This window comes from Streptomyces siamensis (assembly GCF_039543605.1).
Lineage (GTDB): Bacteria > Actinomycetota > Actinomycetes > Streptomycetales > Streptomycetaceae > Streptomyces > Streptomyces siamensis.
On sequence record NZ_BAABKB010000037.1, the window covers coordinates 1 to 56,156 of the forward strand.

Genomic DNA, 56,156 nt, shown 5'->3' on the forward strand with positions numbered 1-56,156 from the left:
GGTTCCCTACGATGAACACCGCGCGTTCGCCCCGCTCCTCGAAGCCGCTCCGGCTTGACTCTTAGCACCGTGAGATGTCTTTCGAAGGTCCTGACATCCATGCCGGGAATCGGCGTCAGGACCGGAGCCAGGATCCTGATCGAGGTCGGCGACGGCAGCACCTTCCCGACCGCCGGCCACCTCGCCGCATACGCAGGTCTCGCCCCCGCCACCCGCAGTTCCGGGTCCTCGATCCGCGGCGAACAGCCTTCGAGGAGAGGAAACAAGCAGCTCAAGAGGGCCTTCTTCCTCTCCGCGTTCGCGGCCCTGGCCGACCCGGCATCGCGGACCTACTACGACAGGAAGATCGCGCAGGGAAAGCACCACACCCAGGCCCTGCTCTGCCTCGCCAGGCGCCGGGCCGACGTCCTCTTCGCGATGCTCCGCGACGGAACCTTCTACGAACCCCAATCCGTCAAGTCAGGCTGAACCGCCGAGAGCCCGCCGCGCTTCCGCCCACAGCCGCTCGAACTCCTCCGAGGAGATCTCGGCCGCCTGCGACTGGTCCTGCCAGCCCTCCATAGGGCCTTCGGCGAGAACGCCGTACTGCCGTTCATAGCGGCCCATCGCCGCGAGATCGGCATGATCACGCAAGTGCAGCACCTCCGCCAGAGAAGCCGCCTTCACCGGCCGCAAGTCCTGCCCCCGGACCTCAACCTGCCGCGCTGCCCAGCCCTCGTCATCAGCCTCGAAATACAGCCACAGATCTTCGTCCTCGTAGTAGGTGCGGAACCAGGTCGTCATGCCGCCATCCTGACCCACGACCTTGACCAAAGAGATAGGGGCACCCCCCCGCTCAGCGTCACCTGATCGGCCGAGCCGGGGGGCGGTGCCGCCCGGCGACACCACCCTGCCCGACACCACTGGCCCACCTGATGACCACCATGTCGCGCACCCTGGCCCGGTCACGGCCACGGGTGCCCGACGCACGGCGCGCGGCTACCGTCGAAGGGCACGCCGCTCGGTCGAACGCACCGCGCGGCCGTCCCGCGGAAGGAGCGTGGCCGCCGTGGCCCGGAACCGCCGTCTCATCCTGAGCTCACCCTCCGAGGTCTGGAGCCTGCTGTGCGACGGCTACCGCTACGGCGAGTGGGTGACCGGAACCCAGCAGGTCCTGGACGCGGATCCGCACTGGCCCGAGGTGGGCGCCCGGCTGCGCGTCCGCGTGGGTGTCGGTCCGCTGACCCTCGACGACACCTGCGTCGTCCGCATCTGCGAACCGGAACGCCGGCTGGAGCTCGAAGCCAAGGCCGAGCCCTTCGGCGCGGCCCGCATCGCCATGCGCCTCGTCCCGTGGGGGGAGAACACGCTCTTCGTCCTGGACTGGCACCCCCTCCGGGGGCCCGGCACCCGGATGCACGGGCTGCCCGTGGACTACGTCATCGCCGTCCGCAACGGCATGATGCTGACGAAACTGGCCCGGATCGCGGTACGCGAACACACCGAGACCGACTCCGCCACCTTGCAGGACACCCCGAGCGGTTGAGGCGCTCCCGGCCCACGAACCGCCGTACGGCAGGATGAGGACCATGAGCGTAGTCAAGATCAATGTGCTGGCCGTCCCCGCCGAGCAGCGGGAGACGCTGGAGAAGCGCTTCGCCTCCCGCGCCCACGCCGTGGAGAACTCCGACGGTTTCGAGTGGTTCGAGCTTCTCCGCCCCGTCGAGGGCACCGACAACTACCTCGTCTACACGCGCTGGCGTGACGAGGAGTCCTTCCAGGCCTGGATGGAAGGCCCCATGAAGGCAGCCCACCAGGGCGGCGGCGCGGACAGCGGTGAACGCCCCAAGCCCGCGGCCAGCGGCTCCACCCTGTGGTCCTTCGACGTCGTGCAGCAGGCGGCCCCTCCGAACGCGTAGGCGCACCACGCAACGCCCCGCTCCGGGGCGTTGCGTGCACCGGGTCTCCAGGGAGGCGGCTTGGATCAGGCCGGGTCCGCGGCGCCGAACGACAGCCCCTAACCGGGCAGTTCGGTCCGCTCCCACCACTCGTACACGGGCAGCGTGCCCGCCGACGTCTGCCGCTCGCGCGTCGTCGCCCTGAAGTGCTCGTACCCCCCGAGGAACGGCACCTTGATGTCGAGCCCCGGCGCGGGCGCGGAGACGATCCGCTCGGGAAGATCGTCAGGGCCGCCTTCGAGGACTGCCTTGGTCGCATCGGTCATGACGCCATCCTCGCCGCCGACAGCGGGACGCGCCCGGCGAGCCGTCCCCTCGGTGGATGCCTCGTCCACCGGCTGCCCCACGCAGGATCGATCGCTTGACTTCGAGTGCTCTCGAAGTCATAGCGTCCAGGACATGGCGCACCTGCCCGGGATGCCGGAGCCCGCGATCCAGAGCTCAATGGATGAGGGATCCGGACGCGGGGCGCCCCGGAACGAAGATCGGCACTGCAGGAAAGGCTGGAACCCCACATGAAACAGCGCAGGCTGCGAGACCTCCAGGTGTCAGCCATCGGTCTCGGCTGCATGGGAATGTCCGCCTTCTACGGCACCACCGACGAGGAGGAGGGCATCAAGACCATCCGCCACGCCCTCGACCTCGGCGTGGACTTCCTCGACACGGCCCAGGTGTACGGGCCGCTCACCAATGAGACGCTCGTCGGCCGGGCGATCAAGGGGCGCCGCGACCAGTACGTCGTCGCCACGAAGTTCAACTACCGCATGGACAACGCCTCGCCCGGCGACATGAGCACGGTGGGACCGCAGGACGGCTCCGCCGAACACGTGCGCAGCTCGATCCACGGCTCCCTCGAACGGCTCGGCACCGACTACATCGACCTCTACTACCAGCACCGCGTGGACCCCAAGGTGCCCATCGAGGAGACCGTCGGCGCTCTCGCGGAACTGGTCGCGGAGGGCAAGGTGCGCCACATCGGCCTCAGCGAGGCGGGACCGGACACCATCCGCCGTGCGCACGCCGTGCACCCGATCACGGCCGTGCAGACGGAGTACTCGATGTGGAGCCGGGACCCGGAGGCCGAGGTCCTGCCCACGTGCCGGGAGCTCGGTATCGGTTTCGTCCCGTACTCGCCTTTGGGCCGTGGTTTCCTCGCCGGCCGGTTCTCCTCCCCCGCGGACCTGGACGAGGGCGACTTCCGCCGCTCGGGCCCGCGCTTCACGGGCGAGAACCTGGAGGCCAACCTCAGGCTCGCGGAGAAGGTGAAGGAGATCGCGACGGAGAAGGGCGTGACGCCGGCTCAGCTCGCGATCGCCTGGGTCCTGGCGCAGGGCGACGATCTGGTGCCGATCCCCGGTACCAAGCGACGCACGTACCTCGAACAGAACGCCGCCGCGGTCGACATCGAGCTGACCAAGGAGGACCTGGCCCGCATCGACGCCGAACTCCCGGAACCTGCGGGTGAGCGCTACGACGAGGCTGGGATGAAGTCCATCAACCTCTGAGCCCGTAGCCGGGCTCGTGCGCGTTCTGTCGGTGGGTCGATGTCGGTCCCGTGGGTGGGCGCCGTCTGTCCGGTGGGTGGGTCGGGTCCGTGCCGGTGATCCGCCCGTTGCAGCCCTTGTGCGGAGCGGTACTGGTAGGACCTCGGTGAGTGCGTGGCGCCGTCCGCAACGGGCATTTGATTCACCGGCACGGACCCTTCGGTGAGCGGGCGAGTGCGGGCAGTGGTGGGTTGCGGCGGCAGGCGAGGGGCCGGCCGGGTGCCTGGGGGCCACCGCACGGCCCCTTCGGCGAGAGGGCGAGTGCGGGCAGTGGTGGGTTGCGGCGTCAGGCGGGGCCCACTCACCGGACAGGCACTCGCCTCGGTCAGCACTGACTGGCATGCGTATGGCTGTGCGACACCTCGGGCGGCGACGCCGCCGGGCGATCCCGGTGATCGCGCAGCCAGTCCTGCACGGCGAGGACGAACGCGCACACGATGGGCGCGATGCCGCAGCCCACGGCAACCGCGACGGCGGTGCGGAAGGAGCCGTGCCGGGCGTCCAGCACCAGGTAGAACAGACCGGGCAGGACGGCGGTGCCCACCGCGCCGCCGAGGCGCTGCGCCGTCTGCAGGGCACCGCCGGCGGCTCCCGCCATCCGGACCGGTACGTCGCGCAGCGTCATCGTGATGTTGGGCGAGATGACGCAGCCACTGCCGATGCCCCCTGCGAACAGCGCCGGCGCTGCGTACCAGACGGCGTTCTCCCCCGGTACCCGCCACAGCACGAGGACGGCGCAGCCGAGGCCGAGGATCGCGCCGGCGAGCCCGCACACGGTCAGCAGCCGTCCCAGTCGTTCCACGAGTCGGCCCGCCACGAACGCGGCGGTGGCGGAACCGATGGCGAAGGGGGTCACCGCGAGGCCCGACCGCAGCGGCGAGAAGTGCTGCCCGTTCTGGAAGAACAGGGCGAACACCAGCCACACACCGCTGAACCCGACGAAGTAGAGGGCGCCGATGGTCGCGCCGGTGGCGTAGCCGCGTGTGGAGGTCACCAGCGCGGGATCGAGGAGAGGCTGTCCCTTCCTCGTCGCAACGCGCCGCTCCCAGCGTTCGAACGCCACCAGGAAGGCCGGCCCGACCACGAAGAGCCACCACAGTCGCCGGACACCGCCCGCCTCGGCCAGCACCAGCGGCAGCATCAGGCTCAGCACCCCGCAGCCGAGGAGCACGACACCCACCAGGTCGAGCGGTTCACGCCGACCGCAGGCGACGCGGGGCAGCAGTCGCAACCCGAGCAGCAGGGCGAGCGCGCCGACCGGCACGTTCACGTAGAAGATCCACCGCCAGCCCTGGGGCCCGGCGGCGAGCATGAGGATCAGACCGCCCACGACGGGGCCCACGGCGCTGGAGATCCCGACGGTGGCACCGAACATGCCGAAGGCCCGTCCGCGCTCCCCACCCCGGAACATCTGCTGGATGAGCGCGGAGTTCTGCGGGGCGAGGCAGCCCGCCGCGACGCCCTGCGCGAGCCGCGCCAGGACGAGGAGTGTGATCGTCGGAGCCGCTCCCGCGGCGGCGCTGCACAGCACGAACCCGGCGAGCGCCAGCAGGAAGATGCGGCGCCGGCCCATGGCGTCGCCGATGCGCCCGGCGGGCACGAGGACCAGCGCGAAGGTGAGGGCGTAGCCGGAGACGACCCATTGGATGGCCGGCGCGGAGGCGTGCAGGTCCCGCTGCATGGAGGGGAGCGCCACCGCGACGATCGTCACGTCGAGCAGGCTCATGAACCCGGCGACGAGAGTGACCCACAGGGCTCGCCAGCGCCGGGGGTCGGTTCCCTCCGCCGCCCCAGCGGGCGGCGGGCCCCCACCTCCCTGTGCCTGTACGGCCGGTCCCACGAGGGCTCCTCTCCGCCGCCGGCGCCCGGGCACCTGCTGCCGTCCTCCGGTACCCGTCGACACCCCGGGCGGACCCCGGGGTGCCACGCACCCTCACCATCCTTCGAGGAGCACGCGCAATCAGCAACACGGCCGGACCGGGTCGGATGCCCCGCCCGCGAAACGGTGCCGGTCAGGCCCGAAGGACGTGCCAGGGCCGTGTGGCGTGCTCGGCCGGGGTCCCGTCGAGCACGCGCGCGGTGCGTGCGGCGGGGTCGAGCAGCACGGTGGCGAGGCTGGCCCAGCGACGCCCGGTGGGACCGTCCATGTCGGGAACGCAGGTCACGGGCGGCTCCCCGGGCCCGGTGATCAGCTGCTCGACGAGCCCGCCGCCCTCTGCGTGCGTGAGGCCCGTCCCGCCCTGTTCCAGCCGTCGGCGCAGAAAGGCGTGACGCTCGGAGGAGTCGGGCTGGTAGAGCCAGGACTTCTCGTGCTCGGCGGGGACCGGAGTGAGGAAGTGATTGGTGCGCAGGTGGGTTCCCTCGGCGACAGGCGGTGCCTCGAAGACACCGGCCGGGCTGATGTCGAGCAGCAGGGCCTGTCGCGTGTCGAACAGCATGAAGGACCCGGACGAAGCGATCGGGGCGTCCCGCAGGAGCCGTCGGGCGTGGTCCACGCTGTCCGCCTCTTCGAGGACGAGCGCGGCCAGGACGTGCACGGGCAGTCCGCCGACGCGGTCGTCCCGGTGCCCGAGGATGTTGAAGTGCAGGGCGAGTCCGGCGCTGTTGACGCCGATCTTGGCGAGGATGCCGTGTTCGGTGATGCCGACGTAGCGGTGGGTTCCGCCGGCGCAGTCGAGTGTGTGCCAGTACGGGCTGAGTTCGACGTGCCAGTCCCACGTCTGCACTCCGAGGTGCGTGTGGCCGCCGTACTCCGTGGGCAGGCGGCGCACCACGGTGGAGCACTCCCCCGGCGGGACCTCGCGGGAGCGGGCGAGGATCTCGGTGCGGGCGTTCAACGCCGCGGCCTGCCAGGTTTCGATGCCCGCTCCGTCGGCGAGGCCCTCGATCTGTGCGCGCAGGGCCGGGCGGAAGTCGCCGACGGCGTCGAGTGCGCGGTGCGCGTCGTCGCGGACGGTGCCGGGCCGGATGCCACCGAGGGCGAAGAGCCGGTCGTAGACGTCGATCGCGCCGTGCAGGTCGGGGCCGAGCTGCCGTCCCCTGGCGTGGCCGCGGTCGTACGGATCGGCGGCGGTCACGCTGACGTGCGGTCGCCGGTCGGGGCGGGGGAACGGTACGGAGGAAGTCATCGCGGGAGGGTCTCCTGGGTGACGTGCACGAGCGGGCTGCCGTCGACGAACGTGGCGAGGACGGGATTGACCGCCTGCTCTTCGGGGGTCAGGTCGAGGGGGTTGCGGGCGAACACGGCGAGATCGGCCGCGTAGCCCGGGGCGATGCGGCCGAGCCGGTGGCCGGCGCCGGCCGCAGTGGCGGTGGCGGTGGTCATCCCGGCGTAGGCCTCTCGGGCGCTGATCCGCTGGCCGGGCTGTACGGGGGCAGCCGTGGGTTCGTCGACGGGGCGGCGCAGTTGGGCGTCGGCGAGGGCGATCCGCGGGTCGCCGATCCCGATGGGCCAGTCGGAGCCGAGGGCGACGACGGCGCCGTGGTCGAGGAGGTCGCGTGTGCGCCAGCCGTGTGCGACGCGCTCGGGACCGATCCGCCGCGACCAGTTGTCGCTCTGGTCGGGCCTCGTCATACGGGTGGCGTGGACGGGTTGCAGGCCGGCGACGACGCCGAGTGCGGCGAAGCGGCCCAGCAGGTCGTCGGGGATCGACTCGATGTGCTCGATGCGGTGCGGGGCGCGGCCGGGGTTGCCCGCCTCCTCGATCACGTCGAGGGCGAAGCGCACCGCCCGGTCCCCGATCGCGTGGGTGGCGGTGGGGATGCCGCGCTCGGTGAAGTACCGGACGGCGGCGCGGTAGGCCTCCACGTCCTTCCAGAGGGGGTGGCGGTTCTGCCCGAGGGCGTCCGGGTGGTCGAACCACGCCGAGCCGTTGTCGGCGGTGCCGTCGAGCATGAACTTCGCGCCTTCGACGTGCCAGCGCCGCCCGGCCAGCGCTTGCGTCTCCGCGACCGCTGCCCAGACGTCGGGCCCCGAGTCGGCGGGGACGAGCGGCGAGCAGCGCACCCGCAGCGGCAGGTCTCCGGTTCTCTCGATCTGCCGGTAGACGGCTTCGGAGGGGTCGGTGAAGTCCATGGCGTGCAGGCCGGTGAGGCCGGTCGCGGCGAGCCTGTGCAGCTGGGTGGCGACGTGTCCGGCGGCGGTCGTGACCGGGACGTCGGGATAGTGGTCGAAGACGAGTCCCATGGCCTGGAGTTCCACGATGAAGCCGGTGGGAATCCCGTCGGCCCCGACGACGATCCTGGACGCGTCGTCGAACGTCTCCTGCCCGGTGAGCCCCACCTGCCGGACGACGGTGGGACTGACGACGAGGGCGTGCGCGTCGCGGGTCATCAGGGAGACCGCGACGCCGGGGAAGCGCCGTTCGAAGATCTCTCCGCCGGGTGCTGCGCCGAAGACGTTGATGTCGAGGTCGAATCCGGTGACCCAGGCGCCCGGCGGGAGTGTGCCGAGGTGGTCGGCGATACGGGCGCACACCGCGTCGGGTGTCGCCAGTCCGCCGAGGTCGAGGCCGCTGCCGATCTCGATCGACCCCCACACGGGGTGGGCGTGGGCGTCGGTGAGTCCGGGGGTGACGGTCGCGCCGGGGAATTCGCGTACGTCGGTGCCGGTGCCCCGGTACCGGCCGAGGATCTCGTCGCCTCCGACGGCCAGGACGCGGCCGTCCTTGACGGCGAGGACGCTCCCGGTACGGGCGGCGAGGGGTTGCCGCGCGTTCGGGACGGCCGTGCCGGTGAAGTTCTCGATGCGCGCGGCGCGCACGATGAGATCGGCGGTCATGACGTCCTCCGCGCGGGGTCCGATGCGGCCGGAACAGTGTGGAGAGCCCGCGACAGTGCCCAGTACAGGACCGCCGAGCCGAGGACACCCACCGGCACGGCGAGGTTGAGGCCTCCCATCGCCGCGGAGAGGGGACCGGCCCAGGAGCTGGAGCCGGCGCAGAGCGTGGCGGCCGCGGCACCGAGCAGGGTGGCGAGGGTGCCGGCCCAGTTGACGCCCCCGCGGTACCAGAACGGTCCGGTGCGGCTCTGGTCGTGGAGGGCGCTCCCGTCGTAGCGGTTGCGGCGCAGCACGATGTCGGTGGCGTAGACGGCCATGCAGGGGCCGGTGATCACGACGACGAGCTCCATCATGGCGTTGACCGCCGTGAGGAAGTCGAACACGAGGATCGCGAACAGCGTCATCGTGGTGCCGATGACGCCGACGACGAGGACTGCGGTCACGCGCGGCAGCCGTACTCCGATGGACTGCATCGAGAGTCCCGCGCTGTAGGCGGTCATGCCGTTGTTCGCCACGGTGTTCACGACGACGCCGACGACGAAGACCGGCGCGAACCACGCGGGCATGACGCCCTCGAGGGCCGTCTGGGGGTCGCTCATGTCGAGGCTCGTGGCCGCGAGCGCCCCGATGGCGGTGAAGACGACACTCGGCAGGAAGGCGCCGGCCGACGTCCACAGGGCTACGGCCGTACGGCTGGTGTCGCGGGGCAGGTAGCGCGCGAGGTCCGGGCTGTTGGCGTACGAGAGCGGGGCGGAGGCGACGAGGGTGAATCCGGAGGCCACGGCGACGAGCAGTGCGAAACCGTGCAACGGCTCGGCGGGCGTGTACGACCAGTCCGTGCGGCCGAGCACGATCCCCGAGACGACGAGGAACACGAGGAGCAGCAGCACGGTCAGCACCGTGTAGAGGCGCACGATCGTCGCGTGCCCGTAGATCGCGACGAGCACGGTGGCACCGGCGATCAGGCAGATCACGAACGTGTCGACGGCGGTGGAGTCCGGCAGGCCGAGCCGGGCCGCGAGGCCGATGCCGGCCACGGAGGCCGCCGACCAGTTCAGCGCCAGGTAGAGCGCCGAGATCAGCCACCCCGTGACCGCGACGACCGCCCTGTTGCCGACCGTCCCGTACATCGCGCGGGAGACGACCGAGCCGGTGGTGCCCGAGGCGGGGCCGCTGACGGCTATGAAGCCCGTCAGGAGCCAGAAGAGGTTTCCCGCGACGATGACCGCGAGGGCCTCGGGCAGCGAGAGGCCGATGAGGACGAGGGTCGCGCCGACGACGAAGCTCAGGTAGCTCACGTTGGGAGCGGCCCAGATGGCGAAGAGCTCGCGCGGTGATCCGTGCCGCTCGTCGTCGGGCACGCATTCGATGCCCCGGGTCTCGACGTTGCCGGCCCGGTCGAGTCCGGCTCGGGGGCCGGCCTCGTCACGGGCCGTGGGGATGTGGGCCATGGATGGGTTCCTTCAACGGGACGAACGGACGTCTGTCCCGGGCTCCGCCGCCGCGTGCGAGGCGGCGGGTCCGGGAGGACAGGGCCTTATTGGTGCGATAACCAATAGACTATTGGTGCGACATCCAATAGTGTGATCCGCATGACGTCAAGCCCCCGGAGCACCCGGACCCGCAAGGACCCCGCCGAGCGACGGACGGAGATCCTGGAGACGGCGGCCCGCCTCGCGCTGGAGCAGGGGCTGGAGCGTGTGACGATGCAGCTCGTCGCCACGGAGCTCGGGGTGCGGCCGGGGCTGATCAGCCACTACTTCCCCACCGTCGACGCACTGCTGTGCGATGCGTTCGCCCGCGCGGTCAGCCGCGAAAGGGACGCACTCCTGCCCGAGGCCGACGAGAATCTGCCCCCGAAGGCACGCATGAGCCGGTTCCTCCACCGGATCAGCGACACCGACTTCGCCGATCTCGGCAGGCTCTGGCTGAACGCCCGCCACCTCGCCCGCTACCGCCCGAACCTGCGACGCGTGGTCGCCGAGCAGGAGGCGGTCATGCGCGGCACCCTCACGGCCCTGATCGAGGAGGGCGTGCGCGCGGGGGACTTCACCACCTCGGACCCGGCGGAGGCGTGCCTGGTCGTCCTCGTGGTGATCGACGGCCTCGACTCCTACTCGAACGACGACACGTCGTTCAGTCATCCCGCGCTGGACGCCCTGGTGTTCACGACGGCGGAGCGCGAACTCGGGCTCCGCAAGGGGGACTTGCGCAACCTCGACTGACCCCGCACCCGCACCCGCCGTCGTCGCGGGCGTCGCACCGACCTTCGTCCGTCACGGAAGGGGTCCTCCGACCGGATCCCCGAGCAGACCACACACCGCAAGGCCGACGCCGGTGACAGCCGGGCGCCGCCCGGCGGGCCGGGTCTCCGCGGTCACACCGGTTCGGGGAACGCCACTTCGCGCCGGAGGAAGGCGAGTTGAGCCCTCTTCTCGGGCAGGTGGACGTCCGGGAGGTCGATCTCCGGGAGGGTGACCGCGGGGCCGGCCTCGAAGCCCTGCCGCCGGAAGCGGGCCAGCGCCTTCTCGTGGCGCACATCGGGATCGATGACGATCCGCCGCCGGTCGAGCCCCAGCAGCACGTACGCCGCGAACGAGCCCATCAGCGCCGACGACCATCCCGGTCTCCTGCCACGCTCCCCGGCGGGCGCCATGAGGACATGGACGCCGATGTCGCCCGGCTGCACCTCGTAGCACTCGCCGACCCGGTCCTCGGACGGCTCGTACGTCTGCAGCAGCGCGACCGGGGTGCCGTCGAGTTCGACGAGGAACGCGTGATGGGTGCCGAGGCCGTCCATGTGGGCGTAGACCTCGGCCACCTGGTCACGCGCGAGTCCGTTCATCCCCCAGAACGCGGCCCGTTCGTCACTCACCCATCCATGGAGGACCCCGGCGTCACCCTCGGGGTCCAACGGGCGGATGCGCACTGTGCCGAAGCCGTCGAGGGTCTGTTCGTGAACGGGGCGGGTCGAGCGGGACATGGGTCTCCTCTTTCCGGTTCACGGGGGCTCGGACCGAACGACACGGGCACGGACCCGAACGGCACGGACACGACAAGGCATCGATCCGGCCGCCCCCTCACCACACAGATGATTGTTAGGTTAGCCTTGCCTTAGTTGATCGTGAAAAGAATGTACGCGAGAGGTGGAGAGGTCATGGCACAGGGGCGGGGCTGGGAGGGCGCGGTGCTGAAGCTGATGCGCGCCAAGGACTTCATCCTCACGGTCACGGACACCGAGGACGTCACCGAGGACTACCGGCGCCTGCGCCTCACGGACGGCGGACTGCTCACGGCCACCGGCGTCCACCCGACGATGTGGGTCAGGCTGTGGTTCGAGAACGCGGGCAAGCCCCATCAGCGGGCCTACACGCTGGTCGACCCGGACCCCGAAGCCGGCGCGTTCTGCTTGGAGTTCGCCCTGCACGACGGGGTGGCGAGCGACTGGGCCCGGGGCGCGAAGCCCGGGGACACCATCGAGGCGACCGTCCAGGGCACCGGTTTCGAGCAGCCTTCACCCGCGCCCTCGCACGTGGTCGCGATCGGTGACCCGGCCTCGCTGCCGGCCATCAACTCCCTGCTCACCGGGATCGGTTCGGTGCCGGCCACCATCTGGTTCGAGGGAGGCGACGACGCGTTGCCGTTCCGGACGGACCCCGGGCGCCACGACGTCCGCCGGGTGCCCCGCCAGGACGCCGGCGCCCATCTGGTCGAGCGGGTGAAGGACGAACTGCGCGACGTCCTCACGGGCGCCGAGCATCCGTACGTCTGGATCGCCTGCGACACCCGGACGACCCGCGCGCTGTCGTCGTACGTCCGCAAGGAGCTGGGCGTCCCCAAGGACCGGCTGCACGCGCTGGGGTACTGGCGGGCGAGCTGACGGCGCCCTTCGGCGCGGGACGTTCGGGCGGGCGTCCGTCCCGACGCATCGGCGCGGGACCTTCGGGCGGGCGTCCGTCCCGGCGCATCGGCGCGGGGCACCCGGGCGGGCGCCCGTCCCGGCTCACCCGCCCCGTCGCCCCACCCGCCCCGGTGGCGGCCGCACACCGCAGGGGCCTCGCAGGACTCTGGCCGGATTAGCAGTCTGTCGGGTGTTCGAACACGGAGATACTCAGGGCTGGGCAAATCCGCCCCAATTCCTATGTCCGGAGGACGCTGATGCCCCAGACCAGTGTTCAGACCGCCGCCGTGCTCAACGCCTGGCTGTCCGGCGCCGAGAGCGCGTACGGCGAGCTCAACCCGGCCGGTCCGCTGTACGTCGGCGGCGCCGCCGCGGAGGCCGCGCTCACCGACCCGAGCGACTCCCTCTACGGCTTCTGTTCCAGCCCGAGCGGATCGCACGGCAGCTGGTGCTGCTGACCGCCCTCCTGCGGCGGCGCGTTGAGAGCCCGCGGCGGAGGGCCTTCCTGCGAAGGAGCTTCTCCCCGGCGCGCTTCTTGACCGGTACGACCGCGGAGTCCGCCTCGCCTTGAGGCGTCCCCGCGGGGTGAGGTCCGAGAGCAGCAGCGTGGGGAACCGCGCGCCCGTCCGCGACGCCCGCAGACAGGTCCGGTCCGGTCGGGTGGTTCCCCACGTCCCTCAAGGCGCCTGACAGGCGCGGACGTTCGGCGGAAGGGAGACGGTGGACCGTGAGCGGATCGGCGCCGGAGAGCAGGGACGAAGCGGACTGGTTCGTCGAACCCGTACGGAGCATCGCCCGCCCCTGGCGGGATGAGCTGGTCCGGCGGCTGGCCGCCGTGGACGCCCTGGACCGCGAGGAGCGGGAGACGGTGCTGGAGGCAGGTCACACCGCCCTGCTCAGGTCCTTGCACGCCAAACTGTCCCGGCTGTTCCTGATCGAACTGCACGCGCTGCGCCTGACGGCGGGCGGCGGGCCCGTCGCCCAGGTCGCGACGGGCGCCGGCGCGGACACGCAGACGTGGGCCGTGTTCATCGAGCGGGCCTGCGAGGAGGACTATCTCGACCGCCTGGCCGACCGGTACCCGTGCGCGGGCCGGCGGATCGCGTCGGTGGCCCGGTCGTCGGTGGCGGCGACGGCCGGTCTGGCCGAACGCGTGGCCGCGGACCGCGCGTTGCTGCGGCCGCTGCTGGGAACACCGGCGGGGAAGCTGCGGGCCGTCACGTTCGGAGAGGGTGACACCCACCGGGGCGGTCTGACGGTCAGCCGGATCGAGTTCTCCGGTGGCAGCGTCATGTACAAGCCCCGGCCGTCCGGGACCGACGTGGCTCTGGGCGCGCTGCTGGACGAGCTGTTCGCGGACTTCCCCGACGCTCCGCCGGAGCACGAACGCATTCGGGTGCCGCGGACGCTGGCACGCGAGGGCTACGGCTGGGCGGAGTTCGTCCGCCACCGCTACTGCGCCGACGATGCCGAACTCGCGGCGTTCTACCGCAACATCGGCCACTGGCTCGCCGTCCTCCGCTTCACCGGCGGTACCGACATGCACGCCGAGAACATGATCGCGGCGGGCCCGGTGCCGGTGATCGTGGACGCGGAGACGCTCTTCGACGCGCCCGCGCCCTTCCCGCCCGACGGCCGCGGCGACGCGGTGGACGTCGCCGCGGCGGCCATCCGCCGTACCGTGCTGCGCACCGGCCTGCTGCCCGTACGCGGCACCGGCTTCGCGCTCGGCGGCGTGGACATCTCCGGGGTCGGCGCCCTGCCCGGCCAGCAGCCGCTCATCCCGAACCCGGTGATCGCGGACGGTGGCACCGCCGCGGCCCGCTTCCAGGTGGACCTGGTGGCCATGCCCGGCGCCGGGAACCATCCGAGCCCCGCCCCGGTCCTGAGCACGTACTGGGACCGGGTCCTGGCCGGATTCCGGGAGATGACCGCGTACCTGCGCGGGCCCGGGATCGTCCCGCACCGACTGCTGCGCCGCTTCGAGGGCACCCACGCGCGGCGCATCCTGCGGCCGACGCAGGCGTACGTCGACATCGGCCGGATGCTCTGGCACCCGGCGTCGCTGCACGACGAGGCGGCGGCCGTCGAACGCGCCCGGGACATCCTGCGCCGCAACGCCGAGGTGCTGCCGGGCGCGCCGACCGACCGCGCCACGATCGACGGCGAGGTCGCGGACCTCCTCGCCGGTGACGTGCCGATGTTCGACTTCGTCGTGGACGCGGCCGCCGTGGGGACCACGGTCGAGGACTGGCGCACCGCCGACCTGCCGCTGGAGGAGGCGGTGATCCAGGACGCCCTGGTGGGCGCCTACCTCAACGAGCGTTCGCTGCCGCCGCGCGTGCAGGCCGCCGCCGATGCCCCGCACGCACGGGACCGGGAGCGGCGCCGGCGCGCCCTGGCCACCCTCATGGTGCGCCGGCTGTGCGACGGGGCGGTACGGGGCCGGGACGGCACGGTCACCTGGATCAGCCCCGTCTTCACCCCGGCCGGATGGTCCATCAGGGTGCTGCCCGCCGACCTCTACACCGGTCAGGGCGGGGTCGCTCTGACGCTCGCGGAGTACCTGACCGAGGCGAAGGCGGGGCGGGCCGACGAAGTGCCGGGCGTCGCCGAGACGTTCGAGGGCGCGCTGCGCGTGCTGGTGGCCACCGAGGACCGTACGCCGACGCCGTCGCCCGGCGCCTTCAGCGGGGCCGCGTCGCAGGTGTGGACGTGGCTGGCGCTGCACCGCGTGCTCGGTGAGGACCGGCTGCTGGAGCGGGCCGCCGGGAGAGCGCTGCTGCTCGCGGAGGGCCGGCTGGTCGAGGACGACGTCGAGGTGGACCTGCTCAACGGCGCGGCGGGCGGAATCGTTCCGCTGCTCCATCTGGCCGAGGCGACCGGGCAGGACCGCTGGCTCGACGCCGCCTCCCGCATCGGGCACCGGCTGATCGGGCTGGCCACGGTCGACGCGAGCGGCGCCCGGTGGACGACCCGGCTCAACCCCGAGGGCATCGGCGGCTTCGCCCATGGAGCGACCGGCATCGGCTGGGCACTGGCCCGCCTCTCCCTCAGCGACGCCGGGTCCGCGGCCGACCGGCGGGGCTGGGCCGGCCTCGCCGAGCGGGCCTTCGCCTATCAGGAGTCGCTCTACCGGCCCGAGCACGGCAACTGGCTCGACGTCCGGATCGGCGCCGAGGAGGACTTCTTCACCAGTTGGTGCCACGGCAGCACGGGAATCGGCATCGGCATGCTCGATCTCCACCGGCGCGCGGGTGATCCCGCCCACCTCGACATGGCCCGCCGCGCCGCGCGCGCCTCGGCGGCGGAGGGCTTCGGCTGGAGTCACACGCTGTGCCACGGCGACCTCGGCCTCTGGGAGTTCCTCGCCTCCCTGGACTTCGGCGACCCGGCCGACCGCGACGGCAAGATCCTCAGCGGTCTCGAACAGCGCGGGCCGGTGGGCGGCCTGGCCCGCGAGGCCTTCTCCCCCAGCCTGATGTCCGGTCTCTCGGGGGTCCTGCACACGCTTCTGCGCATGCGTCCCGAGGCCGCCCTGCCCGATCCGCTCCTCCTCGACTGACTCGGGAGCGGGTGTCCGGCAGGGCCGGGTTCAGCCCCGGGACCGGCCCTGCCCGCGGCGGCCCTGCCGTTGCCGAGGGCCGCCACGGCCGCCGCCCGAGCGACGGCGCGACGGTGCCGAGGACACGTCCTCGCTGTTGAATCCGGGCCCCGTCGGGGCGCTGAATCCGCCCGGCACCGCGGGCGCGCCCACCGAGGCGTCCGCCGCGGCCGTCGGCGCGGGCGGCACGGCCGGAGTACGGGTGCGGGGCACGGCGCGGCCGACGATGCGGGTGTGCGTCATCAAGGGCGCGCAGGCCGCGCAGACCTCCATGAGGGTCCACACCTGGGCGACGGCCGGGTCGTGGCGCAGGACGAGGAGCACGCCCCCGGCGCAGTGCACCGGGCTGTCCTCGTGGGAGGCGCACTGCGTCTGGCGACAGGCGCAGGAGGCGTCCGGGTGCACGGTGGCCGCCCGGCCGTGCGCGGCGACGTGGGCTTCGGCGAAGCGGCGCAGTGCGGCCAGGTCACGGGACCGCGGCGGCATCGCGCACGGTGAGGAGCAGGTGACGGACGCGGTGCGGTCGCTGTGGCCGGAGACCCTGACGGTCCATGTCCGCCCTTGGCGTCGCGGGGCAGGGGTTTCTGGGTGTGGGAAGTCCAAGACCGGCAGTCCTTCGGCAGTGGGTGTTCGCGATGGTGCGCATAGTGTTTGTACCCCGAGGTGCCGGTCCGCGATCCATCAGGGGGCCGCGCGCGTCCTCGAATCGGTGGACGCGCCCGTGCGCGGGTTCCGGAAACGGGCTCCCCCACGGCGCCGCGCCGGTGAACGCGCCCCCGATCGGAGGCACGGTCAGCGTTCGCGACGTCTGCCGGTGATGCGGTCCCAACGGGACCGGGAGGCGCCGAAGCCGCTCTCGTGCACCCACAGATGGGTGCACGACGGGCACTGGAGGTGGAGCAGGCTGCCGCGGCTGGACAGCAGGTAGCGCCAGTGGACGGAGCACGTGCGCTGCTGCTCGCACGACGCGCAGCCACGGCTGTCGTCGCAGTTCGGGCACCTCACCCAGGCGCGACGCCCGCGGTCCGCCTGCGGGTCAAGCGGCAGCACGACCGCCCCCGCGCTCGGGGAGCACCCCGGCCGCGACGAGCCCGTCGTACAGGCGCTGCTGTTCGTCGTCGAGACCGGAGTACAGCAGGTCGTAGGCGGCCTCCTCGCCACGCAGCGCCTCCATCGGGTCCCAGTCGGGGCCGAGGGCGGCGAGGACCTGCGCCTGCCGGAGCACTTCCTGCGCGGTCAGATCGACGGTGAAGTCGACCAGCGCGGGGGCGTCGTCCCGCCCGGCACCGGGCTGATGGGGGCCGGCCGCCTCGCTGGGGTCGTGGGGGTGTGGGGGGTCATGTGGGGCCATGGAACAGAACCTAGGAACGCCCTTCTCGCCGCGACAAGAGGAGGTGGGCGAAATCACAGCAGGTCAGCGACCGACGAGCGGCCCTTCCGACCCGGTCCGACGAGCACCCCGGCCAGGCGTCGAACGGCGTCCGCCGGCCCGGGACGGGACCACGCCACCGGGTGCCGGCGCACCGCTGCCCGAGCACCCCGGCCAGGCGTCGAACGGCGTCCGCCGGCCCGGGGCGGGACCGCGCCACCGGGTGCCGGCGCACCTCTGTCGGGCAGGACAGGAAGGGCCGCGGGGGCCGCCATGCGCGGCCCTCCCGCAGCCCTCCCCCGCGGCTCACCGCCGTCGCGCCCGCTCAGCCGCCCAGTGCCGCCGAGACCACGCCCTTCGCCTCCTCCTGCACCTGTCGGAGGTGCTGCGTGCCGAGGAACGACTCGGCGTAGATCTTGTAGACGTCCTCGGTCCCCGAGGGACGGGCCGCGAACCAGGCGTTCGCGGTGGTCACCTTGATACCGCCGATGGGCGCGCCGTTGCCCGGGGCTTCGGTGAGGACCGCGGTGACCGCCTCTCCGGCCAGGGTGTCCGTGGTGATCTGCGCGGGCGACAGCTTCGCGAGGAGGGCCTTCTCCTCGCGGTTCGCCGGGGCGTCGATGCGCTCGTACGCCGGCTCGCCGAACCGCGCCGTCAGCGCGGCGTAGTGCTCCGACGGCGTCATCCCGGTCACCGCCGTGATCTCGGACGCGAGCAGCGCCAGGATGATGCCGTCCTTGTCGGTGGTCCACACGGAGCCGTCGCGGCGCAGGAAGGAAGCGCCCGCCGACTCCTCACCGCCGAAACCGATGGAACCGTCGACGAGGCCGTCCACGAACCACTTGAAGCCCACGGGCACCTCGACCAGTTGACGGCCCAGGTCACCGGCGACGCGGTCGATCATGCCGGACGACACCAGTGTCTTGCCGATGCCGGTCCCGGCGGGCCACCGCTCCCGATGGGCGTACAGGTAGGCGATGGCGGCGGCGAGGTAGTGGTTGGGGTTCATGAGCCCGGCGTCCGGGGTGACGATGCCGTGGCGGTCGGCGTCCGCGTCGTTGCCGGTGGCGATCTGGAAACGGTCGCGCCGCTCGATCAGCGAGGCCATGGCGTAGGGCGACGAGCAGTCCATCCGGATCTTGCCGTCCCAGTCCAGCGTCATGAACCGCCAGGTCGGGTCGGTGAGCGGGTTGACCACGGTCAGATCGAGTCCGTGCTGGTCGGCGATGCGTCCCCAGTACGCGACCGAGGCCCCGCCGAGCGGGTCGGCACCGATGCGGACGCCGGCCGCGCGGACGGCGTCCAGGTCCAGCACGTGCGGCAGATCGGTCACATAGGTGCCGAGGAAGTCGTGGCGGCCGGTGCCGGGGGCGGCCAGCGCCCTGGCGTAGGGAATGCGGCGTACGCCCTTGAGGCCGCCGGCGATCAGTTCGTTGGCGCGGTCCTGGATCCAGGAGGTCGCCTCGGAGCCCGCCGGGCCGCCGTTCGGCGGGTTGTACTTGAAGCCTCCGTCGGCGGGCGGATTGTGGGAGGGGGTGACCACGACCCCGTCGGCGAGGCCGGAGGACCGTCCGCGGTTGTGGGTGAGGATGGCGTGCGAGACCGCGGGAGTGGGCGTGTAGCCGTCGGCGTCGTCGATGAGGACCGACACGTCGTTGGCCGCGAACACCTCCAGGGCGGTGACCTTCGCGGGTTCCGACAGCGCGTGGGTGTCGGCGCCCAGGAACAGCGGGCCGTCGATGCCCTGGCTCTCGCGGTACTCGCAGATGGCCTGGCTCGTCGCGGCGATGTGGTCCTCGTTGAACGCGGTCGCCAGGGACGATCCGCGGTGTCCGGAGGTTCCGAAGGCGACCCGCTGGCCTGGCTCCGCCGGGTCGGGGTGGAGCGCGTAGTACGCGGTGACCAACCGGGCGACGTCGACGAGGTCCTCGGGGCCGGCCGGACTGCCCGCTCGCTCGTGCTGCATGTGCCCGCACCTCCACATCGGTGGTTCTTCGTTTGTGGTCTCATCTTTCCCCACCGGGCTCCGCGGTCGCACCGGGCCGTGACGACGGGACGCACAGTGCCGGAACGGCGGCCGCACCACTGCCGGATCGTCGACGCCCGCGCCCTCAGCCGTCCTTCTCCATGGGCGGCGGTCTGGAGGGAGCCTCCCCGGCGGTCAGGTGCTCCAGGACTTCCACCAGTTCCTTGCAGGCCTGCTCCACCGAGCGCCTGGTGCTGCGCTGCTCGGTGATCACGGCCGACAGGAGCAGCGCGGTCAGAGCCGCGGAGCCGTTGAACACCTGGAGTTTGACCATCACTTCGATGTCGCTCAGACGCTCGAACGCACCGGTCCGCTCCGTCGCCGCGACGGTGGCCATGACGGAGGCGAAGAGGGCGCACAGCACACTGCCGCCGTGCTGGAAACGCAGTGCCGCCCAGATCAGCAGCGGATAGAGGAGGAACAGCATGCTGATGGGGCTGAGGGTGGCGAACGGGACGAGACCGAGGGCGATGAGTATCAGGACCGCGGCCTCCTTCCAGCGCGCGGGCCGCAGCGGCGGGCGGACGCGGGACAGCATGAGCAGGACCGGGGTGACGATCAGGACGCCCATCGCGTCGCCCACCCACCAGGTCAGCCACACCGGCCAGAACGAGTCCGCGGCGAGCCTGCCGACGAGGACGAGGATGCCGGCCCCGGTCGTCGCGCTGACCAGCATCCCGGCGAAGGCTCCTGGGAACACGAGCGCGAGGCCGTCGCGCAGACGGCTGAGTTCGGTGCGGAAGCCCACCTTGCGCAGCAGGAGGCAGGAGCAGAGCGGGGCGAGGGTGTTGCCCGCGACGGTGACGAGCACGTCGGGCCGGAACGAGGTGACGGACAGGATGATGAGCAGGGCGCCGAGCGCGACGCCGGGCCACACCCGGAGGCCGAGGATCAGCAGGGCCGCCACCGCGACGCCGGTGGGCGGCCAGATGGGCGTGAACACCGCGCCGTCGAGGACGAGGTGTCGCAGGAGTCCCAGTCGGCCCGCACCGTAGTAGCAGGCGGCGACCGCAAGCATCTGAAGACCGGCGCCGACCGGTCGAGACAGCTGCTCGGTACCCACCACAGCAGCCATCAGACACCGACGCGCCCCTGTCGGCGAGGTGAGGGGCGGGCCGTCCGGCCCTATGGCTGAACGTCGAGAGCGGCACGGGCCCCGGGCGCGGTCCCGCGTCCGACCCGGGCCCCGGGGGCGCGGCCGGGTGCGGCGCGGGCCCCGGATCAGTCACGGGTCCGGCCCGGCACCGGGGCTCGCCCCAGGACGAGCCCCGGACGCGGTCCGGACTACGGCCGGCTGTGCGCCCCCGGCGAGTCGTGCCCCAGCACCAGTACGGCCGCGTCGTCCTCGTGGCCGACGCGCTCGGCCCCTTTGATCACGGCTTCCGCGAGCCTCCCCGCCCCCATGCCGGCGACGGCTGCGATGCCCGCGAGGCGGACCACCTGGTCGAGCCCCTCGTCGATGTTCATCGAAGGCCCCTCCACGACGCCGTCGGTGAGCAGCACGAAGACCCCGCCCGAGCTCAGCCGCTGACAGGTCACCGGGTAGTCCGTCCCGCCCAGGATGCCGAGCGGTGGCCCGCACTCGTCCTCGGCGATGCCGGACCGTCCGTCCGCGGTGGCCCAGACGCAGGGGATGTGTCCGGCCCGCGCGCTCTCCAGCACTCCGGTGGCCGGGTCGAGCCGCACGAAGGTGCAGGTGGCGAAGAGGTCCGTGCCGAGGGTCAGGAGGAGCTCGTTCGTCCGGGAGAGGAGTTCTCCCGGATCGCCCGTGACGGAGGCCAGCGCCCGCAGACCGACCCGGACCTGGCCCATGAAGGCCGCCGCCTCGATGTTGTGGCCCTGGACGTCGCCGATGGACAGGCCGATGCAGCCGTCCGGCAGCCTGAAGGCGTCGTACCAGTCCCCGCCCACGTTGAGGCCGTAGCAGGCGGGCGCGTACTCGACGGCCAGGTGGAACCCGGGGGCGGTCGGCATGTCGCCGGGCAGCATGTCGCGTTGCAGGGCGATGGCCAGTTCGACCTGGGAGCGCTGGAACTCCGCGCGTTCGCGCACCTGGGTGGTCAGGGAGCCGAGCCTGGCCAGCAGCTCGTCGCCGTCGCCCGTCAGGCGCTTGCGGCCCATCGACCACTCCAGAAGGAATACATCATTATCGACAGAAGGCGTGAAACAGCTTCAATCGGATGATAGCTGCCGGGCCACGGCGACGGCGGAGCCCGCCGACGGACACCACTCGCCGGTCCGGCACCAGACGGTCCTGTCCGCCACAGGTGGGGCGATCGCCCGTACACCCACGGCACACACGTTCCCGGAGCGTGTGAACGGCGTGCGATCACCGCCCCATGTGCCACCTGCCTCATCCGGCGGGTTTGCACCACCAGAACGCGCAAACCGCCCCTCGTACGCCGTACCGCACAGCCCGTCACAGCTGTTTGCCTGGGATGTGCGCAGACGGACCTCGCGCATCGCCGACCGCTTCGCTCACCCTCGTTCACCTCCCAGGAGGGAATGTGTCCGTACCGGACAGCGCCACCGGTCCCGCCGCCGACGAGCCCGGCCCCGACACCGACGACCACCAGCAGCTGACGAGTCTGAGCACCCACGCGGCGCGCAGGCTCACCACGACCACCAAGTCCGCTCCGCAGATGCAGGCCATCACTTCACGATGGCTGCTCAAGATGCTGCCCTGGGTGGACGTCAAGGGCGGCGCCTACCGGGTCAACCGGCGCCTTCAGCTCAGCGTCGGCCGGGGCAGGGTCCAGTTCGAACAGAACGGCGGGGACGACATCAGGGTCATTCCCGAGACGCTGACCGAACTCCCGGTCCTGCGCGGCTACTCCGACAACGCTGTCCTCGGCGAGATCGCCACCCGATTCCGGACCCGGCGGGTGCGGGCCGGGCAGGTCCTCTTCGAGGCCGGGCAGCCGGTCACGGAGGCGTACCTGGTCGCCCATGGGAGGTTCACCCGCTACACCTCAGGCAAGTACGGCGAGGAGGAGGTCCTCGGGGTCGTCACCGACGGCGACCAGATGGGCGACGAGGCCATCGGCCAGCCGGACCCGCTGTGGCTGAGTTCGGTCCGGGCCGAGACGGCCGGCACCGTCCTGGTACTGCCCTGGGACATCGTCAGGGAGTTCATCGAGCGGGCGCCGTCTCTCGCGGCGCACCTGGCGGCGTACGCGGAGCGGCAGCGGCTGCCGATGAACCGCAAGGGCGAGGCCGACGTCCCGGTCCAGGCCGGACACTCGGGCGAGCCGACCCTGACGGGCGGGTTCGTGGACTACGAACTGGCGCCGCGCGAGTACGAGTTGTCGCTCACCCAGACGGTGCTACGGGTCCACAGCCGGGTCGCCGACCTCTACAACGACCCGATGGACCAGACCGAGGAGCAACTCCGGCTCACCGTCGAGGAGATCCGAGAGCGTCAGGAGTGGGAGCTGCTCAACAACCCTGAGTTCGGGCTGCTGCACAACACGGACTACGGCCAGCGGATCAGCACCTTCTCCGGCCCGCCCACCCCGGACGACCTCGACGACCTGCTGGCCATGCGCCGCAAGACCCGGCTCTTCCTCGCCCATCCGAAGGCCATCGCGGCCTTCTTCCGGCAGTGCAACCGGCGCGGCCTGGTGCCCGGCACCGCGAACGTCGACGGCCACGAGGTTCCCGCCTGGCGCGGCGTCCCCATCTTTCCCTGCGGCAAGATCCCGATCAGCCCCCAGCACACGACCAGCATCCTCGCTCTGCGCACCGGGGAGGAGGACCAGGGAGTGATCGGCCTCCACCAGACCGGCATCCCCGAGGAGTACCAGCCCGGACTCAATGTGCGGTTCATGGGCATCAACTCCGCCGCGATCATCAACTACCTCGTCACCGCCTACTACTCGCTGGCGATCCTCGTGCCCGACGCGGCGGGGCTCCTGGAGAACGTCCAGATCGGACGGACCGCCGAATGACATCGGCGAGGAGGAGGGGTACGCGATGAGCGCGCCGCCGGTGTCCGCCGCCCCGTTCACGCCCCCGGGTCCGCCCGACCTGGCGGGCTCTGTCAGAGCCCGGCGCGGCGGGGCCGTTCCCGGTCTGCACCACAGACCCGCGGTACCCGCCGATCCGGCGAAGGTCGAGGAGGTGGATCGCAGGCTGGAGGCCTGGGCCCGCGGACTCGACCTGTTCCCGGACGCCTGGTTCGCGGACTTCGCGGGCTTCCAGTTCGGCCGGGCCGTGGTGCTCCAGCACCCGGGTGCGGTCGACCTGGAGCGCCTCACCACCGCCGGCAAGCTGCTGCTCGCCGAGAACGTCGTCGACGACTGCTACTGCGAGGACAGGGGAGGATCGCCCCGGGGCCTCGGCGGCCGGCTGATCATGGCCCAGTCGGCCATCGACCCCTTCCACGGCACCCCCGAGACGGAGGCGCAGTGGAGGGACGGGATGCAGACCGACGGGCCGCGGCGCTCGTACCACTGGGCGCTCCAGGAGTACGCCGCCTTCGCCACGCCCAGTCAGACCGACCGTTTCCTGCACGACATCGCCCGGCTGCACCTCGGGTATCTCGCCGAGGCCGCCTGGGCGGAGACCCGGTACGTGCCGCGGGTGTGGGAGTACCTGGTGATGCGGCAGTTCAACAACTTCCGCCCCTGCCTCTCCATCGTCGACGCCGTGGACGGTTACGAACTGCCCGAGGCCGTCTACGCCCGGCCCGAGATCCAGCGGATCACGGCGCTCGCCTGCAACGCCACCACGATCGTCAACGACCTCTACTCCTTCACCAAGGAGCTGGCGAACGATCCCACGCACCTCAATCTCCCGCAGGTCGTCGCCGCCAACGACCGCCGCGGGCTGAAGGCCGCCTATCTGAGGTCCGTCGACATCCACAACGAGATCATGACGGCCTTCGAGGAGGAGGCCGCCGCCCTGTCCGCCGGCTCACCCCTCGTCGAGCGCTACGCCGAGGGTCTCGCCTCATGGGTGTCCGGCAACCACGAATGGCACGCGACCAACACCCACCGCTACCACCTGCCGAACTACTGGTGACCGCCCCCGACCCCTGCAGTCCGTCACCCGCACCGTCCTTGACCTGTCGTCAGAAGCATCGCGAGGAGTCACTGTTGACCACCGCCCCCCACATCACCCCGGCAGCCTCGGTCCCGACCCAGTCCACGTACCAGTCCCGCGTCGCCGACTACTGGAACGCCGAGGAGAACCCGGTCAACCTCGAACTCGGCAAGATCGACGACCTGTACCACCACCACTACGGGATCGGCGCAGCCGACGACTCCGTGCTCGACGAACGGGACCCCGTCCGGCGCCACGAGCGGATCACCGCCGAACTGCACCGCCTGGAGCACGCCCAGGCCGAACTCCTCGCCGCCCATCTCGGCCCCCTCACCCCCACCGACCGGGTCTTCGACGCCGGTTGCGGGCGTGGCGGCGGCAGCGTGGTGGCCCATCTGCGGTACGGCTGCCGGACGGACGGCGTCACGATCTCCGCCAAGCAGGCCGAGTTCGCCAACGCGCAGGCCCGCAAGCGCGGCATCGACGGCAAGGTCCGCTACCACCATGCCAACATGCTCGACACCGGCCTCCCGACCGGGGAGTTCGCCGCGTCGTGGAACAACGAGTCGACGATGTACGTCGAGCTCGACCTGCTGTTCGCCGAACACGCCCGGCTGCTGCGACGCGGCGGCCGCTACGTCGTGATCACCGGCTGCTACAACGACACCTACGGCCGGGCCTCGCGCGAGGTCTCCCTCATCAACGCCCACTACATCTGCGACATCCACCCCCGCTCGGCGTACTTCCGGGCCCTGGCAGCCAACCGCCTGGTGCCCGTGCACGTCGAGGACCTCACCCAAGCCGCCCTCCCCTACTGGGAGTTGCGCAGCCAGGCCGACGAGCTCGTCACCGGCATCGAGGAGACGTTCATCAACGCGTACAAGAACGGCAGCTTCCAGTACCTGCTGATCGCCGCAGACCGGGTCTGACGCCGACCGCGCCGCCCGGTCCCCCGGCGCGGCCCCGGGGAGAGCCCGCGACGAGCTCTCCCCGGGGCCGCCGTGCCCCGCGGAAGGGCCCTCCGCGGGGCAACCACGCCAGGTGAAGGGGCGCACGCGCAGGTCCGCCGTGCCATGTGAAGGGGCGCGCCGTCCCGGACCCGCGCGTGCGCTCGCCGGGCCGACGCGCCAAGGTGGAGACCGGACGCAGACCGACCCGGGGAGGTCCGATGGTCACATGGGTGGTCGCCGAGGACGGCGGACGGCCGGAGGGCAGAGTCTGCGCGCACGTGGCGGAGGATCTGCCCGGTCTCCCCGCCTCTCCCGGTGCCGGTTGCGAGGACTGCCTCACCAGGGGCATGCGTTGGGTGCACCTTCGGCTGTGTCTGACCTGCGGCCACGTCGGCTGCTGCGACAGTTCCCGCGGGCAGCACGCCACAGCGCACCACGAGCGGACCGGCCATCCCCTCGCCCGGTCCGTGGAACCGGGCGACACCTGGGCCTGGTGCTACGAGGACGAGGTGTTCCTCCGTCCGCGACAGGATTGACCGGACCTGCGCCCGGACGGGCCGGACACTTCGGCGGCCACGGCCCGTGCCCGCCGGTGGTGTCATGCCTCGGGACTTCGCGCGCTCCCGGCCGTTCGACGGCGGCGCATGCTGCGGCGTTCCTCCGCCGACATCCCGCCCCACACCCCGTCGTACTCGGCGTGGCGCAGCGCCCAGTCCCCGCAGGCCCGGACGACCGGGCAGCCGTGACAGACAGCGCGGGCCTGCTCGATCTGGCGCAGCGACAGTCCGTCGTCGCCGATGGGGAAGAAGAGCTCCGGGTCCTCGGAACGGCAGGCCGCCGACTCGCGCCAGTTCACGGCGGCGATCCCGTAGGTCCGGCCGCTCCCGGTCGCCGTCGCCCCGCGATGCGGCATCCCCTGGGCTTCTTGCATGGCTCGTCCCGTCCTCCGCCGCTCCTCGGGCTGCTCGCTCGGGGGCAGCCGGTCCCCGCGGCGCGCTCCGCGCCGCCCTACCCGGCAGAGGTACTGTCAATGTAGGCGTTTCCGGGGATTCGAGCCATGGTGGATGCTGCTGCCACAGGAGGTGCCCTCCGTCGCCCGATACGGGGAGCGCTGCATCCGAAGGCCGCCGGGACGCCGAAGAGACGGCGGGCAGCACGTCGCCCTCGCCCCGTGGCGGGACGATGTGCCCTACCCCCCGGGTCTTTCGTTGTCGGCAGCGGAAGACCCGGGCGCCGCACCGGCACCACGAGACCGGGAGGCCCAGCACCGATGAGACGCACCGGCACGGAACCGCCCGGCCTGCGGCAGCGGCTGGGGAACAGCCTCTTCGCCCGTGTGGCGGGCCCTGAGGGCCCCAGCAACCGCGCCCGGATCCACGGCACTCCCGGCCCGCGCTGGTTCGGCCCGGACCGTCCGATCCGCAGGGTGCACGGGGACGCGTCGATGTTCATCGGCGGACTCTCCGCCCTGCTGCTCCAGTCGCTCCATCCCCTCGCCATGGCCGCCGTCGACGCCCATTCCGGCTACCGCGGCGACCCCTGGGGAAGGCTCCAGCGCACGAGTACGTTCCTCGCGACCACCACGTACGGCACGGCCGACAGCGCCCAGGAGGCGTGCGACCGGGTCAGGGCGGTGCACGAGAGGGTGCGGGGCGTCACCGGCGAGGGAATGACGTATCACGCCGCGGACCCGCATCTGCTCGGCTGGGTGCACGCAGCGGAGGCCTACAGCTTCCTGCGTGCTCACCAGCGTTACGGCGTAAGGCCGTTGTCCTCGACGGGGTGCGACGCCTACGTCGCGGACATGGCGCGGGTGGCCACGGCCCTGGGTGTCCCCGACCCGCCGTCGAGCCTGGCAGAGCTCCAGGCACGTCTGGCCGTCTATCGTGCGGAGACGCGCGCCACTCCGGAGGCGCGGTCGGCCGCGCGTTTCCTCCTGTTCGACCCACCCGTGCCTCTGGCGGTCCGTCTTCCGTACGGGGTGCTGGCCGCCAACGCCGTGTCCCTGCTGCCCTCCTGGGCCGCGGCCGAGCTGCGGCTGCCGAGGCTGCCGGTGGTGGACAGCCTGTGCGTACGGCCGCTGGGCTGCGCCGTGACCTCGGCGGTCCGGTGGGCGATGGCGCCGTCGCGGCTCCCGACGGCGGTGCCGGCCGCCTGACGGCGGGCGTCCTGCGGCTGTGCGTCGCCCGCGGGTGTGCATCGCCTGCTGCGCTCGGCGGACGGGGCCGCCACGCCCGCCGGCGTTCGCGGAAGGGCGGGTGCGAGGGGTGCCCGCTCAGCCCGCCGAGCCGGGGCCGGACGCGGCGAGCGCAGTGATGGCCGAGACCGCGGCCCGGTTCCAGGCCCCGCGCGGCCGGAGCATGGCGTGGTCGCCACCCGCCATCACCACGGCATCGGCCCGGGCGCCCGCCTCGCGGGCCCGGTGCACGAAGGACACGGAGGCGTCGGGATCGGTGACCTTGTCCCGGTCGCCGTGGAGCACGACGACGTCCTTGCCGCGCAGGTGGGCCACCGGCTCGCCGTCGGGGCACCACGGGGCCAGGGCCAGGACACCCCGTACTTCTGTGGCCGCGGCCGCTCTCAGGGCCGCGCGACCGCCCATGGAGTGGCCCACGAGGACGACACGCACGTCCCCGGTGAGGCGGGAGAGTTCCCTCAACGCTCTGCGTGCGTCCCGCAGGGGGTCGGCGTCGGGTTCGTTCCATCCCCTGAGGCGGTAGCGCACCTCGCCGACGAAGACGTCGTCGGGTACCGCTGACGCCGCTGCTCGGATGAAGGGCCTCATCCGGAGCGCGGCCAGGTGCCAGGGCCTGGAGCGGGCCCGGCTGTGGGCCGTGCCGCCGTGCAGGAAGAGGACGGCGGTGCGGACCTCGGCGGGGGCGTGGTGCGTCACCAGCGCGGGTGCGGGCCCGCCCGCCCCACCAGGGAGGGATGTCTTCTCCTGAGCCGTCATCGGTGCTCCCCGTCCGCCACGCGTTCGCCCTCACTCGGATCCTCAGTCTGTCACCGCTGATCCGTAGCAAGGCGCCCGGCGGCTTGGTCGGCCGGGGTCGCTTTCGCCCTCGGCCGCCTTCCGGTGTTGTCCGAAATCAGCCGCCCCGAGACGAACAGGAGCGGTGCCTTGCGGGGTCCATGGGACGCAGGGAAGCGATGTTGTGCAGGATGCAGGGGACGCAGGAGAGCAATCCAGTGCGGGATCGATGGGGCGCGGGGAAGCGCTGCCGTGCGAGATCGACGCGATGCGGGCGCGTTGCGCTGCGGGATCGACGATGTGCAGAGTCGATCCTTCAGTCCGTCAGCGCGGCGGCCAGTTCCTTCGTGGCCTGGACGACTTCTCCGTCCGACTCGGCGAGGAGACCTCCGATGTCACCGCGGTGGGCGCGGACCGCCTGACGGGCCTCGCGCTCCCAACCTACGTAGTTCTCAGGGCGGTTGAGCAACTTGGGATAGGCGACGGCGGTGCTCTCCCATTGTCTGGCGTCCGCGATGTTCTTCAGCAGCTGGAGGATCTGTACGCGGCAGGCGACCTCGGAGTCCTGGGCGAGCTCCCACAGGAAGGGCACCGTCGCGGCGGTCGCCTGGTCCACGACGAAGCCGTACTGACAGATGCGGTCGCGAAGACGTGCGAGCGCGGCGATGGCCGTGTCCGCGTCCTGCGAGGTGATCGCGCTGAGCAATTCGGGGATCTCCGCGGCGGACCCGGTGGAGTCCTGCAGTTCGCGCCACGGGACGTGACTCAGGCTCTTCAGGGGTGTCTCCATGTCTGCTTCTCCAGAAGGGGGCTGCTGCTGCGCGCTCGACCGCCGTGCCGCCTGGGCGGGTCTCATGCCGGGCCCCAGGCCTCGGTGCCCTCGGGTGTGCAGGGAGCGCGCAGCATGGCCCAGACGATCTTGCCCGCGGGGAAGCGTGTCCAGCCCCAGTGTTCGGACAGGGCGTCGACGATCCCGAGGCCTCTGCCGTGGTCGCCCTGGGCGACGTCCGCGGGCTGGTGCACAGGGGGGCGGTCGTACGGATCGGTGACCGCGCAGACGAGGTGAGCGCGCCGAAGCGAGAGCTTGAGCCACACCTCCCTGCGCTCGACGGGGACCTTCGATGCCGCGTGCAGCAGCGCGTTGGTGGCCAGTTCGTTGACGACGAGTACGGCTTCGTCGCCGCAGGCGCCCAACTCCCATGCGGCGAGGGTTCGGCGGGTGAAGTCCCGCACGTGGACGAGGCCCTGCTGTGCGTCGACGACACGCATCCTGGCGGGCCCCGGGAAGCGGCTCGCCGACCGGTGACCGGCGAGCCGCAACGGAGCCGCGACGTCAGGTTGCACTCCCCGCAAAAGCGGTCGCGACCCGTCGTTCGGACCGTCCCCCGACGCGGTCCGAGCGGCGGAGCGTGGTGCTGAACGCGCAGGTAACGACACGGCATTCTCCCTGATGGAACGTCAGGCACGCACGGCTGCAGCGGCGTTGACTCCTCCGCTATTATCCACTCCGACAGCGCTCGGCGTGCAATTTCACGGGAAATTGCACGAGTGGCGACTCAAACAGGCCACGCTCGTTCGGTCCCGTCGGAGCGCGGCCGCGTCGAGCCCGTCATCGAACGTGAGCGAGGAGAGTCCGGTGCCATCAGTGCGAAACGGTGTGCCTGCCAGTTCACTGGCCGTCGACTGGGTCAAGAGCCGGCACAGCAACGCGGAGGGCAACTGCGTCGAGGTCGCTTCCCTCGCCGGAGGCGGGATCGCGCTGCGCAACTCGCGCGACCCCGACGGGCCGGCACTCGTGTACACCCCGTCCGAGCTGGCCGCTTTCCTGGCCGGTGCGAAGGACGGGGAGTTCGATCACCTGGTGTGAAGTGGAGTCACGTGGCCCACTTCTCCGGAGGCGTGCGGCAGTACGACTCGGGATGCGATGATGAACCCCGTCGTCTGCCGGTCTACTGGGAGTCAGGATGTCCGCCGAGTCGCCTCGCATCTCCCGCCTCGAACCCTATCTGAAGCGGACCGAGCCCGCCCCGACACTGCTGAAGATGCTGGTCGGCGTGCAGCTCGCGGGCATCCGCGAGGACTCGGGCCTCTCGCAGGACCAGGCCGCCCGTGAGATCGGGTTCAGTCCCGCGAAGCTGTCGCGCATCGAGGCCGGCAAAGGTCGTCGGCCGCCCACGGAGCGCGACGTCCAGGCCCTGCTGAACCTGTACAGGACCGGCGAGCACGAGACGTCGATCCTTCTGCAACTGCTACGGCGCGCAGGCGAGCCCGGGTGGTGGCAGCGCTACGACAAGCGTCTGATGCCCGAGTGGTTCGACCGGCTGGTCGGACTCCAGGAGGCCGCGGCCGCCATCCGCACCTTCGAGATCCAGTACGTCCCCGGCCTGCTGCAGACTGCCGCCTACGCCAGGGCGGTTGTGGAGCGCGGGCTGCCGACGGCACCGTCCAGCGAGGTGGAGCGCCGGGTCGAGATGCGTATGCGCAGGCGTGAGCTCCTGCATCGCGCGGACACCCCGCAGCTGTGGGCGGTCATCGACGAGTCGGTGCTGCTGCGTGTGCTCGGCAGCCGTGACGTCATGCGCGAGCAGCTGGAGTATCTGATGGACATGGCCGAACGACCCCATGTGACGCTGCAGATCGTGCCGTTGGACGTGACGAACGCCTCCGCGCCCGCGATCCCCATCACCTATCTGCGCTTCGGCGGTCTCGACCTGCCCGACATCGTCTACCTGGAGCACATCAGGAGCGCGAACTTCCTGGAGGACCGGGACGAGACCGAGGAGTACCGGCTGGCGCTGGACCGGCTCGGAGACGAGGCCCTCACCCCGCGCGAGTCGCTGGCGCTCCTGAAGAAGACGGCGGCGGACCGCTACGCCGCGTCCTGAACACGGCCATGGGTACGTCCGCCGCGGTGCGGGCGTACCCGAAGGCGTCGCGTCGGCGCACCGGGCGAGGGACGGCCCGCTCGATGCGCCCAGTCCCTAGGGAAGCCGGCCGACTCCGCCGAACTCCACCCATTCCTGCGTGAGCTGACGGGGCGCCACTTCGCTGTCGGGTCGCCACGTGGACACCTCGACCAGTCCCGGCTCCAGGATCTCGAGGCCGTCGAACAGCGCCGCGACGTCCTTCTCCTGGCGGACCCTGCCCCAATGCCCCTGGGTGACCTGGGCCATGAAGTCGGTGACGAACTCCCTGACCTTGGGGTCCTCGCTGACCAGTTGACACATCACCATGAAGCTGCCGGGCGCGAGGCGTTCGGCCACCCGACGGACCACGGCGGGCGGGCCGTCGGTCTCGCTGTCGGGGATGCAGTGGAAGACCGAGTTGAACAGCACGGCCACCGGCTCCGAGAAGTCGATGAGGCGCTGCGTGTCCGCATGGGCGAAGATCTCGTCCGTGTTCCGCAGGTCCGCGTGGATGACCGCGGTGCAGTCGTTCTGGTCGAGCAGCGCCCGGCCGTGCACCAGCACCATGGGGTCGTTGTCCACGTAGACCACGCGCGATGCGGGATCGACGCGCTGGGCGACCTGGTGGACGTTCTCCTGGGTCGGCAGGCCGGATCCGTGGTCGAGGAACTGCCTGATGCCGTGCTCGGCCGCCAGGGTCCTGACCACCCGCTGGAGGAAACGCCGGTTGTTCAGCGCGAGTGCACCCGTGCTGGGCACGACCTTGTCCAGCTCGGCGCAGGCCGCGCGGTCGGCCGCGTAGTTGTCCTTGCCGCCCAGGTAGTGGTCGTACATGCGTGCGGCCGTGGGCACGGTGGCATCGATCTTCGTGGACAACTGCCTACCAGCCTGCATCGTTCCCCCTGCTCCAAGCAGCTTCAAGTGGCCCGGCTAGGCAGACCATCCTAGGGAAAGGGCAATTGATCGTGCCAGCCCTTCGCCCAGAGGTCCCCCGGACGGCACCTCGAACCTTCCCTACTGACGCCCGCTCAATTCTCTTGAGCATCAGGAGATTTGCGACCCGAATCCTTTCACGATCCGCACATCCGGGCACGGGTGGCGGCGAGCAGGGTCGTACACGGCTGATCGTCGGCACCCCTTCCCGAGCGGGACGGTGTCTGCCAAAGTCCCGATCATGAAGGACATACGAAGACAACAGGTCGGCCTGCTTCCGGGAGTGGCGCTCGCCGCCGCGCTTCCGGGCATCACGCTCGACGAGACCGGCAAGAGCGCGCTGCTCGGTTACGTCATCGCGTACGTCGTCTTCGCGGGCGTCAGCACGGCGATCTGGGCCACCCCCAAGGACCCGCGCCAAGGGCTTCTGCTGCCGCTGCTGGCGATCGTCGGCCTGCTCCAGGACACACTCGTGTGGTACCTGGTCGCATGGCTGTCCGACGTCCACGTGAACAGCGTGTGGTGGGCGCTGGCGGCAGCTTTCGTGGTGCGGGCGTGCTGCTGGGCGGCCGTCTGGTGGCTGCCTTCCGGGACGGACGACGCGGCGGGCGCAACGGAGTCGTGACGCCGCTCCTGGCTGCCGCGTCGGCCCGTCCCCGGGAGGACGCATCGCTCGCCGTCGGGAGGACGCGTCGCCGGGCCCGGTCCGCGAACGGACCCGGGCCGGCCACGCGGCGATGGGCTCCGCAGGCGTCCGCGCTGACCGGATCGTTCCGGCACGGGCCTGGATCGGGCCTGGGGTTCACGCGTCGGGGCAGCTCAGAATCGATGTCATGAACCGAGCGCTGATAGTCGTGGATGTCCAGGAGTCCTTCCGTGCCCGCCCGTTGTGGGACGAGATCTCCGACCCCGGGATCGCCGAGCCGGTCAACCGGCTGGTCGCCCTGGCCCGGGCCGCGGGTGACCGGGTCTTCTGGGTGCTGCACACCGAGCCGGGAAGCGGTGACGTGTTCGATCCCCGGTCCGGGCACGTGCGTCTGCTGGAGGAACTGGACGGGCCGCGGGCGGACGAGGCGGTGCTGTACAAGACCTCGCACAACGCCTTCACGACGACCAACCTCCAGCAACTGCTGACCGAGGCCGGGGTCGGCGAGCTGTGGGTCTGCGGGATCCGTACCGAGCAGTGCGTCGAGACGACGACCCGTGTGGGCAGCGACCTCGGGTACCGCATGGTCTTCGTCACCGACGCCACCGCCACGAATCCGATCGGCGACCTGAGCGCCGCCGCGATCATCGAACGCACCGAGGCGGTCCTCCGCGACCGCTTCGCGCGCATCGCCTCGGTGGCCGAGCTGGAGGCGGAGCTGGAAGTATCGGTGGTGTGAGCCGAGTCGTCTTCGTCCTTCTGCCCGGGGTCCACCTCCTGGACCTGGCCGGTCCGGCTCAGGTCTTCAGCACGGCGGCGGACTTCGGGCAGCCGTACGCCCTCGCGTACGTCGCCGAGCGGGAGCAGGTGGTCAGCGCGCAGGGGCTGCCGCTCGCCGCCGACACCCGGTGGCCCGAGCTGGACCCCGACGACCTCGTCGTCGTGCCGGGGTGGCGGGCTCCCCGCCTGTGCCAGGGTCCGGAACCCGTCGCGCAGACGCTGGAGAGGCTGCGCACCCACCACGGCGCGGGCGGCACCGTCGCCAGCGTGTGTGCCGGGGCGGAGGCGCTCGGCAGGGCCGGTCTGCTGGACGGCCGCCGCTGCACCACGCACCACGACGTGCAGGACGAACTGGCCTCCCGGTATCCCCGGGCGACCGTCGTGCGCGACGTGCTGTTCACCACGGACGACCGCGTGGTGACGTCCGCGGGCATCGCCAGCGGCATCGATCTCGCCCTGCATCTGCTGGCGGTCCGGCACGGTCCCGCGCTCGCGGCCCAGGTCGCGCGGGACATCGTCGTCTACGCCCGGCGCAACGGCGACGAGCCCCAGGCGAGCGCCATGCTGCGGCACCGCTCGCACCTCGACGACACCGTGCACAGGGTCCAGGACCTGATCGAGCGACGTTTCACCGAGCCCCTGCCGCTGGCGGCCCTGGCCGCGTACGCGGGAGTCAGCGAGCGCACCTTGACCCGTCTGTTCGGCCGGGCCACCAACGGGCTGACTCCGCTGCGTTATCAGCAGACGCTGCGGCTGGAGCGGGCCGAGCACCTGGCGGGGCACGGGGCGACGCTGGATGCCGCCGCCCGCGAGGTCGGCTTCGAGGATGCCCGGATGCTGCGGCGGCTGCGCTCCCGGGACCAGCGGGTCGGCGCGGACGCATCAGAGCGCACGCGGTGACGCCGTCAGGCGGCACACATACTCGGAGGGCGCCCTCGCGGTGACCGATGCCCGGCGCGCGCCGCACACGGACGGGCACAGTCGCGGTGACGCCGACGCCCGGCACGCACGGAGACACCCACGGCGGCACCGGAGCCCGGCGCGCCCACGCCGGAGTCCGCCTACGCCGGGCGCTCGCGGTTCTGTTTGTTCGGGCAGCGCACCGCGAGGGCCGCGATGTCGTCGTCGAGTCGTCCCCCGCTGTAGTCGAGCAGGTCGTGGTGCAGGCGGTCGAGCAGTCCGCGGGGCGGTTGCAGGATCTGCCCCCGCATCCAGTCCGGCAGCGGGAAGAACGCACCGGTCCGGTCCCGGGTCTCCGAGACGCCGTCGGTGTAGAGCAGCAGCTGGTCGCCCGCGCCCAGGGCGATCGTGTCGACGCAGTAGTGGTGGCCGATGAGCTCCGCGAGGTTGAGAGGGGGCGAGGCGATGGTGGGCTCCAGCACGCGGATCTTGCCGCCGTGCACGAGCAGTGGCGGCGGGTGCCCGCAGTTGAGGAGGCGGACGCGGCCACCACCGTGGGGGATCTCGGCGACGAGGGCGGTGGCGAAGCGTTCAGGCCGGTCCTGGCCGGGAAACGAGGCGCTGTGACGGTTGATGCTGGCTTCCAGGCGGTGGATCACGCTCGTCAGGTCGGACTCGTCGTAGGCGGCTTCCCGGAAGCAGCTGATCACCGCCGAGGCCGCCCCGACCGCGGTCAGCCCCTTGCCCCGTACGTCGCCGATGAGCAGCCGCACCCCGTACGGCGTGCCGACCGCCTCGTAGAAGTCGCCGCCGATCCGGGACTGCTCCTGGGCGGCGAGGTACAGGGACTCGATCTCGACGTCCTCGATGCGGCGCGGCAGGGGGCGCAGGAGCACCTTCTGGGCCGCGTCGGCGACGAGCCGGACCTGGAGGAGGATCTCCTCCCGCTGGAGTCGGACATGGCTCGCGTACGCGGCGGCGAGGGTGACCGCGATGATGGCGGCCGAGGTGTACTGCGTGCCCAGGTCTTCGTAGAAGAAGCTGAGGACGATCATCACCACGAGGCAGAACCCGCCCAGCAGGATTGTGGGGACGACGGTCCACATGGCGGCGGCGAGAGCGGGGGCGGCGGGCAGGAGGCGGCTGAAGGCCATCTCCCTCGGTGTGGAGAACGCCAGGCCGGTGATGAGGACCGTCAGGATCACCGGTGACAGCTGGGCAGCTTGCCACCTGCTGCCGTAGGGGGATCGATGGCCCCGCAGCCGTCCGAACTTGACCACAAACGGCATCATATCGGTCGAAAGCGGACGTCGATCTCCGACGGACGCGCACCCGGACACGGCGAGCGACCGCCCGCACCCCGGAGAAAACCCGCCCCCGAACCGCTGTCCGGGCAGGCGGGACAGGGCATGCGACACACGCCCCGAACGGCTCCGGAGGGCCGACACGGCAAGATCCACTCTCGGGCGGGCCATGGCCACTCGGGATCACCGGTGCTAGAAAGGTCACATGGCGGATCGTTTCGCCGGTTTTCGACGCCTCTCACTGAGGTCACTGGTCAGCAGGAGCCCGCGGAGCGTAGCCGGGCAGGTGTTCCTGCTCCAGGTGGCCGTGGTGGTGCTGCTCGTGGCCTTCAGCGTCTTCGCCCTCGTCCTGCAGTCCGGACGCGACACGAACGCCGAGGCCAAACGTCGTTCGATCGCCGTCGCGGAGACCTTCGCCCACTCCCCCGGCGTGCAGGCGGCGCTCGCCGCCCCGGATCCGAGCAAGATCCTCCAGCCGCTCACCGAGGCGGCGCGCAAGGTCGCCGGCGTCGATTTCATCGTGGTCATGGACACGGAGGGCATCCGCTACACGCACCCGCTCCCGAGCCGTATCGGGAAGAGGTTCGTGGGCACCATCGAGCCGTCACTCGCGGGGAAGGTCTACACGGAGAGTGTCAACGGCCCGCTCGGACGCGAGGTGCAGGCCACCGTCCCCATCAAGGAGGACGACGGCAAGGTGATCGGCCTCGTCTCGGCCGGGCTGAAGGTGAAGAACGTGACCCACCAGGTGGCCCGGCAGCTGCCGATCATCCTGGGCGCCGGAGCCGGCGCGCTCGTGCTGGCCACCGGCGGGACGGCCCTGGTGGGCAGGCGGCTGCGGCGGCAGACACACAGCCTGGCTCCGGACGAGATGACCCGTATGTACGACCACCACGACACGGTGCTGCACTCCGTGCGCGAGGGCGTGCTCATCGTCGCGGACGACGGACGGCTGCTGCTCGCCAACGACGAGGCCCGACGGCTGCTGGAGCTGCCCCCGGACGTCGAGGGACGGCCCGTCGCCGAGCTGCCGGGGCTCGACCCCGAGACCGTCGAACTGCTCGTCTCCGGGCGCGAGGCCACCGACGAGGTGCACTTCGCCGGGGATCGGCTGCTGGCCGTCAACCAGCGCCCGACGGATCCGGACGGGGGTCCCAAGGGGGCGGTGGTGACGCTCCGCGACTCCACCGAGCTCCAGGCGGTGACAGGCCGGGCGGAGACCGCACGGGAGCGTCTGAAGCTGCTGTACGACGCGGGCCTCTGCATCGGCACCACCCTGGACGTGAAGGACGCCGCCGAGCAGCTGGCACAGGTGGCCGTCCCCCGCTTCGCCGACTTCGTCACCGTGGATCTGGCCGACGCCGTGCTCCGCGGCGAGGAACCGGCCCCCACTGCGACGGGCATGCGCCGTTCGGCCGTGCAGGGCATCCGGAGCGACCACCCGCTCTACGAGAAGGGCCGCCTGATCGACTTCGTACCGTCCACGCCCCAGGCGCGCAGCTACGGAAGCGGCCACAGCGAGCTCGTGACGGACCTGGCGGCCGCCGACGGGTGGCAGAAGCAGGACCCCGTACGCGCCCAGAAGATCATCGACTACGGCATCCACACCCTCATCGCCGCCCCCATCCAGGCACGCGGCGTCGTCCTGGGCATGGTCAACTTCTGGCGCTGCGGAGATCACGAGCCGTTCGACGAGGAGGAGCTGTCGCTGGCGGAGGAGCTGGTGGCGCGCGCCGCGGTGAGCATCGACAACGCCCGCCGCTACACGCGCGAGCACGCCATGGCGATCACGCTCCAGCGCAGCCTGCTGCCGCGGGCCCTGCCCGAACAGAGCGCCCTCGACATCGCCTACCGCTACCTCCCCGCCCAGGCGAACGTGAGCGGAGACTGGTTCGACGTGATTCCGCTGCCCGGCGGCCGGGTGGCGCTGGCCGTCGGGGACGTGGTCGGCCACGGCCTGCACGCCGCCGCCACGATGGGGCGCCTGCGGACCGCCGTGCACAACTTCTCCACCCTCGACCTGCCGCCCGACGAGCTGCTGAGCCATCTGGACGACCTGGTCGGCCGCATCGACCAGGACGAGACGGGTACGGAAAGCCCCGAGAACGTCGTGGGCGCCACCTGTCTGTACGCGATCTACGACCCCGTGACGCGCCGCTGCGTCATGGCGCGCGCGGGCCACCTGGCGCCGGCACTCGTCCACCCCGACGGGACGGTCACCTTCCCGGACCTGCCGGGCGGGCCGCCCCTCGGTCTCGGCGGGATGCCCTTCCAGACCGAGGAGCTGGAGCTCGCCGACGGCACCCAGCTCGTGCTGTACACCGACGGCCTCATCGAGGACCGCAGGCGCGATCTGGACGTGGGCATGGAACTGCTGCGCGAGGCGCTCGCGGGGCACCCCGAGCGGCCGCCCGAGGAGAGCTGCCGGGAGGTGCTGGAGGCCCTGCTGCCCAAGCGCCCGAAGGACGACGTCGCCCTGCTCATCGCGCGTACCCGGGGGCTGTCGCCCGACCGGATCGCCGACTGGGACGTGCCCGCCGATCCGGCCGCCGTCGCGGGGATGCGCGAGGCCGTGGCCGAGAAGATCGAGGAGTGGGGGCTGGCCGAGCTCGCGTTCAGCGTGGAGCTCATCCTGAGCGAACTCATCACCAATGCCATCCGGTACGCCTCCGAGCCGATCCATGTGCGTCTCATCCACGACAGGACGCTGACCTGCGAGGTGTCCGACGGCAGCAGCACCTCACCGCATCTGCGCTACGCGGCCACGACGGACGAGGGCGGCCGCGGCCTGTTCCTGGTGTCGCAGATCGCCGAACGCTGGGGCACCCGCTACACCCCGCACGGCAAGGTGATCTGGGCCGAGCAGGCGCTCCCGAAGGTCCTCCTCGACGACGCCGGGCCGGACGCCGCCCTCCCGGAGGAAGGGGCGTCCGGCCCGGACGGCCCGGCGTGAGCCGGGCCCGGATCGTGCGACGGCGGAACGCTAGGAACTCGGCCGGTGCGGCGTGCGCGTCACGGACTCGGCCGCGGCCGAAGGCGGCGTGATCCCCTCGGTCTCGAGGATGTCGTCGCCGTACAGATCCTGGAGCCAGTTGATCTGGTAGATGGTGTCGAGGTAGCGCTCGCCGAGGTCCGGGGCGATGGCCACCGTGGTGAGGTCGCGTGACCCGTGCCGGGCCAGCCAGTCCATCGCGCCGCTGACCACGGTCCCCGTGGAGCCGCCGAACAGGAAGCCGCGTCTGGCCAGCCGGTGACAGGTGCGGATGGTGTCGGCCTCCTCGACCCGGACCACCTCGTCCACGAAGGACTCGTCGAGCAGCGGCGGGCGCATGCTCATGCCCAGGCCGGGGATCATCCGGCGTCCCGGCGGGCCGCCGAAGGCGACCGAGCCCACGCTGTCCACCGCGACGATCCGCACCTCGCGGTTCCACTCGCGGAAGTAGCGCGCGCAGCCCATCAGGGTGCCGGTGGTGCCGGCTCCGATGAAGAGCACGTCGAGCTCGGGGAAGTGCTCGGCGATCTCCGGCCCGGTCGTACGGAAGTGCGCCCGCCAGTTGCCCTCATTGGTGTACTGGCTGAGCCACACGTAGCGGTCGTCGGACGCGCACAGCGCTCGGACGTAGTCGATCCGCTTGCCGAGGAAGCCGCCGTTGGCGTCGAGGTCGGCCACGACGTGCACCTCGCTGCCGAGCGCCTCCATGAGGAGCCTGGTCGACAGGTTGCACCGGGAGTCCGTCACGCACAGGAACCGGTAGCCCTTGCTCGCGGCGATCATGCTGAGCGCCACGCCGAGGTTCCCGGACGAGGACTCGATGAGGATCGAGTCCGGTCTCAAGACCCCCTCGCGCTCGGCACTCTCCACCATCTCGTTCGCGGCCTTCAACTTGATGGAGCCGGCGAAGTTGAAGCCCTCGCACTTCAGGTAGAGACGACGCCCGAATATCGGTTCGAGATCGACGTAGAGCCTGCTCTCGTTGAAGGCGTAGGGAGCGGTTATGACGGGCACGGTGGGCCTCCTGGTGCCTTGGCTGACGGTTGGTTCAGCCGTGTCGGCGCAGGTCGTGGAAGAAGTCGTCGATGATGCTGAGCTGACCCTCCCGGGCTACTTCGTCGTAGACGTACTTGCCGACGGCCAGGTCGAGGACGCCGAGCCCGAAGGGCGAGAAGATCACTGGCCGGTCGGTCGGCGGTGCCTGCCGTCCGGACATGACGTCGTCGAGAGTGCCGTCGAGGAAATCGCGGTTGCCGGTGAGCTGTTCCACCAGGTGGGGCGAGGTGTTCGCCTTGAGACAGTGCTCGACGTCGTCGACGAAGTTGGCCGAGCCGAGCAGGATCTCGGGGGCGAGGTCGCGCAGGGACACGTGCAGCACCAGCGGGTTGTGCGTGAACCACCCCGGGTCGGTGACATGCGGCTCACCGGCGACGGTGGCGAAGACCACCAGGTCGCTGGAGCGGATCAGCTCCTCGGCACTGTCGTGGACGGTGGCCTTCCCCGCGGCGCCGGTCGTTCGCAGGTAGCCGGCGAACCCGGCGGTGCTCTCCGCGGACAGGTCGTGCAGGCCGATCGTGTCGAACGTCCAGCCGGTGCCGGCCAGGAAGGTGTGGATGTAGCGGGCGATCAGCCCGGTGCCGAAGAACCCGACACGGGCCGGTCGGCCACGGGTGCGGCTGAGCCAGTCGGCCGCCAGCGCGGCGGACGCCGCCGTCCTGGTCGCGCTGATGATGGAGCTCTCCATGCAGGCGAAGGGATAGCCCGTGTCGTGGTCGTTGAGGATCAGGACCGCCGAGGCGCGGGGCAGCCCGGCCGACACGTTGGCCGGGAAGCTGGAGATCCACTTCAGGCCGTCGACGTTCACCGATCCGCCGATGGAGGCCGGCAGCGCGATGATGCGCGAGGCGGGCCGGTCGGGGAAGCGCAGGAAGTACGACGGCGGGTTCACCGATTCACCGGCGCCGTGCAGCCGGTAGGTGGCCTCGACGAGGTCCACGATCTGCTTCTCGCGGCCGCCCAGTGCCCGCTGCACCTGTGCGCCGGAGATGACGGCGAAGGTCGGCACCGAGGCCGGGTGGGACGTGGCCCGCTCTTCGGCGGGCGACAACAGGTGGGTCATCACCGGCTCGCCTCCGGTGTCGGGCCGCTGTCAGCGAGGCGTCGCGGCTCTGCCATGGCGACGAGCACCCGGCGCTCCCCGGTGTAGGCCTCTCGGCTGTGCGCGGTGCGGATGTTGTCCACGAGCATCAGGTCACCGGCCTGCCACGGCTCACGGCGCGTGTGGGCCTCGTAGGTGCTGTTGAGCACCTGGACGACGTCCTCGCCGATCGGAGATCCGTCCCCGAAGCGGGTGTTGAACGGCAGTCCGTCCTCGCCGTAGACGTCGACCAGGTACTCGCGGACCTCTGGGGCCAGCGTCCATTCGTTGAGGAAGGCGATCTGGTTGAACCAGCAGCGGCGGCCGGTGAGCGGGTGCCGCACCACGGCGCTGCGTCGCTGCCGGGTGTGCAGGGACCCGTCCGGCTGCCAGTCGAACTCGATGTCGTTCGCGTGGCAGTAGTGCTCGATCGCGGCCCGGTCGTCGGTCCCGAAGGACTCCTCCAGGGACGCGCCGATCTCGTCGTTGTAGCTGCGGGTCAGCAGCCATCCCTCCCGCTCGAAGCGTTCGCTCAGCGCGGTGGGCAGTGCCTGGAGCATCTGCTCGGCGTCGGCCACCGCCGTCGCTCCGCCGCTTTCCGGGGCGGTCAGGCACGCGAACAGCATCAGGCCCGGTACCTCGAGCGTGTAGCTCAGTTCGTGGTGCATGCACATGGGCTGGTTGGGCGGCCAGGTCGAGGACGAGTACACCCCGGGACGGTACGTCTCGCGGGGAGCGAAGGCCTCGCGCTCGGTCATCAGACCGCTGGTCAGTCCCTGGAAGACGGCCCCGGTCTGCTCGGGCTCCCGCAGTGCCAGACCGCGGACGATCAGAGCGCCGTGCTCGGTGACCTGCGCGTGCAGGGCGTCGCGGTACTGGGTCGCCCAACTCGGCGCGTCACCGGGCGTCTCGACGTGCAGCACCGGAGGCCTGTCCGGCCGCAGGTCAAGGTCGAGCGGTGGTGCCATTGGTGAGGACGACATCTCGGGTTCCTTTCGGTCGGTCCTCCGGCGGCTCGGGGAATCTCCCGGCCGGGTTTCAGGGGGAGGCCAGTGGTTCGGCTGCGCCGAGGACGGCCTGGGCCGCCTCGGCAGGACGGATGCGCAGGAAGTAGTGACCGCCGTCGGCGAGTTCGTGCAGTTCGACGTGTTCGGCCAGGTGCTGCCAGTCGCGGTAGCGGTCGTGGTATCCGGCGGTGACCGGATCGTCGGCGGCCACGACCACCGTGACCGGCGCGGACAGCTTCGCGGTCGGCGCGGTTTCCAGCGCCTCGGCGAAGTAGCGGTGTGCGCACGTGTAGTCGTGCCGGTAGGCGGCGCCGATCTGCGCGGTGTGCTGCGCGTTCAGCTCACCGAGCTCGGTGTATCCGCCGTCCGCCGTCAGGCCTGCGGCGATCTCGGTGTCGCTGCGGCCGGTCAGTTCGGTGAGCGCGGCCCGCCGTTCGGCGGCGGAGCCGAGCAGCTGTGCGCCGAGGAACACCCGTGGGACGTCGATGCCGCGCTCCTGGAGCCTGCGGGCGGTCTCCACCGCCGGCGCCGCACCAGAGGAGTGGCCCCACAGCATGACGCGGGTCAGACCACGCCGGGTGATCTCGGCGACGACCTGCTCCGCCACCTGGTCGATCGGGGCGAACGGCTCGTTCCGGGCGGCCAGGTCGTGTCCGGGGAGGTCCACGGCGTACACCGCGAGCCGGCCGGATCCCTGCGGACCGCCCGTCCCGTCGATGCCGCTGCCTGCCAACGCGCTCGCCAGCGGCTGGTAGTTGACCGCGTTGCCACCCGCGTAGGGGAAGCACACCAGGGCGCACTCGGGCACGCCGGTCGGTGTCGACAGCGGCTGGAGCAGCTCCGGGTGCCGGCGGTCGGCGCCGTCGAGGAGTGCGGCCAGGTCGGCGAGCACCGGGTGCCGGGTGATGTCCTTCAGGGAAACCGCGCGGTCCAGGGCGATGGTGAGCTTCACCGCCGACAGTGAGGTGCCGCCGGAGTCGAAGAAGTGGTCCTGCCGGCCGATCCGGTACTCCGGAACACCCAGCAACTCGGCCCAGGCACCCGCGAGTTTCCGCTCGGACGGAGTGAGCGGGGCGTCCTCGTGCTCTCCCGCGCCGTCGCCCTGCGCGGGCGGCGTCTGTTCGGCGAGCGCGGTCAGCGCCTTCCTGTCGATCTTGCCGTTGGCGGTCAGTGGCAGACTCTGCTGCCAGTGGACGGCCGAAGGGACCATGTAGGCCGGCAGTTGGGCGGCGAGCGCCTCGCGCAGCTCGTCCGTGGGCAGTTCGCGGCCCGAGTAGAAGCCGACGAGGTGTTTGCTGTCGTCGGCCCGCTGGGCGATGACGACCGCGCCGTCCCGCACTCCGGTCACCCGCAGCAGCGTGTTCTCGATCTCGCCGATCTCGATGCGGAAGCCTCGGATCTTGACCTGGTTGTCCCGGCGGCCGAGGAACTCCAGCTTGCCTCCGGGGTGCCAGCGCCCCCAGTCACCGCCCAGATAGAGCCGTTCACCCGGCCGGTGGGGGTTCTCGCGGTAGGCCTCGCGGGTCCGCTCGGGGTCGTTGACGTATCCCCGGCCCACGCAGACACCGGAGAACGCGATGAGTCCGGGGGCGCCCAGGGGGACCAGTGCCAGGTGCTCGTCGACGACGTGGACGTGCACGTTGTTGACCGCGCGCCCCAGCAGGACCCGTTCGGGCACCCCGGTCATCACCTCGTGGTTGGTGTCGTCCGAGGTCTCGGTCAGTCCGTAGGCGTTGACCAGTTTGATTCCCGGCTGGATCGCGAACCAGCGCTGGACCAGTTCCCGCTTCAGTGCCTCACCCGTCACCGACACACAGCGCAGGTCGGGCAGTTCGCGCGGATGCCGTTCCAGGTACGACGCCACCACTTCCAGGTAGGAGGGCACGACCTGCACCACTCCGGCCCGGTCGCGGACGAGCGTGTCGAGGAACTGCTCCACGTCGACGATCGCCTCCTGGGCGACCAGCAGTGTCCGGCCGCCCACCAGCAGGGCGGACAGCACTTGCCACAAGGAGATGTCGAAGCACTGCGGGGCGGTCTGCGCGACCACACGTCCCTGCACGATCCCCAAGTCGTCGATCTTCGCGAAGAGATGGTTGAGCATGCCCGCGTGCTCGCACATGGCGCCCTTCGGCTCGCCGGTGGAGCCGGAGGTGAAGTAGATGTACGCCAGCTGGTCGGCGGCGACGCCCACACCGACGTCGCCGTCGGCGTGCTGCTGCGCGTACGCGTCCTCGATCAGCAGCTTCTCGACCCCGGGCAGAGCGGTGAGCGCCTGGTCGAGGGTGTGGGTGCTGCCCGTCTCGGTCAGCACGAGCCGGCAGGCGGCCCGCGACAGTGTCGCCTGGATGCGACCGGCCGGGAAGTGCGGCTCGATCGGCAGATACACGCCGCCCGCCTTGAAGACCGCGAGGATCGCGGCGGCCCAGTCGGGATTGCGTTCGGTCACCACGGCGACGACGTCCTCGCGCCCGAGTCCACGCTCCAGCAGGGCGCGCGCCAGCCGGTTCGCGCGAGCGTTGAGCTCGCCGTACGTCCACTCCCGGTCGCCGTGCACGACGGCCACCGCCTCCGGGTGCTCCCGTACCCGCTGCTCGAACAGCTCGTGCGCCCGTGCGTCGGGCAACTCCCTGAGAGGTCCGGCCAGTCCTTCGAGCTGCTCGCGCACCTCGTCGGCGGACAGCAGACTCTGCCGCGTGTGCTCGGCGTCGGGGTCCGCCGCCACCGACCGCAGCACGGTCAGGTGATAGCCGCCGATCCGGGCCGCGCACTCGCCGTCGATGACCTGGGTGCGGTACCGCAGCCGCATCAGCAGCCGTTCGCCGCGGTCGCACCATCTGACGCCGAGCGCCGTGTCGTCGTCGAGACCGCTCGCGGAGGCCGCCGCGTCGAAGGCGACCTCGTACGACGGCCCGGCCACACCCAGCTCGCGCCGCAGCTCGGCCATCGGGAAGTCCTGGTGCGCCAGCAGCTGTTCCTCGACGCGCTGGACACCGGTCAGCAGCGCGCGCCAGGATCCGGGGCCGACGGTCAGCCGGCACGGCAGCGGTCCGCTCCGCGAACCCGTGACGTAGCCCGTCACCACCTCGGGTTCGCCGGAGAGCGCGGCCAGCACCTTGGCGTGCGCCGCGAGCAGCACCGTGCTCAACGGCACTCCGGACTCCCGCACCAGCTCACGCAGGGCCCGCAGTACGTCGTCCGGCACGGCCACCTCGTACTCGGCGACTCCCTGCACGGGCTCGCGGGCCCACCGTGGCACCGCGGTGAAACCACCGGCGGTCAGGACACGGCTCCAGAACTCCCGGTCCGACTCCACGCGCGTCTCCATCATGAACCCACCTTCGCCGCAGTGCCGTTGACCGAAGGCGTCGTCGCTGTCAGCGTTTCGACGCCGAAGGGCTGTTGTTCGAACAGATCCGGCATGTCCGCGGCGGGATTTCCGCCCCACCGCGCCCTCGCCGGGACTTCTTCGCCCTTCATGAGGAAGGAGTCGGCTACCAGCACGGCGCCGTCCCCCATCGTCACGCCGTAGTGCACGTGCGCACCCACACCGAGCGTGCAGCCGGCACCGAGGGTGGAGACGTCGGACTTGAACGTGCCGTCCTCCTGGGAGTGGCACTGGATCTTGCTGCCGAAGTTCAGGGTGCACTCGTCGCCGATGGTGGCGAGGGTCCGCTCCGTCAGGTAGCAACCGTCGTCGAACACCCTCTTGCCGATACGAACCCCCATGAGCCGCCAGATCACGTTCTTGAAAGGGGTTCCGTTGAAGATGTTCAGGTGCTGGTCCGGCACCTTCCAGATGCGCTCGTGCCACCAGAAGACCGGGTCGTAGATGGAGCACAGTTGAGGTGTCAGCCGGCGGAACCGGCCGGCCAGACGCTCCACCAGGATGTAGTAGCCGGCGGTGAACGCGAGCGTGATCGCCAGATACGCGGCGATCACCACGTGCCCGAACACACCGTAGAAGTCGATGGAGGCGAGGGCGAACAGCGTGAGCACGAAGGTGAACACCCAGCGCGCGAACAGCATGACCGCCATCGAGCGGAGGTTGTAGCGGTTCTTCGCGGACAGGCGGCGGCGCAGTTCGTCTCCCGTCCTGATGTCGTCGAACCGCGCGTCGCGTTCCACCGAGCGGGGAATCTCGAAGGAGGGCGAGCCGAGCAGCCCCACGCCCTCGCGGATCTCACCGTCGAGAGGGATCAGGACCTTGGTCGCGAGCAGGCAGTTCTTGCCCGTTCTGCCGCCCGCGGGATAGGCGATGTTGTTCCCGAGGAAGTTGTGCGGTCCGATCGAGGCCCGGGACACCCGGAAGGACGTGCTGGAGTAGTCCGCGTTCACGATCGACAGTCCGTCGGCCACCATCGTCCCCGTACCGACGGTCACCAGATACGGGTTGTCCTGCTGCAGCTCGGTGCCGAAGTTGGACCCCGTCTGCTGGACGCGGGACAGGTCGTATCCGAGACCGCGCAGGTAGTGCACGACGTACGAACTGTCACCGAAGAGCCAGCCGAAGAACTTGATGTTCGTCATGCGGGCGATGGCCCGGTGCGCCGCGTAGTGGAAGCCGTAGAGCGGGTAGACCTTGTCGGGCCGGACGGTCAGATTCAGCACACGGGGGACGGTGTACAGCCAGATCAGGCCCAGGACGACGAAGCCGAAGAACACCACGACGGAGAGGTACAGGGCATCGGTGACCAGCACCGACGTCGTGAGTCCCGTCGTGTCCGGCCCCAGTCGCCGGCCGAGTTCCGGAACCTCGATGAACAGCATGTACAGACCGCCGACGCCCAGCGGCACGTACAGGAAGAACATCTGGAGCACGGTGACGAGGCCGAACCAGGTCCGTCGCAGGGCACCGCAGCTCGCCGGGGCGACCCTCACGTGTTCGATGTCGGTGGGCTGTGCCGGCGATCCGTGCCGGTGCTCACCGGCCGGGATCGCCTGACCACGGTGCAGTGCGGAGGCGTGACCGAGCTGGGCTCCGTCGCCCATCGAGGTGTCGATGTCCAGGACGGTCTTCTCGCCGACGAACACATCGCGTCCGAGCGTGACCCGGCCGGTCTGGATACGCCCAGCATGCGCGCGATAGCAGAGGAAGGACGAATCCTTGCGGATCACACTGCCCGAGCCGATCGTGAGCAGGTCGGCACAGACCGGTACGGAGTGGGAGAGGATCGTGACCCCGCTGCCGATCCGCGCGCCGAGCGCCCGGAGATACAACACGAACAGCGGGTTTCCGGCCAAGAGGACGATGGGATTGCTGTGGAGCAGCGACTTCACGATCCAGAAGCGCATGTAGGCCAGGCCCCAGACGGGGAATTCACATGGCTTCGAGCGGCCGATGAGAATCCATTTGGCAGCGATCGGAAGAAGGAACACGGCCAGGAGACCGCAACTCCCGAACACGACCGATCTCAGGTAGATGTCGACCACACCTGAACCGGCGGCGACCCACGCGTAACCCCGAGCGGTTATCAGTCCGAACGCAACGGAGTACGCCAGGAAAATAGACAACTGGAACGTGCCGCAGAGGAAATAGTTCAGCTTGTTCGTCGGATGCGGCATCGGCTGGAGCACCGGCGTGGTGCGCACCGCCTGCGATGTCTGAGCGTGTACGCCGACCGTCGCGGGAGCCGACACTGTCAGGGCCGCCGCCAGACTTCTGATCGAAGGGTTCCGATAGATGTCCTTCATGGACGCGGACGGCAGGCCGGGTATCTTCCTGATTCGCGCACAGAATTGGGCCATCACCAGAGAATTGGCGCCGAGATCGTCGAAGAAGTGTGCGTCGACCGGAACGTCTTCGACGCAGGTGACCTGGGCCAGCACTTCCGCGAATTTACTCTCGGTGTCCATCTCCAACGCGTCGGCGCTGCTGTGTTCGCCGACAACGACCCGGTCCGGCCCGGCTATATGGACCTCGGAGGACTTCTCCACCATTTGACCTCCTGGAGGACGTCTCTCTCGCCGATGCCACATCGGCACGAAATGGTTGCCTGTTGTCCTCGTGCCACTGTCCTCGTGCCACGGCTAACAGCCCGATCGGCCGTCGGCCGCGGACCCGTGTTCGCTTCTGATCACGAACCGTAAAGTCAGTCTCGTTCGGGCACTGGGAGATTGCCACTCCGAATCGGTCGCAAAGCGTGTCGGCAGCGGCCGTTGCACCCGTATCCCTTGGTTTCCAAGCCCTCTCGGGGTAAATAGGGATCACCCGAACGGCCGTTCATCCCGCGGGCCCGGCAGGCGGACGGCGAGCCTTCCGCGCGTCACCGTGTTCGGCATTACCGGCCGTCACACGGCCCCGAATGCGCGGGCCGGAAGCCCTCGTCACTCTGGACGCATGAAGATATCCGCGGTCGTCTACGCCCCCGCCCCCGACGGTGGCCGTCGGGTCCGTGTCGGCGAACGCTTCGTCGGCCTGGCGTACACGCTGGTCGACATCGCGGAATTCCTGCGCCGGGCCGGTTGGGAGGACATCGAGGCCTCGGACGTCGAGACCGCCGAGTGGATCGAGTGGCGCGGCGGCGGGCCCGGCGTCTGGGCGCACTGACGTACCCGCCGAGGGTATGCGGGGCTCGAAGACGCCCTCAGTCCGCCCGGGGCAGCCGGACCTCGAAGGCCGCACCGCCGCCCGGTGCGTCGGTGACGGTCAGTGTTCCCCCGTGCCGGTGTACGACGTCACGGGCGATGGCCAGCCCGAGGCCCGCTCCCCCGTCGTCGCGGCCACGGGCCTCGTCGAGGCGGACGAAGCGCTCGAAGACGCGCTCCCGATCGGCCGGGGCGATGCCGTGGCCGTCGTCCGCGACGGTCAGCAGCACGACGTCCCCCTCGGTCTCCAGGCCGACGGTGACCGCGGCGGACGCGTGCCGCTGGGCGTTGTCCAGGAGGTTGGCCAGGACGCGGGACAGCTGCCCACCGCTGCCGCGGACCGACAGCAAGGTGTCCTCGATCTTCAGGGTGGGGGTGATGCGGCCGGACTGGGCGTGCCGGGCGACGTCCTCCGCCACCAGCACGGCCAGGTCGACCGCGGTGCCGCCCGGCTGTTCACCCGCGTCGAGGCGGGCGAGCAGCAGCAGGTCGGTGGCCAGTCCCTGGAGGCGCACGACGTCGTGCAGCAGGTCGGTGGTGTTCAGCAGGGCGGGGTGCTGATCGGCGACTTCGAGCTGGGTGCGCAGACTGGCGATGGGGCTGCGCAGTTCGTGCGAGGCGTCGGCGACGAAGCGGTGCTGCCGCTCGACGGACTTCTCCAGGGCGGCCAGCGTCTCGTTGGTGGTGCTCGCCAGCCGGGCGATCTCGTCGCGTGAGCGGGGCTGGGGCACTCGACGCGCCAGGTCCCCGCTGCCCGTTATCTCCGCCATCTCCGAGCGGATCCCCTCCACCGGGCGCAGCGCACGCCGGGTGACCAGCCATGTCACCCCGGCCACGACCACCAGCAGGAACGGCAGACCGGTCAGCATGGCCCGGGACACCTGGGCGAGCGTGGCCTGCTGGTCCTCGAGGGAGGTGCCGGCGTACACCGTGTAGGTCCGGCCGCCGTAGGTGGTGCCCTGCACCGCGGCGAAGGTGTAGTCGTGGGCTTCGCCGTCCACCGTGACCCTCAGTGTCCTGTGGTCCACGTCCGTGCCGACCTTGCCGCGCGGTGGGCTGATGTCCTCGTCGTCCCCGCTGTCGTCGTCACGGCCGTCGCCTCCGTGGCTGCGGCGGCCGTGGTTGTCGCCTCCGTGATCGTCGCCACTGCCGTCGGACGCGGTGCTCAGGGGCGTGTCGGCGGCGGCCGGGGCGTAGTCGGCGACGGCAGCACGCCCGTCCAGGTCGTCGCTCGCGGACAGTACCCGGCCCGCGGAGTCGACGACCTGGACGAGGTCGTCATCGTCGTCGGGCAGGTCCAGTCCGCCGAAGTCACCGTTCAGCGCGGCCTGGGCGCCGGCCACGGTGCGCGCCCTGACCTCGGACTCCAGCCCCGCACGGTCCGTGAGGTTGTGCCGCAGGACGGCGACGACCGCCGTGCCCGCCGCGATCAGTGCGACGCACACGACGAGGGTGGCGGCCAGCGCGGCCCGGGCCCGGACCGAGGAGAACGGCCTAGACATCGCGACCGCCGTCGGCCTCCAGCCGGTACCCGGCCCCGCGGACCGTCCTTATGGACCGCCGTCCGAAGGGCAGGTCGATCTTGCGGCGCAGCGCGCTCACGTAGACCTCGACGATGTTGGGGTCGCCGTCGTACGCGAAGTCCCATACGCCACCGAGGATGTCGGCTTTCGACACCACCTGCCCGGCGTGCAGGGCGAGGTGCTCCAGCACCGCGAACTCCTTGGCCGTCAGCACCACTTCGGTCCCGGAGCGGTCGACGCGCCTGCCGTCGGGATCGACCGTCAGGTCGCCGATCCGCAGCACCGGGGCGCCACCGCGCGTGCGGCGGCGCAGCAACGCGCGGACACGGGCCTGGAGCACGACGTAGGAGAACGGCTTGGTGAGGTAGTCGTCCGCGCCGGTGTCCAGGCCCTCGGCCTCGTCGTACTCGCCGTCCTTGGCGGTGAGCATCAGGATCGGCGTGTCGTCGCCCGCGGCGCGCAACTGGGCACAGATCCGGTACCCGTTCAGGCCGGGCAGCATGATGTCCAGCACGATCAGGTCGTAGTCGCGCTCCTGTGCCAGACGGAGCCCGGTGACGCCGTCGTGGGCCGTGTCGACGGCGAAGCCCTCGGCCGCCAGGCCGCGGGCGAGGGCCATGGCGAGACGTCTCTCGTCCTCCACGATCAGCAGGCGCATGGTCACAGCGTCTCAGACCCCACCTGAAGTGATCTTCAGGATGCTTCAGCCTGGCTTCAGGGTCTCCCGTCCATGGTGGTGCACGTCAGGCCGACTCGTCGGCTCCGCTGCCGCCGAGCCGCAGACGCCAGGAAGGGACCACCCCACGATGAAGGCTCTCAAGCGCCCCCTGACAGGGCGTCACCGCATGCTGGCCGCCGCGCTCGCGGCCACCGCCCTCCTCGGCGGCGGCGCCGCGGCGACCGCGGTGGCGGTCGCCGACGACCGGCACGACGGCACCCGTACGACCGCGGGCGGCACGCTCGCGTCGCACCACGACGACAACGGCCGTACGGACGAAGGGCGGGACGACTCGGGTCACCACCGCGTCGTCGTGGACGGCACCGACGTCGATCTCAAGTTCGCCGCCGAGGTGGCCGCCAAGTCCGTCGCGGGTACCGTCACCGAGGTCGAACTCGGCGGTCACGCGGGCCGGACGGTCTGGAAGGTCGAGGTCGTCGACGCCGCCGGCGTGGAGCGCGACGTCACCGTCGACGCCGGCGACGGAAGGATCCTGGGGATCGGTGTCGACCGGGACCGGGACGACGACACGCGGGCCCGGACCGCCGGGGCCGATCTGGGCCGCGCGGTGGACGCGGCGCTCGGCGCCGTCGACGGTACGGCGGTCTCGGCCGAACTCGACGACCACGAGGGCGGCACCGTCGGGTGGCACGTCGACGTCGTCGACTCCGCGGGTCTGGAGCACGAGATCGGCGTCGACGCGCGGACCGGCGCGGTCGTGTCCAAGCGGGTCGACGACGACCGGCACCGATCGGGCGGCGACCGCCATCGTTCCGGCGACGACGACCACGACAGGGACGACGACCACGGGCACGGGCACCGGCGCGACTGACGCCGGTCCGGGCCGTCGGCCGCCGGCCGCCACGCGAGAAGTCCGTCGTCGGGTGCGGGGCGCCTGCTCGACCGTTCTTCGAGCCCCGGCAGCCGCAACGGTGACCGCGAACAGCGGGCGTCCGGATCACGTTCCGCCGTCCTCGGAGTACCACCGCGGCCCGTGCCTTGTGGCACGGGCCGTGGCTGGTGAGCGGAGCGACGGCGCACCGCCGACAGGGTGCGGTGCGCCGCCGGTCAGGTCATGCCGGACGCAGAGTTCCGCGGATATCGGCATGTGCGGGTCCGTCAGCGGCGGCCGTCGTGGTCACGACGGCCCTCGTGACGGGACTCGTCGTAGCGGCGGTCGCCGTGGTGGCGGCGGTTGTCACCCCAGGAGGCCTCGTCGACGAAGCGGCCGCGGTCGGTGCGGAGCGTGGCCGTCCCGTCGTGGTTGTCCCACACGTGGTCACGGCGGTCCTGGTACACGTCGCGCGAGCTGTCCCGGCCGATTCCGGTGTGGACGCGCACCGTGGCGCGGCCGTCCAGCCGGAAGTGGCGGAAGGTGTACGTACGACCGTCCTCGTTCGACAGCGTCCAGCCGTCCAGGTTCACGTCGTGCCGGCCGGTGTTGGTGATCTCCACCCATTCCTTGTTCAGGGAGCGGATGGAACGGTTGTCCCAGCCGGGCGCGTCGTACTGGACGGCGCTGATGATCACACGGTCGCTCCGGTCGCCCGGGTGGTGGCCGGCGGCGACGGCGGGCAGTGCCACCGCGCCCACGAGGGCCGCGGCGACGGCCGTGGCGCCGGTCAGACGGCGGGCGATCGAGGAAGCAGAAACGGACACTAGGTGTCCCCCTTCACAGGATGAGAGCACACCCCCGCCGGCAGCCACGGCAGCAAAGCCGCAGGCCGGCACGGTGTGTTGTGCAAGTGGCGGCCGGGCGGCCGCGCATCCACACCCTCCAGCCGACGCACCGGACCGCGGCTCCGGCACGAGGCCTGTTACGGATCCCGCACATGCTCGTGATACTCGGATGTAACGTCCATCTATGCGCCGAATGACCCATTTTGATGCCCTGCCGGGCCGGATTCCCCACCGGCAAAGGCGATCCACGCCTCCCCGGCAGGCAGGCCACGCCTCCCCCGCACGAGCCCTCACCCGAAAGTGAGCAACAGCCACGAAGACGGCGCGTGGTCGGCGGGAGACGGCGGACCGGCGCGTACTGCGGGTCCGGTTCGCGCCGTGCCTCGATGGGGTGACGTTCCGTGAGTGAGCCGCGGCGCAGGTCGGACGGCCGGACGACGGTGTCGCGGCCCGGCGGTCACCGGCTTTCCGCCACGGAACCGCGGGTGGAGTCCCGCCCGGGCGAGCCGTGCGGAGGAAGGGGCCGGGTCCCGCGCGGCGACGCCATCTCGGCGGAACCGGCCCGTCGGGACTCACCGGGACGCAAGACTGGTGGGGTGTTGAGCAACCTGCCCGAGGTACCCACGGGATTCGTCGGCCGCGGCAGCGAACTGGCCCATCTGGCCGACGCCTTGGCCAGGGACCGGATGGTCACGCTGACGGGGCCCGGCGGGGTCGGCAAGAGCCGTCTCGCGCTGCACGCCGCGGACCGGGCGCGCCACGACGGCCGTACGGTGGCCTGGGCGGATCTCTGGCAACTGCGGGACGACCGCCTGCTGGTCCCCGTGATCGCCGACGCGCTGGACTTCGCCGACCACACCGCGGCCACACCGCTCGACACACTGAGTGCGTGGGTGGGCGACCGGGACCTGGTCCTCGTCCTCGATTCCTGCGAGGGCCTGCTGAACGGCTGTCGCGCGCTCGTCACCCACCTCCTGGAGGCGTGCCCGCGCCTGACCGTGCTGACCACGTCCCGGGAACGCCTGGGACTGGCGGACGAGCATCACGTCACCGTGGAACCGCTGCCCGTCGCGACCGACGCGGTGCGGCTGCTGTGCGAACGCGCGGCGGCCGCCGGCACACCGCTGAACGGCCCGGAGGGCCTGGTGACGGCTGCCCGCCTGTGCCACGCCCTGGAGGGCGTGCCGCTCGCGATCGAACTGGCCGCCGGACACCTCGCCCACCGGGACATCGACCAGATCGAACGGGTCCTGCGCGCCCGCCTCGACCTGCACGGCGCGCGAGGGTTCGGCCCGCCGCATCATCGCGTCCTGCGCACCGCGATCGGATGGAGCCACGAACTGTGCGAGCCCGCCGAGCGGCTGCTGTGGGCGCGTCTGTCGGTGTTCCGCGGCGCGGTGGACGCCGGCACCGTGGTGGCGGTGTGCGGCGGCGGCCCGCTCGCCCCCGAGGAGGCGGTGCGGGCGCTCGAAGGGCTGGAGCGCAAATCAGTCGTGAAGCGCGACGGTGAGCGCCATCGGATGCTCGACACCGTCCGCGAGTACGGCCGCATGTGGCTGGACGAACTGGGCGAGTCGGCCGAGGCGCTGGACCGCCACGCCCAGTACTTCCGGGACCGGGTGCGCGCCGCGGACGCCGCCTGGTTCGGTCCCGGCCAGATCCACGCCTACCGCTGGATCCACGCCGCACACGCCGACCTGTGCGCCGCGCTGGACCATCTGCTCGACACGCGGCCCAAGGCCGCCCTCGACCTCGGCGGACGTCTCGGCTTCTTCTGGAGCTGCTGCGGGCATCTCCGTGAGGCCACCGACTATCTGGAGGACGCGCTGTCGCAGTGCAAGGAGCCGGGCCCGACCCGGATCCGCGCGCTGTGGGCGCTGGGCGTCACCCTGGTGCTGCGCGGCGAGGCCGGCCGGGCCCACGGCCTGGCGGACGTGTGCCGCCAGGAGGCCGAACGGTGGGAGGACACCGACGGCATCCTGCGGTCGGCGTACCTGTTGGGGCTGACGCACCTGCTCGGCGGCCGGCCGCTGATTGCCGCGCACCAGATCGATCAGGCCTTCGCCCGCGTGGGGGGCGGCACCCCGGACACCGCGTCCGCGGTGCTGTGCCGCCTGGCCCGGGTGTTCGCGCTGACCGGGCAGGGCTTCCTGGACCAGGCCCGCGACGAGGCGGAATCCCTGCGCCGCCACTCGCTGGCCCGGGGCGAGTGGTGGACCCGCTCGTACGCCGACTACCAGCTCGCCGTCATCGCGCTCTTCGAGGACCGGGCGCGGGACGCCGTGGTGCACGCCCGCTCCATGCTGGAGGGCAAGCGCCGTATCGGGGACAGCTTCGGTCTGGCGCTCGGGCTGGACGTCCTCGCCGCCGCGCTGGCCGCGCAGGGCGCCGGGGAGCCGGCGGTCGCGGCGTACGCCACCGGTGAGACGTACTGGAGCGCGGTCGGTCATCCACAGCGCGGGACGCCCGAACTGGGGCCCGTGCGCGTGCGGTACGAGCGCACGGCCCGTTCGCTGCTCGGGGACGACCGGTACGACCAGGTGGCTCTGGAGTCGGTGGTCCGCGGCCCCGATCAGGTGCTCGGGGAGATCCTGGGGCAGTCCGCGCAGGGCTCCTGAGACACGGTCCACCGGTCCGGCGGAGCCGGTCCTGGCGCCGAAGGCGAAGGCTCAGGCCGATTCGCGGACGATCAGCTCCGGGTCGAAGCCGACCGCCGTGGCCTCGGTCCGTACGCCGCGGATGTGTTCGTCCAGGAGGCGGGCCATCTCCGCGCCCATCCGTTCCACGGGCTGGCGGACGGTGGTGAGCCGGGGATGGCTGGTGACGGCGACACTGGAGTCGTCGAAGCCCACGACCGCGACGTCGTCGGGCACCCGCCGTCCCTGCTCCCTCAGGACCTGGCACGCGCCCTGTGCCATGAGGTCGTTGGCGGCGAACACACCGTCCACTTCCGGGTGTTCGGACAACAGGCGCGCCATGGCCGTGCTGCCGCTGCCGAGGGTGAAGCCGCCTTCGACGACCGGCACACAGGGGTGGCCGTGCCGGGCGAGCGTGTCACGGAATCCCGCGAGGCGCTCCCGACTCGCGAAGACCCCCAGCGGACCGCAGACGGTGGCCGGTCGCCGGCAGCCGCGCGCCACCAGGTGCTCCGCCGCGAGGCGTCCGCCCTCCCAGTGCGCCAGATCCACGTAACTGAGCGGCACCGGTCTCGCGGGGCGGGCGAACAGCACCGCGGGCAGTGCCGCCTCGGACAGGAGCGCGGGCAGCGGGTCGTCGGGGTGTGTGGACACCACGAGCGCCCCGTCGGCCCGGCCCTGTCGCAGATACGTCAGCACCTCGTCCCTGGCCTCGTCCGACTCGGCGAACATCAGCACCGGGTGCATGGACCTGGGCCGGAGGAATCCCACGACACCGCCGACCACCCGCCCGAAGAAGGGGTCCGCGAACACCCTTGTGGCGAAGGCGTTCTGACTCTCGGCGGAGTGGTCGCCCGCACCGGACACCACCAGTGCGACGGTCTCGGCGCGCCGGGTGACCAGCGCGCGGGCCGCCCTGTTGGGTGCGTAACCGGTGCGGTCGATGGCCTGGCGCACCGTGTCCCGGATCGCCGGATCCACGTTGCGCACGCCGTTGACCACCCGGGACACGGTCGCGCGGGACACGCCCGCCTCACGGGCGACGTCCTCCAGCGTCGGGACGCGTCTGCTCATGGCCGCACCCTAACGGCACGGTGCGGTCACGGCATAGAGCGCTCTCCCAGCAGGCCGGGCCCTCCCTCCGCGCACACCGTGACCTCCGTGCACAGGGGCAGGTCGCCCGCCGAGCGTCCGGCCAGGACCTGGCAGGCCCCGGGCTCGACCCGCCAGACACCCGCGTCCTCGTCCCAGTGCCGCAGGCTCCGCGCCGGTACCCGC

At 71.3% G+C, this 56,156-nt stretch carries 50 protein-coding genes and 1 pseudogene (1 of these 51 running past the window's edge); 22 read left to right on the forward strand and 29 right to left on the reverse strand.

The genetic code is table 11. The features are described from left to right. Positions 1-78: 78 nt before the first annotated feature. Positions 79-468: pseudogene (locus tag ABEB03_RS36225) on the forward strand (transposase); the annotation flags it as partial. Here ABEB03_RS36225 and ABEB03_RS36230 read toward each other — a convergent pair. After that, a complete protein-coding gene (locus tag ABEB03_RS36230; RefSeq protein ID WP_345657154.1) occupies positions 460-783 on the reverse strand; it encodes a hypothetical protein in 324 nt (107 codons plus the stop codon). The pseudogene ABEB03_RS36225 and the gene ABEB03_RS36230 sit on opposite strands and share 9 nt — an antisense overlap. A 265-nt stretch (positions 784-1,048) precedes the next feature. Between ABEB03_RS36230 and ABEB03_RS36235 the strand changes: the two genes are divergently transcribed. Both ABEB03_RS36235 and ABEB03_RS36240 read left to right on the forward strand, forming a co-directional pair. Then, positions 1,049-1,525: an SRPBCC family protein gene (locus tag ABEB03_RS36235; RefSeq protein WP_345657155.1), complete on the forward strand. Its 477-nt coding sequence runs from the start codon at positions 1,049-1,051 to the stop codon at positions 1,523-1,525. Positions 1,526-1,568: 43 nt separating this feature from the next. Next, positions 1,569-1,898: an antibiotic biosynthesis monooxygenase family protein gene (locus ABEB03_RS36240; protein WP_345657156.1), complete on the forward strand. Its 330-nt coding sequence runs from the start codon at positions 1,569-1,571 to the stop codon at positions 1,896-1,898. Positions 1,899-1,996: 98 nt separating this feature from the next. Here ABEB03_RS36240 and ABEB03_RS36245 read toward each other — a convergent pair whose 3' ends face one another. After that, positions 1,997-2,203, reverse strand: a complete 207-nt coding sequence (locus ABEB03_RS36245; protein ID WP_345657158.1) for a DUF5988 family protein — start codon at positions 2,201-2,203, stop codon at positions 1,997-1,999. A 249-nt stretch (positions 2,204-2,452) separates the two neighbouring features. Between ABEB03_RS36245 and ABEB03_RS36250 the strand changes: the two genes are divergently transcribed. After that, positions 2,453-3,442, forward strand: a complete 990-nt coding sequence (locus ABEB03_RS36250) for an aldo/keto reductase (RefSeq protein ID WP_345657159.1) — start codon at positions 2,453-2,455, stop codon at positions 3,440-3,442. Between the two features lie 364 nt (positions 3,443-3,806). Here ABEB03_RS36250 and ABEB03_RS36255 read toward each other — a convergent pair whose 3' ends face one another. The 4 genes from ABEB03_RS36255 to ABEB03_RS36270 all read right to left on the reverse strand — a co-directional run bounded on the left by ABEB03_RS36255 (position 3,807) and on the right by ABEB03_RS36270 (position 9,712). Further along, on the reverse strand, positions 3,807-5,321 hold the full coding sequence (locus ABEB03_RS36255; protein WP_425589353.1) for an MFS transporter: 1,515 nt from the start codon (positions 5,319-5,321) through the stop codon (positions 3,807-3,809). 172 nt (positions 5,322-5,493) lie between these two features. Then, on the reverse strand, positions 5,494-6,609 hold the full coding sequence (locus ABEB03_RS36260; RefSeq protein WP_345657160.1) for a C45 family peptidase: 1,116 nt from the start codon (positions 6,607-6,609) through the stop codon (positions 5,494-5,496). Further along, on the reverse strand, positions 6,606-8,261 hold the full coding sequence (locus ABEB03_RS36265; protein ID WP_345657161.1) for an amidohydrolase: 1,656 nt from the start codon (positions 8,259-8,261) through the stop codon (positions 6,606-6,608). Before ABEB03_RS36265 ends, ABEB03_RS36260 begins: the two co-directional genes overlap by 4 nt. Beyond that, positions 8,258-9,712: a purine-cytosine permease family protein gene (locus tag ABEB03_RS36270; protein ID WP_345657162.1), complete on the reverse strand. Its 1,455-nt coding sequence runs from the start codon at positions 9,710-9,712 to the stop codon at positions 8,258-8,260. Before ABEB03_RS36270 ends, ABEB03_RS36265 begins: the two co-directional genes overlap by 4 nt. A 141-nt stretch (positions 9,713-9,853) precedes the next feature. Between ABEB03_RS36270 and ABEB03_RS36275 the strand changes: the two genes are divergently transcribed. Then, complete coding sequence (locus ABEB03_RS36275) at positions 9,854-10,486, forward strand: TetR/AcrR family transcriptional regulator (protein ID WP_345657163.1); 633 nt, start codon at positions 9,854-9,856, stop codon at positions 10,484-10,486. Positions 10,487-10,638: 152 nt separating this feature from the next. Here ABEB03_RS36275 and ABEB03_RS36280 read toward each other — a convergent pair whose 3' ends face one another. After that, entirely contained in the window at positions 10,639-11,244 is a 606-nt protein-coding gene (locus ABEB03_RS36280; protein ID WP_345657164.1) for a GNAT family N-acetyltransferase, read from the reverse strand. Positions 11,245-11,418: 174 nt separating this feature from the next. Between ABEB03_RS36280 and ABEB03_RS36285 the strand changes: the two genes are divergently transcribed. From ABEB03_RS36285 to ABEB03_RS36295, 3 genes are all read left to right on the forward strand, one after another. Then, complete coding sequence (locus tag ABEB03_RS36285; RefSeq protein WP_345657165.1) at positions 11,419-12,141, forward strand: siderophore-interacting protein; 723 nt, start codon at positions 11,419-11,421, stop codon at positions 12,139-12,141. 278 nt (positions 12,142-12,419) lie between these two features. Then, positions 12,420-12,620, forward strand: a complete 201-nt coding sequence (locus ABEB03_RS36290; RefSeq protein ID WP_345657166.1) for a DUF6229 family protein — start codon at positions 12,420-12,422, stop codon at positions 12,618-12,620. Between the two features lie 269 nt (positions 12,621-12,889). Then, positions 12,890-15,727, forward strand: coding sequence for a type 2 lanthipeptide synthetase LanM family protein (locus ABEB03_RS36295; RefSeq protein WP_345657167.1), 2,838 nt, complete (start codon positions 12,890-12,892; stop codon positions 15,725-15,727). 30 nt (positions 15,728-15,757) lie between these two features. Here ABEB03_RS36295 and ABEB03_RS36300 read toward each other — a convergent pair whose 3' ends face one another. From ABEB03_RS36300 to ABEB03_RS36325, 6 genes are all read right to left on the reverse strand, one after another. After that, positions 15,758-16,252, reverse strand: coding sequence for a hypothetical protein (locus ABEB03_RS36300; protein ID WP_345657168.1), 495 nt, complete (start codon positions 16,250-16,252; stop codon positions 15,758-15,760). A gap of 306 nt (positions 16,253-16,558) precedes the next feature. Continuing rightward, the gene (locus ABEB03_RS36305) at positions 16,559-16,816 is read right to left on the reverse strand and encodes a hypothetical protein (RefSeq protein ID WP_078628912.1); all 258 of its coding nucleotides are present in this window, start codon (positions 16,814-16,816) and stop codon (positions 16,559-16,561) included. Further along, the gene (locus ABEB03_RS36310) at positions 16,803-17,117 is read right to left on the reverse strand and encodes a DUF6400 family protein (protein ID WP_345657169.1); all 315 of its coding nucleotides are present in this window, start codon (positions 17,115-17,117) and stop codon (positions 16,803-16,805) included. The genes ABEB03_RS36305 and ABEB03_RS36310 overlap by 14 nt, the downstream gene beginning before the upstream one ends. 343 nt (positions 17,118-17,460) lie before the next feature. Next, a complete protein-coding gene (gene pgm / locus ABEB03_RS36315; protein ID WP_345657170.1) occupies positions 17,461-19,101 on the reverse strand; it encodes a phosphoglucomutase (alpha-D-glucose-1,6-bisphosphate-dependent) in 1,641 nt (546 codons plus the stop codon). A gap of 145 nt (positions 19,102-19,246) precedes the next feature. Beyond that, a complete protein-coding gene (locus tag ABEB03_RS36320) occupies positions 19,247-20,236 on the reverse strand; it encodes an MASE1 domain-containing protein (RefSeq protein WP_345657172.1) in 990 nt (329 codons plus the stop codon). Positions 20,237-20,445: 209 nt separating this feature from the next. Beyond that, positions 20,446-21,282 (reverse strand): PP2C family protein-serine/threonine phosphatase, encoded by an 837-nt coding sequence (locus ABEB03_RS36325; protein ID WP_345657174.1) that lies wholly within the window; start codon positions 21,280-21,282, stop codon positions 20,446-20,448. A 386-nt stretch (positions 21,283-21,668) separates the two neighbouring features. Between ABEB03_RS36325 and ABEB03_RS36330 the strand changes: the two genes are divergently transcribed. The 4 genes from ABEB03_RS36330 to ABEB03_RS36345 all read left to right on the forward strand — a co-directional run bounded on the left by ABEB03_RS36330 (position 21,669) and on the right by ABEB03_RS36345 (position 25,693). Further along, complete coding sequence (locus ABEB03_RS36330; protein ID WP_345657175.1) at positions 21,669-23,111, forward strand: family 2B encapsulin nanocompartment shell protein; 1,443 nt, start codon at positions 21,669-21,671, stop codon at positions 23,109-23,111. Positions 23,112-23,136: 25 nt separating this feature from the next. Then, complete coding sequence (locus tag ABEB03_RS36335) at positions 23,137-24,186, forward strand: family 2 encapsulin nanocompartment cargo protein terpene cyclase (RefSeq protein ID WP_345657176.1); 1,050 nt, start codon at positions 23,137-23,139, stop codon at positions 24,184-24,186. Positions 24,187-24,260: 74 nt separating this feature from the next. Continuing rightward, positions 24,261-25,136 carry a geranyl diphosphate 2-C-methyltransferase gene (locus ABEB03_RS36340; protein ID WP_345657177.1) on the forward strand — a complete coding sequence of 292 codons (876 nt, stop codon included), beginning with the start codon at positions 24,261-24,263 and terminating at the stop codon, positions 25,134-25,136. 239 nt (positions 25,137-25,375) lie between these two features. Then, entirely contained in the window at positions 25,376-25,693 is a 318-nt protein-coding gene (locus ABEB03_RS36345; RefSeq protein ID WP_345657178.1) for a UBP-type zinc finger domain-containing protein, read from the forward strand. Positions 25,694-25,755: 62 nt separating this feature from the next. Here ABEB03_RS36345 and ABEB03_RS36350 read toward each other — a convergent pair whose 3' ends face one another. Beyond that, the gene (locus ABEB03_RS36350; RefSeq protein ID WP_345657248.1) at positions 25,756-26,013 is read right to left on the reverse strand and encodes a WhiB family transcriptional regulator; all 258 of its coding nucleotides are present in this window, start codon (positions 26,011-26,013) and stop codon (positions 25,756-25,758) included. A 414-nt stretch (positions 26,014-26,427) separates the two neighbouring features. Between ABEB03_RS36350 and ABEB03_RS36355 the strand changes: the two genes are divergently transcribed. Then, complete coding sequence (locus ABEB03_RS36355; RefSeq protein WP_345657179.1) at positions 26,428-27,315, forward strand: oxygenase MpaB family protein; 888 nt, start codon at positions 26,428-26,430, stop codon at positions 27,313-27,315. A 117-nt stretch (positions 27,316-27,432) separates the two neighbouring features. Here ABEB03_RS36355 and ABEB03_RS36360 read toward each other — a convergent pair whose 3' ends face one another. The 3 genes from ABEB03_RS36360 to ABEB03_RS36370 form a co-directional block, all read right to left on the reverse strand. Further along, positions 27,433-28,110, reverse strand: a complete 678-nt coding sequence (locus ABEB03_RS36360; protein ID WP_345657180.1) for an alpha/beta hydrolase — start codon at positions 28,108-28,110, stop codon at positions 27,433-27,435. A gap of 334 nt (positions 28,111-28,444) precedes the next feature. Beyond that, positions 28,445-28,984, reverse strand: a complete 540-nt coding sequence (locus tag ABEB03_RS36365) for a hypothetical protein (protein WP_425589354.1) — start codon at positions 28,982-28,984, stop codon at positions 28,445-28,447. Next, complete coding sequence (locus tag ABEB03_RS36370) at positions 28,981-29,397, reverse strand: ATP-binding protein (RefSeq protein ID WP_345657182.1); 417 nt, start codon at positions 29,395-29,397, stop codon at positions 28,981-28,983. The genes ABEB03_RS36365 and ABEB03_RS36370 overlap by 4 nt, the downstream gene beginning before the upstream one ends. 367 nt (positions 29,398-29,764) lie before the next feature. Between ABEB03_RS36370 and ABEB03_RS36375 the strand changes: the two genes are divergently transcribed. Together ABEB03_RS36375 and ABEB03_RS36380 are read left to right on the forward strand one after the other, a co-directional pair. Further along, positions 29,765-29,995: a DUF397 domain-containing protein gene (locus ABEB03_RS36375; protein WP_063611268.1), complete on the forward strand. Its 231-nt coding sequence runs from the start codon at positions 29,765-29,767 to the stop codon at positions 29,993-29,995. A 97-nt stretch (positions 29,996-30,092) separates the two neighbouring features. Beyond that, the gene (locus tag ABEB03_RS36380) at positions 30,093-31,013 is read left to right on the forward strand and encodes a helix-turn-helix domain-containing protein (protein WP_345657183.1); all 921 of its coding nucleotides are present in this window, start codon (positions 30,093-30,095) and stop codon (positions 31,011-31,013) included. A gap of 96 nt (positions 31,014-31,109) precedes the next feature. Here the strand turns inward: ABEB03_RS36380 and ABEB03_RS36385 are convergent, their stop codons facing one another. Then, positions 31,110-31,928, reverse strand: coding sequence for an SAM-dependent methyltransferase (locus tag ABEB03_RS36385; protein WP_345657184.1), 819 nt, complete (start codon positions 31,926-31,928; stop codon positions 31,110-31,112). A gap of 280 nt (positions 31,929-32,208) precedes the next feature. On the opposite strand from ABEB03_RS36385, the gene ABEB03_RS36390 reads away from it, so the two are divergent. The 3 genes from ABEB03_RS36390 (at position 32,209) to ABEB03_RS36400 (ending at position 34,293) form a co-directional block, all read left to right on the forward strand. Then, a complete protein-coding gene (locus ABEB03_RS36390) occupies positions 32,209-32,592 on the forward strand; it encodes a hypothetical protein (protein ID WP_345657186.1) in 384 nt (127 codons plus the stop codon). Between the two features lie 208 nt (positions 32,593-32,800). Continuing rightward, positions 32,801-33,352: a cysteine hydrolase family protein gene (locus tag ABEB03_RS36395; RefSeq protein ID WP_345657187.1), complete on the forward strand. Its 552-nt coding sequence runs from the start codon at positions 32,801-32,803 to the stop codon at positions 33,350-33,352. Then, positions 33,349-34,293, forward strand: a complete 945-nt coding sequence (locus ABEB03_RS36400; protein ID WP_345657188.1) for a GlxA family transcriptional regulator — start codon at positions 33,349-33,351, stop codon at positions 34,291-34,293. Before ABEB03_RS36395 ends, ABEB03_RS36400 begins: the two co-directional genes overlap by 4 nt. A 161-nt stretch (positions 34,294-34,454) precedes the next feature. Here the strand turns inward: ABEB03_RS36400 and ABEB03_RS36405 are convergent, their stop codons facing one another. Beyond that, positions 34,455-35,582, reverse strand: a complete 1,128-nt coding sequence (locus tag ABEB03_RS36405) for a PP2C family protein-serine/threonine phosphatase (RefSeq protein ID WP_345657249.1) — start codon at positions 35,580-35,582, stop codon at positions 34,455-34,457. A 220-nt stretch (positions 35,583-35,802) separates the two neighbouring features. Between ABEB03_RS36405 and ABEB03_RS36410 the strand changes: the two genes are divergently transcribed. Continuing rightward, positions 35,803-38,550, forward strand: a complete 2,748-nt coding sequence (locus ABEB03_RS36410) for a SpoIIE family protein phosphatase (protein ID WP_345657189.1) — start codon at positions 35,803-35,805, stop codon at positions 38,548-38,550. A 30-nt stretch (positions 38,551-38,580) separates the two neighbouring features. Here the strand turns inward: ABEB03_RS36410 and sbnA are convergent, their stop codons facing one another. Genes sbnA through ABEB03_RS36435 form a run of 5 tightly spaced genes read right to left on the reverse strand, consistent with a single transcriptional unit; the run spans position 38,581 to position 47,673 of the window. Continuing rightward, positions 38,581-39,603 carry a 2,3-diaminopropionate biosynthesis protein SbnA gene (gene sbnA, locus ABEB03_RS36415; RefSeq protein ID WP_345657190.1) on the reverse strand — a complete coding sequence of 341 codons (1,023 nt, stop codon included), beginning with the start codon at positions 39,601-39,603 and terminating at the stop codon, positions 38,581-38,583. A 34-nt stretch (positions 39,604-39,637) separates the two neighbouring features. Next, on the reverse strand, positions 39,638-40,708 hold the full coding sequence (sbnB, locus tag ABEB03_RS36420) for a 2,3-diaminopropionate biosynthesis protein SbnB (RefSeq protein WP_345657191.1): 1,071 nt from the start codon (positions 40,706-40,708) through the stop codon (positions 39,638-39,640). Continuing rightward, positions 40,708-41,709, reverse strand: coding sequence for a TauD/TfdA family dioxygenase (locus tag ABEB03_RS36425; RefSeq protein WP_345657192.1), 1,002 nt, complete (start codon positions 41,707-41,709; stop codon positions 40,708-40,710). Before ABEB03_RS36425 ends, sbnB begins: the two co-directional genes overlap by 1 nt. Before the next feature lie 55 nt (positions 41,710-41,764). Continuing rightward, the gene (locus ABEB03_RS36430; protein ID WP_345657250.1) at positions 41,765-45,061 is read right to left on the reverse strand and encodes a non-ribosomal peptide synthetase; all 3,297 of its coding nucleotides are present in this window, start codon (positions 45,059-45,061) and stop codon (positions 41,765-41,767) included. Next, positions 45,061-47,673 carry a Pls/PosA family non-ribosomal peptide synthetase gene (locus ABEB03_RS36435; protein ID WP_345657193.1) on the reverse strand — a complete coding sequence of 871 codons (2,613 nt, stop codon included), beginning with the start codon at positions 47,671-47,673 and terminating at the stop codon, positions 45,061-45,063. Before ABEB03_RS36435 ends, ABEB03_RS36430 begins: the two co-directional genes overlap by 1 nt. A gap of 400 nt (positions 47,674-48,073) precedes the next feature. On the opposite strand from ABEB03_RS36435, the gene ABEB03_RS36440 reads away from it, so the two are divergent. Continuing rightward, a complete protein-coding gene (locus ABEB03_RS36440; RefSeq protein ID WP_345657194.1) occupies positions 48,074-48,283 on the forward strand; it encodes a hypothetical protein in 210 nt (69 codons plus the stop codon). A 37-nt stretch (positions 48,284-48,320) separates the two neighbouring features. Here the strand turns inward: ABEB03_RS36440 and ABEB03_RS36445 are convergent, their stop codons facing one another. Both ABEB03_RS36445 and ABEB03_RS36450 read right to left on the reverse strand, forming a co-directional pair. Continuing rightward, positions 48,321-49,823, reverse strand: a complete 1,503-nt coding sequence (locus tag ABEB03_RS36445) for a sensor histidine kinase (protein WP_345657195.1) — start codon at positions 49,821-49,823, stop codon at positions 48,321-48,323. Continuing rightward, positions 49,816-50,502 (reverse strand): response regulator transcription factor, encoded by a 687-nt coding sequence (locus ABEB03_RS36450; protein WP_345657196.1) that lies wholly within the window; start codon positions 50,500-50,502, stop codon positions 49,816-49,818. The genes ABEB03_RS36445 and ABEB03_RS36450 overlap by 8 nt, the downstream gene beginning before the upstream one ends. Before the next feature lie 148 nt (positions 50,503-50,650). On the opposite strand from ABEB03_RS36450, the gene ABEB03_RS36455 reads away from it, so the two are divergent. Beyond that, positions 50,651-51,394, forward strand: a complete 744-nt coding sequence (locus ABEB03_RS36455; RefSeq protein WP_345657197.1) for a PepSY domain-containing protein — start codon at positions 50,651-50,653, stop codon at positions 51,392-51,394. Between the two features lie 287 nt (positions 51,395-51,681). On the opposite strand, the gene ABEB03_RS36460 is transcribed toward ABEB03_RS36455, so the two are convergent. Next, positions 51,682-52,221, reverse strand: coding sequence for a lamin tail domain-containing protein (locus ABEB03_RS36460; protein WP_345657198.1), 540 nt, complete (start codon positions 52,219-52,221; stop codon positions 51,682-51,684). Between the two features lie 617 nt (positions 52,222-52,838). Here ABEB03_RS36460 and ABEB03_RS36465 point away from each other — a divergent pair. Then, positions 52,839-54,860, forward strand: a complete 2,022-nt coding sequence (locus tag ABEB03_RS36465; RefSeq protein ID WP_345657199.1) for an ATP-binding protein — start codon at positions 52,839-52,841, stop codon at positions 54,858-54,860. A gap of 51 nt (positions 54,861-54,911) precedes the next feature. Here ABEB03_RS36465 and ABEB03_RS36470 read toward each other — a convergent pair whose 3' ends face one another. Continuing rightward, positions 54,912-55,952: a LacI family DNA-binding transcriptional regulator gene (locus ABEB03_RS36470; protein WP_345657200.1), complete on the reverse strand. Its 1,041-nt coding sequence runs from the start codon at positions 55,950-55,952 to the stop codon at positions 54,912-54,914. 26 nt (positions 55,953-55,978) lie between these two features. Next, positions 55,979-56,156, reverse strand: partial view of a glycoside hydrolase family 3 C-terminal domain-containing protein gene (locus tag ABEB03_RS36475; RefSeq protein ID WP_345657201.1) — the 3' end only. 2,288 nt of this gene lie beyond the right edge of the window; only the last 178 of its 2,466 coding nucleotides appear in the window; its start codon lies beyond the right edge, outside the window — the gene reads right to left on this strand; the stop codon is at positions 55,979-55,981.

What these genes read in the sequence shown, in the direction of transcription:
- ABEB03_RS36455 (WP_345657197.1), top strand. Translation starts at nt 50,651, where the DNA reads ATGAAGGCTCTCAAGCGCCCCCTGACAGGGCGTCACCGCATGCTGGCC.
- ABEB03_RS36310 (WP_345657169.1), bottom strand. Translation starts at nt 17,117, where the DNA reads ATGGCCCCACATGACCCCCCACACCCCCACGACCCCAGCGAGGCGGCC.
- ABEB03_RS36260 (WP_345657160.1), bottom strand. Translation starts at nt 6,609, where the DNA reads ATGACTTCCTCCGTACCGTTCCCCCGCCCCGACCGGCGACCGCACGTC.
- pgm (WP_345657170.1), bottom strand. Translation starts at nt 19,101, where the DNA reads ATGCAGCACGAGCGAGCGGGCAGTCCGGCCGGCCCCGAGGACCTCGTC.
- ABEB03_RS36435 (WP_345657193.1), bottom strand. Translation starts at nt 47,673, where the DNA reads ATGGTGGAGAAGTCCTCCGAGGTCCATATAGCCGGGCCGGACCGGGTC.
- ABEB03_RS36290 (WP_345657166.1), top strand. Translation starts at nt 12,420, where the DNA reads ATGCCCCAGACCAGTGTTCAGACCGCCGCCGTGCTCAACGCCTGGCTG.
- ABEB03_RS36440 (WP_345657194.1), top strand. Translation starts at nt 48,074, where the DNA reads ATGAAGATATCCGCGGTCGTCTACGCCCCCGCCCCCGACGGTGGCCGT.
- ABEB03_RS36270 (WP_345657162.1), bottom strand. Translation starts at nt 9,712, where the DNA reads ATGGCCCACATCCCCACGGCCCGTGACGAGGCCGGCCCCCGAGCCGGA.
- ABEB03_RS36370 (WP_345657182.1), bottom strand. Translation starts at nt 29,397, where the DNA reads ATGCGTGTCGTCGACGCACAGCAGGGCCTCGTCCACGTGCGGGACTTC.
- ABEB03_RS36300 (WP_345657168.1), bottom strand. Translation starts at nt 16,252, where the DNA reads ATGCCGCCGCGGTCCCGTGACCTGGCCGCACTGCGCCGCTTCGCCGAA.
- ABEB03_RS36395 (WP_345657187.1), top strand. Translation starts at nt 32,801, where the DNA reads ATGAACCGAGCGCTGATAGTCGTGGATGTCCAGGAGTCCTTCCGTGCC.
- ABEB03_RS36285 (WP_345657165.1), top strand. Translation starts at nt 11,419, where the DNA reads ATGGCACAGGGGCGGGGCTGGGAGGGCGCGGTGCTGAAGCTGATGCGC.
- ABEB03_RS36355 (WP_345657179.1), top strand. Translation starts at nt 26,428, where the DNA reads ATGAGACGCACCGGCACGGAACCGCCCGGCCTGCGGCAGCGGCTGGGG.
- ABEB03_RS36445 (WP_345657195.1), bottom strand. Translation starts at nt 49,823, where the DNA reads ATGTCTAGGCCGTTCTCCTCGGTCCGGGCCCGGGCCGCGCTGGCCGCC.
- ABEB03_RS36345 (WP_345657178.1), top strand. Translation starts at nt 25,376, where the DNA reads ATGGTCACATGGGTGGTCGCCGAGGACGGCGGACGGCCGGAGGGCAGA.
- sbnB (WP_345657191.1), bottom strand. Translation starts at nt 40,708, where the DNA reads ATGACCCACCTGTTGTCGCCCGCCGAAGAGCGGGCCACGTCCCACCCG.
- ABEB03_RS36335 (WP_345657176.1), top strand. Translation starts at nt 23,137, where the DNA reads ATGAGCGCGCCGCCGGTGTCCGCCGCCCCGTTCACGCCCCCGGGTCCG.
- ABEB03_RS36245 (WP_345657158.1), bottom strand. Translation starts at nt 2,203, where the DNA reads ATGACCGATGCGACCAAGGCAGTCCTCGAAGGCGGCCCTGACGATCTT.
- ABEB03_RS36405 (WP_345657249.1), bottom strand. Translation starts at nt 35,582, where the DNA reads ATGCCGTTTGTGGTCAAGTTCGGACGGCTGCGGGGCCATCGATCCCCC.
- ABEB03_RS36360 (WP_345657180.1), bottom strand. Translation starts at nt 28,110, where the DNA reads ATGACGGCTCAGGAGAAGACATCCCTCCCTGGTGGGGCGGGCGGGCCC.
- ABEB03_RS36390 (WP_345657186.1), top strand. Translation starts at nt 32,209, where the DNA reads ATGAAGGACATACGAAGACAACAGGTCGGCCTGCTTCCGGGAGTGGCG.
- ABEB03_RS36365 (WP_425589354.1), bottom strand. Translation starts at nt 28,984, where the DNA reads ATGAGACCCGCCCAGGCGGCACGGCGGTCGAGCGCGCAGCAGCAGCCC.
- ABEB03_RS36275 (WP_345657163.1), top strand. Translation starts at nt 9,854, where the DNA reads ATGACGTCAAGCCCCCGGAGCACCCGGACCCGCAAGGACCCCGCCGAG.
- ABEB03_RS36265 (WP_345657161.1), bottom strand. Translation starts at nt 8,261, where the DNA reads ATGACCGCCGATCTCATCGTGCGCGCCGCGCGCATCGAGAACTTCACC.
- ABEB03_RS36320 (WP_345657172.1), bottom strand. Translation starts at nt 20,236, where the DNA reads ATGGCTGCTGTGGTGGGTACCGAGCAGCTGTCTCGACCGGTCGGCGCC.
- ABEB03_RS36425 (WP_345657192.1), bottom strand. Translation starts at nt 41,709, where the DNA reads ATGTCGTCCTCACCAATGGCACCACCGCTCGACCTTGACCTGCGGCCG.
- ABEB03_RS36385 (WP_345657184.1), bottom strand. Translation starts at nt 31,928, where the DNA reads ATGCAGGCTGGTAGGCAGTTGTCCACGAAGATCGATGCCACCGTGCCC.
- ABEB03_RS36325 (WP_345657174.1), bottom strand. Translation starts at nt 21,282, where the DNA reads ATGGGCCGCAAGCGCCTGACGGGCGACGGCGACGAGCTGCTGGCCAGG.
- ABEB03_RS36470 (WP_345657200.1), bottom strand. Translation starts at nt 55,952, where the DNA reads ATGAGCAGACGCGTCCCGACGCTGGAGGACGTCGCCCGTGAGGCGGGC.
- ABEB03_RS36230 (WP_345657154.1), bottom strand. Translation starts at nt 783, where the DNA reads ATGACGACCTGGTTCCGCACCTACTACGAGGACGAAGATCTGTGGCTG.
- ABEB03_RS36250 (WP_345657159.1), top strand. Translation starts at nt 2,453, where the DNA reads ATGAAACAGCGCAGGCTGCGAGACCTCCAGGTGTCAGCCATCGGTCTC.
- ABEB03_RS36380 (WP_345657183.1), top strand. Translation starts at nt 30,093, where the DNA reads ATGTCCGCCGAGTCGCCTCGCATCTCCCGCCTCGAACCCTATCTGAAG.
- ABEB03_RS36450 (WP_345657196.1), bottom strand. Translation starts at nt 50,502, where the DNA reads ATGCGCCTGCTGATCGTGGAGGACGAGAGACGTCTCGCCATGGCCCTC.
- ABEB03_RS36280 (WP_345657164.1), bottom strand. Translation starts at nt 11,244, where the DNA reads ATGTCCCGCTCGACCCGCCCCGTTCACGAACAGACCCTCGACGGCTTC.
- ABEB03_RS36430 (WP_345657250.1), bottom strand. Translation starts at nt 45,061, where the DNA reads ATGGAGACGCGCGTGGAGTCGGACCGGGAGTTCTGGAGCCGTGTCCTG.
- ABEB03_RS36410 (WP_345657189.1), top strand. Translation starts at nt 35,803, where the DNA reads ATGGCGGATCGTTTCGCCGGTTTTCGACGCCTCTCACTGAGGTCACTG.
- ABEB03_RS36240 (WP_345657156.1), top strand. Translation starts at nt 1,569, where the DNA reads ATGAGCGTAGTCAAGATCAATGTGCTGGCCGTCCCCGCCGAGCAGCGG.